This window comes from Pseudobdellovibrionaceae bacterium, assembly GCA_023898385.1.
GTDB lineage: Bacteria > Bdellovibrionota > Bdellovibrionia > Bdellovibrionales > UBA1609.
Genome location: CP060220.1, coordinates 2,306,181 through 2,363,851 on the forward strand (window position 1 = coordinate 2,306,181; position 57,671 = coordinate 2,363,851).

General features: G+C 46.6%; 50 protein-coding genes, 1 other RNA gene and 1 pseudogene (1 of these 52 only partly in view). 19 read left to right on the forward strand and 33 right to left on the reverse strand.

Translation table 11 applies throughout. The annotated features are described in order from the left end of the window. Together H6626_10490 and H6626_10495 are read right to left on the reverse strand one after the other, a co-directional pair. Positions 1-139, reverse strand: partial view of an SCO family protein gene (locus H6626_10490; GenBank protein ID USN46636.1) — the 5' portion only. The gene continues 743 nt to the left of window position 1, outside the view; only the first 139 of its 882 coding nucleotides appear in the window; the start codon lies at positions 137-139; its stop codon lies off the left edge, out of view. A gap of 6 nt (positions 140-145) precedes the next feature. Next, positions 146-694: a c-type cytochrome gene (locus H6626_10495; GenBank protein USN46637.1), complete on the reverse strand. Its 549-nt coding sequence runs from the start codon at positions 692-694 to the stop codon at positions 146-148. Between the two features lie 233 nt (positions 695-927). Between H6626_10495 and bamE the strand changes: the two genes are divergently transcribed. After that, a complete protein-coding gene (gene bamE / locus H6626_10500; GenBank protein USN46638.1) occupies positions 928-1,323 on the forward strand; it encodes an outer membrane protein assembly factor BamE in 396 nt (131 codons plus the stop codon). A gap of 15 nt (positions 1,324-1,338) precedes the next feature. On the opposite strand, the gene H6626_10505 is transcribed toward bamE, so the two are convergent. Both H6626_10505 and H6626_10510 read right to left on the reverse strand, forming a co-directional pair. Continuing rightward, on the reverse strand, positions 1,339-1,917 hold the full coding sequence (locus H6626_10505; GenBank protein ID USN46639.1) for a hypothetical protein: 579 nt from the start codon (positions 1,915-1,917) through the stop codon (positions 1,339-1,341). Positions 1,918-2,103: 186 nt separating this feature from the next. Beyond that, on the reverse strand, positions 2,104-2,631 hold the full coding sequence (locus H6626_10510) for a PilZ domain-containing protein (protein USN46640.1): 528 nt from the start codon (positions 2,629-2,631) through the stop codon (positions 2,104-2,106). A 584-nt stretch (positions 2,632-3,215) separates the two neighbouring features. On the opposite strand from H6626_10510, the gene H6626_10515 reads away from it, so the two are divergent. Continuing rightward, positions 3,216-3,548 carry a type II toxin-antitoxin system RelE/ParE family toxin gene (locus H6626_10515; protein USN46641.1) on the forward strand — a complete coding sequence of 111 codons (333 nt, stop codon included), beginning with the start codon at positions 3,216-3,218 and terminating at the stop codon, positions 3,546-3,548. Further along, positions 3,535-3,816 carry an XRE family transcriptional regulator gene (locus H6626_10520; protein USN46642.1) on the forward strand — a complete coding sequence of 94 codons (282 nt, stop codon included), beginning with the start codon at positions 3,535-3,537 and terminating at the stop codon, positions 3,814-3,816. Before H6626_10515 ends, H6626_10520 begins: the two co-directional genes overlap by 14 nt. Positions 3,817-4,054: 238 nt before the next feature. On the opposite strand, the gene H6626_10525 is transcribed toward H6626_10520, so the two are convergent. Genes H6626_10525 through H6626_10545 form a run of 5 tightly spaced genes read right to left on the reverse strand, consistent with a single transcriptional unit; the run spans position 4,055 to position 9,257 of the window. Next, entirely contained in the window at positions 4,055-4,654 is a 600-nt protein-coding gene (locus tag H6626_10525; GenBank protein ID USN46643.1) for a hypothetical protein, read from the reverse strand. Then, the gene (locus tag H6626_10530) at positions 4,635-5,342 is read right to left on the reverse strand and encodes a hypothetical protein (GenBank protein USN46644.1); all 708 of its coding nucleotides are present in this window, start codon (positions 5,340-5,342) and stop codon (positions 4,635-4,637) included. The genes H6626_10525 and H6626_10530 overlap by 20 nt, the downstream gene beginning before the upstream one ends. Before the next feature lie 39 nt (positions 5,343-5,381). Further along, a complete protein-coding gene (gene secA / locus H6626_10535) occupies positions 5,382-8,096 on the reverse strand; it encodes a preprotein translocase subunit SecA (protein ID USN49004.1) in 2,715 nt (904 codons plus the stop codon). A gap of 44 nt (positions 8,097-8,140) precedes the next feature. Further along, positions 8,141-8,596, reverse strand: coding sequence for a tRNA (cytidine(34)-2'-O)-methyltransferase (locus H6626_10540; protein USN49005.1), 456 nt, complete (start codon positions 8,594-8,596; stop codon positions 8,141-8,143). Positions 8,597-8,633: 37 nt separating this feature from the next. Then, a complete protein-coding gene (locus H6626_10545; GenBank protein ID USN46645.1) occupies positions 8,634-9,257 on the reverse strand; it encodes a gamma-glutamylcyclotransferase in 624 nt (207 codons plus the stop codon). Positions 9,258-9,454: 197 nt separating this feature from the next. On the opposite strand from H6626_10545, the gene H6626_10550 reads away from it, so the two are divergent. The 3 genes from H6626_10550 to H6626_10560 all read left to right on the forward strand — a co-directional run bounded on the left by H6626_10550 (position 9,455) and on the right by H6626_10560 (position 11,911). After that, a complete protein-coding gene (locus H6626_10550) occupies positions 9,455-9,793 on the forward strand; it encodes a P-II family nitrogen regulator (protein ID USN46646.1) in 339 nt (112 codons plus the stop codon). Positions 9,794-10,026: 233 nt separating this feature from the next. Then, positions 10,027-11,442 carry a type I glutamate--ammonia ligase gene (glnA, locus tag H6626_10555; protein ID USN46647.1) on the forward strand — a complete coding sequence of 472 codons (1,416 nt, stop codon included), beginning with the start codon at positions 10,027-10,029 and terminating at the stop codon, positions 11,440-11,442. Between the two features lie 91 nt (positions 11,443-11,533). Continuing rightward, positions 11,534-11,911, forward strand: coding sequence for a glycine cleavage system protein H (locus H6626_10560; GenBank protein ID USN46648.1), 378 nt, complete (start codon positions 11,534-11,536; stop codon positions 11,909-11,911). 126 nt (positions 11,912-12,037) lie between these two features. Here the strand turns inward: H6626_10560 and H6626_10565 are convergent, their stop codons facing one another. From H6626_10565 to H6626_10590, 6 genes are all read right to left on the reverse strand, one after another. Beyond that, positions 12,038-15,094 (reverse strand): hypothetical protein, encoded by a 3,057-nt coding sequence (locus tag H6626_10565; protein ID USN46649.1) that lies wholly within the window; start codon positions 15,092-15,094, stop codon positions 12,038-12,040. Between the two features lie 164 nt (positions 15,095-15,258). Further along, positions 15,259-16,809 carry a SpoVR family protein gene (locus tag H6626_10570; protein ID USN46650.1) on the reverse strand — a complete coding sequence of 517 codons (1,551 nt, stop codon included), beginning with the start codon at positions 16,807-16,809 and terminating at the stop codon, positions 15,259-15,261. 1 nt (position 16,810) lies between these two features. Beyond that, on the reverse strand, positions 16,811-17,911 hold the full coding sequence (locus H6626_10575; protein ID USN46651.1) for a DUF444 family protein: 1,101 nt from the start codon (positions 17,909-17,911) through the stop codon (positions 16,811-16,813). Between the two features lie 10 nt (positions 17,912-17,921). Further along, complete coding sequence (locus H6626_10580) at positions 17,922-20,009, reverse strand: serine protein kinase (GenBank protein ID USN46652.1); 2,088 nt, start codon at positions 20,007-20,009, stop codon at positions 17,922-17,924. A gap of 196 nt (positions 20,010-20,205) precedes the next feature. After that, entirely contained in the window at positions 20,206-20,802 is a 597-nt protein-coding gene (locus H6626_10585) for a hypothetical protein (GenBank protein ID USN46653.1), read from the reverse strand. A 16-nt stretch (positions 20,803-20,818) separates the two neighbouring features. Next, positions 20,819-22,681, reverse strand: coding sequence for a DUF2225 domain-containing protein (locus H6626_10590; protein USN46654.1), 1,863 nt, complete (start codon positions 22,679-22,681; stop codon positions 20,819-20,821). A gap of 390 nt (positions 22,682-23,071) precedes the next feature. On the opposite strand from H6626_10590, the gene H6626_10595 reads away from it, so the two are divergent. Next, positions 23,072-23,656, forward strand: coding sequence for a regulator for granula-associated protein (locus tag H6626_10595; protein ID USN46655.1), 585 nt, complete (start codon positions 23,072-23,074; stop codon positions 23,654-23,656). Between the two features lie 60 nt (positions 23,657-23,716). Here the strand turns inward: H6626_10595 and H6626_10600 are convergent, their stop codons facing one another. Together H6626_10600 and lpoB are read right to left on the reverse strand one after the other, a co-directional pair. After that, positions 23,717-24,958, reverse strand: coding sequence for a hypothetical protein (locus tag H6626_10600; GenBank protein ID USN46656.1), 1,242 nt, complete (start codon positions 24,956-24,958; stop codon positions 23,717-23,719). A gap of 7 nt (positions 24,959-24,965) precedes the next feature. Continuing rightward, on the reverse strand, positions 24,966-25,568 hold the full coding sequence (gene lpoB, locus H6626_10605) for a penicillin-binding protein activator LpoB (GenBank protein ID USN46657.1): 603 nt from the start codon (positions 25,566-25,568) through the stop codon (positions 24,966-24,968). A gap of 193 nt (positions 25,569-25,761) precedes the next feature. Between lpoB and H6626_10610 the strand changes: the two genes are divergently transcribed. Next, positions 25,762-26,190: a JAB domain-containing protein gene (locus tag H6626_10610; protein ID USN46658.1), complete on the forward strand. Its 429-nt coding sequence runs from the start codon at positions 25,762-25,764 to the stop codon at positions 26,188-26,190. Here the strand turns inward: H6626_10610 and H6626_10615 are convergent. The 3 genes from H6626_10615 to H6626_10625 form a co-directional block, all read right to left on the reverse strand. Further along, a complete protein-coding gene (locus H6626_10615; protein USN46659.1) occupies positions 26,167-26,871 on the reverse strand; it encodes a hypothetical protein in 705 nt (234 codons plus the stop codon). The two genes, H6626_10610 and H6626_10615, sit on opposite strands and share 24 nt — an antisense overlap. A 159-nt stretch (positions 26,872-27,030) precedes the next feature. After that, positions 27,031-28,956 carry a two-component sensor histidine kinase gene (locus H6626_10620; GenBank protein ID USN46660.1) on the reverse strand — a complete coding sequence of 642 codons (1,926 nt, stop codon included), beginning with the start codon at positions 28,954-28,956 and terminating at the stop codon, positions 27,031-27,033. After that, positions 28,940-29,170 (reverse strand): hypothetical protein, encoded by a 231-nt coding sequence (locus tag H6626_10625; GenBank protein USN46661.1) that lies wholly within the window; start codon positions 29,168-29,170, stop codon positions 28,940-28,942. Before H6626_10625 ends, H6626_10620 begins: the two co-directional genes overlap by 17 nt. Positions 29,171-29,694: 524 nt before the next feature. Between H6626_10625 and H6626_10630 the strand changes: the two genes are divergently transcribed. Both H6626_10630 and H6626_10635 read left to right on the forward strand, forming a co-directional pair. Then, complete coding sequence (locus H6626_10630) at positions 29,695-29,991, forward strand: type II toxin-antitoxin system Phd/YefM family antitoxin (protein USN46662.1); 297 nt, start codon at positions 29,695-29,697, stop codon at positions 29,989-29,991. Continuing rightward, positions 29,991-30,329: a hypothetical protein gene (locus H6626_10635; GenBank protein USN46663.1), complete on the forward strand. Its 339-nt coding sequence runs from the start codon at positions 29,991-29,993 to the stop codon at positions 30,327-30,329. Before H6626_10630 ends, H6626_10635 begins: the two co-directional genes overlap by 1 nt. Positions 30,330-30,386: 57 nt before the next feature. Here the strand turns inward: H6626_10635 and H6626_10640 are convergent. The 4 genes and pseudogenes from H6626_10640 to H6626_10655 all read right to left on the reverse strand — a co-directional run bounded on the left by H6626_10640 (position 30,387) and on the right by H6626_10655 (position 33,101). Then, positions 30,387-30,503 (reverse strand): annotated as a pseudogene (locus H6626_10640) (transposase). Between the two features lie 5 nt (positions 30,504-30,508). Continuing rightward, complete coding sequence (locus H6626_10645) at positions 30,509-31,588, reverse strand: hypothetical protein (protein USN46664.1); 1,080 nt, start codon at positions 31,586-31,588, stop codon at positions 30,509-30,511. A gap of 1 nt (position 31,589) precedes the next feature. Beyond that, positions 31,590-32,051, reverse strand: a complete 462-nt coding sequence (locus tag H6626_10650; GenBank protein ID USN46665.1) for a hypothetical protein — start codon at positions 32,049-32,051, stop codon at positions 31,590-31,592. Positions 32,052-32,054: 3 nt separating this feature from the next. Continuing rightward, the gene (locus H6626_10655; protein USN46666.1) at positions 32,055-33,101 is read right to left on the reverse strand and encodes a rod shape-determining protein; all 1,047 of its coding nucleotides are present in this window, start codon (positions 33,099-33,101) and stop codon (positions 32,055-32,057) included. A 138-nt stretch (positions 33,102-33,239) separates the two neighbouring features. On the opposite strand from H6626_10655, the gene H6626_10660 reads away from it, so the two are divergent. Next, on the forward strand, positions 33,240-33,695 hold the full coding sequence (locus H6626_10660) for a hypothetical protein (GenBank protein ID USN46667.1): 456 nt from the start codon (positions 33,240-33,242) through the stop codon (positions 33,693-33,695). Positions 33,696-33,774: 79 nt separating this feature from the next. Here H6626_10660 and H6626_10665 read toward each other — a convergent pair whose 3' ends face one another. Continuing rightward, positions 33,775-35,424 carry a glycerol-3-phosphate dehydrogenase/oxidase gene (locus H6626_10665; protein USN49006.1) on the reverse strand — a complete coding sequence of 550 codons (1,650 nt, stop codon included), beginning with the start codon at positions 35,422-35,424 and terminating at the stop codon, positions 33,775-33,777. A 103-nt stretch (positions 35,425-35,527) separates the two neighbouring features. Between H6626_10665 and H6626_10670 the strand changes: the two genes are divergently transcribed. Continuing rightward, positions 35,528-36,274, forward strand: a complete 747-nt coding sequence (locus H6626_10670; protein USN46668.1) for a haloacid dehalogenase-like hydrolase — start codon at positions 35,528-35,530, stop codon at positions 36,272-36,274. Between the two features lie 58 nt (positions 36,275-36,332). Here the strand turns inward: H6626_10670 and H6626_10675 are convergent, their stop codons facing one another. The 6 genes from H6626_10675 to H6626_10700 are packed head-to-tail and all read right to left on the reverse strand — an operon-like array spanning position 36,333 to position 41,879. Continuing rightward, on the reverse strand, positions 36,333-37,652 hold the full coding sequence (locus H6626_10675) for an aminopeptidase P N-terminal domain-containing protein (GenBank protein ID USN46669.1): 1,320 nt from the start codon (positions 37,650-37,652) through the stop codon (positions 36,333-36,335). Positions 37,653-37,663: 11 nt separating this feature from the next. Further along, positions 37,664-38,644, reverse strand: a complete 981-nt coding sequence (locus tag H6626_10680) for a patatin-like phospholipase family protein (GenBank protein USN46670.1) — start codon at positions 38,642-38,644, stop codon at positions 37,664-37,666. Next, a complete protein-coding gene (locus tag H6626_10685) occupies positions 38,628-39,401 on the reverse strand; it encodes a TlyA family RNA methyltransferase (GenBank protein ID USN46671.1) in 774 nt (257 codons plus the stop codon). The genes H6626_10680 and H6626_10685 overlap by 17 nt, the downstream gene beginning before the upstream one ends. A gap of 12 nt (positions 39,402-39,413) precedes the next feature. Next, positions 39,414-40,271, reverse strand: a complete 858-nt coding sequence (locus H6626_10690; protein ID USN46672.1) for a polyprenyl synthetase family protein — start codon at positions 40,269-40,271, stop codon at positions 39,414-39,416. Further along, a complete protein-coding gene (locus H6626_10695) occupies positions 40,268-40,495 on the reverse strand; it encodes an exodeoxyribonuclease VII small subunit (protein USN46673.1) in 228 nt (75 codons plus the stop codon). The genes H6626_10690 and H6626_10695 overlap by 4 nt, the downstream gene beginning before the upstream one ends. A 10-nt stretch (positions 40,496-40,505) precedes the next feature. After that, complete coding sequence (locus H6626_10700) at positions 40,506-41,879, reverse strand: exodeoxyribonuclease VII large subunit (GenBank protein USN46674.1); 1,374 nt, start codon at positions 41,877-41,879, stop codon at positions 40,506-40,508. Positions 41,880-42,563: 684 nt separating this feature from the next. On the opposite strand from H6626_10700, the gene ssrS reads away from it, so the two are divergent. The 7 genes from ssrS to H6626_10735 all read left to right on the forward strand — a co-directional run bounded on the left by ssrS (position 42,564) and on the right by H6626_10735 (position 55,515). Beyond that, positions 42,564-42,680, forward strand: a non-coding RNA gene (gene ssrS, locus H6626_10705) — 6S RNA. A 228-nt stretch (positions 42,681-42,908) separates the two neighbouring features. Continuing rightward, positions 42,909-44,303, forward strand: a complete 1,395-nt coding sequence (locus H6626_10710; GenBank protein USN46675.1) for a hypothetical protein — start codon at positions 42,909-42,911, stop codon at positions 44,301-44,303. A 206-nt stretch (positions 44,304-44,509) separates the two neighbouring features. Next, a complete protein-coding gene (locus H6626_10715; GenBank protein USN46676.1) occupies positions 44,510-47,419 on the forward strand; it encodes a transglycosylase domain-containing protein in 2,910 nt (969 codons plus the stop codon). Beyond that, positions 47,416-50,382 carry an excinuclease ABC subunit UvrA gene (gene uvrA / locus H6626_10720; GenBank protein USN46677.1) on the forward strand — a complete coding sequence of 989 codons (2,967 nt, stop codon included), beginning with the start codon at positions 47,416-47,418 and terminating at the stop codon, positions 50,380-50,382. Before H6626_10715 ends, uvrA begins: the two co-directional genes overlap by 4 nt. Beyond that, positions 50,379-52,103 (forward strand): ABC transporter ATP-binding protein, encoded by a 1,725-nt coding sequence (locus H6626_10725; GenBank protein USN46678.1) that lies wholly within the window; start codon positions 50,379-50,381, stop codon positions 52,101-52,103. The genes uvrA and H6626_10725 overlap by 4 nt, the downstream gene beginning before the upstream one ends. A gap of 347 nt (positions 52,104-52,450) precedes the next feature. Then, positions 52,451-54,004 carry a sigma 54-interacting transcriptional regulator gene (locus H6626_10730; protein ID USN46679.1) on the forward strand — a complete coding sequence of 518 codons (1,554 nt, stop codon included), beginning with the start codon at positions 52,451-52,453 and terminating at the stop codon, positions 54,002-54,004. A 554-nt stretch (positions 54,005-54,558) separates the two neighbouring features. Continuing rightward, complete coding sequence (locus H6626_10735) at positions 54,559-55,515, forward strand: hypothetical protein (protein ID USN46680.1); 957 nt, start codon at positions 54,559-54,561, stop codon at positions 55,513-55,515. Positions 55,516-55,529: 14 nt separating this feature from the next. Here the strand turns inward: H6626_10735 and H6626_10740 are convergent, their stop codons facing one another. Both H6626_10740 and H6626_10745 read right to left on the reverse strand, forming a co-directional pair. After that, positions 55,530-56,513 carry an NTP transferase domain-containing protein gene (locus tag H6626_10740; GenBank protein ID USN46681.1) on the reverse strand — a complete coding sequence of 328 codons (984 nt, stop codon included), beginning with the start codon at positions 56,511-56,513 and terminating at the stop codon, positions 55,530-55,532. A 2-nt stretch (positions 56,514-56,515) separates the two neighbouring features. Next, positions 56,516-57,571: a phosphotransferase gene (locus tag H6626_10745; GenBank protein ID USN46682.1), complete on the reverse strand. Its 1,056-nt coding sequence runs from the start codon at positions 57,569-57,571 to the stop codon at positions 56,516-56,518. Positions 57,572-57,671: the final 100 nt, after the last annotated feature.

The following is a 57,671-nucleotide window of genomic DNA, read 5'->3' on the forward strand; positions in this document are numbered from 1 at the left end:
TAGGAACATCGCTTGCCTGAATAGGACCAGCGTTTTTGGTGTCGTAAGCATAAGAGCGCTTCATCGAAAAGAGAGGCACAAGAGCCAACAAGAATGCCGCTCCCATGCCTAGAAATCTGATTGATGCCCATTTTACCATGTTGCTTTACTCTGCCGTCTTTGCGAATGCTTCCAATGCCGCTTTGTCATCTGCGTGTTTGTCAGCAGTGATGGAGCGGATAAATTGCACAAGTCCCCATCGGTCTTTTGATGGTATGTGTTTAAATGCCGCCATACTTGTATCAGGCACACCAGCAGCAATGGTTTTGTAAATATCTATAGACGTGCCACCATACTTGAATTTTTCATCAACAAAATTTCGTGGCTTTGGCGTGACCGCGGCACCAGGGCCATCACCCTTGCCCGTGTCACCATGACACATAGCACAGTTCATTTTGTAAACAGCAGCACCGTGATTAACCATATCGTCACTGGGGTTCCAGGGATCGGCGATGGCCGATACGTCTACTGTGTCTTGGCTTTTATCGCTAGCGCCCATTTCGCCCGCAGCTGCTGAAGCCTCAGCAGGTACCTCTTTTAGATCCACCCCAGGGTGAATAAATGCGATGTAAATAAAAAACACTAGAGAAAAAACGATTGAGAAAATGAACGCAACAAATCCGCCCTTATTATAGGTATCTTCCATCTCAGCCATTTCACACTTCCGTTAAAGTCTTAAGATTTATCGTGAAATATTAGCACTTTGTTTGCTAATTCCCACAAGCGCACGCCTAAACGCCATTTTCTAAACTGAAAACGATGTGGGACCGTTGTTTAACCGAACTTGCTCATAAAATTTAGGAAAAAATGGATTCAAACAATTTTTGACGGGTCGCAACAGGAATCCTAATCTTGATGTTCCCCTCTTTTTCTACTAACGAGAGCCCCATGAATCACATTTCAATACGGTCATTTTTGCAAAAAATAAAGATCAGTGTGCTGCTGGCAGTGGGTTGTGTTTTGTTCGGCTGCGCCTCTTCGAGCTACAGTCAGATTCGGAAAGTCAAGCCTGGCATGGATAAGACAGCGGTGCTCGATTTATTGGGAAGCCCAAACCAAACGCGACGGCGCGCCGGCCACGATATTTGGACCTATATCTATTATGATGACGAGGTTCGAAAGGGTGCTGACGTTTTTTTCTCTGAAGGAAAAGTAAATAAAATTGCTGATGCAAAGCTGAATATCTCTGAAGAGGACGACCTGGTGGACACCGGAAGTCTCGAAGAATACGAAAAAATGGTCGAAAAGCAGCGCCTAAAAAGACAAAAGGCAAAATCCAACTAACAATTTTTTTTTCGCTTATCGAGTCGAAGCCACAGTGGTGTGCGTTTGTACGTTAACCATTTTAACTGGCGTAAAAAGAGCAAACGGAAACTCTCGCTGGCCCCACCGGACTTGACCTTCAATTGAGTAATTTTGAGTTTCTTCAAGCCGCCCCTCGGTGGCCATCATATTAGTAGACACCAGACCCGAAAACAATCCCTGTAAGTGCACCGGCTCGCCGTTGACTGTGGCCGTGCCCACCACGCCGCCCTTTTTTTCAAAGTTGCAATTAAAAACCTGAGGCTTGGTTTGCAAAAAGCGACAGGCCTCAGCGCTCACCTTAAAGACTAAATAGTCAATTTGCTGAGCCCGCTGGTAGGGCACTAGCTGACTTCGCCAAGCGGGCGCAAAATTTTTAAACTCTATGGTGAAATCCCCGCCTCGATCCTCTTGCCGAATAGTCACAGCGGGTAAGGCGTCTACAGGCGCCAACTCAGATTGGGGTATTATGGGAAAGTAGGCCACGAACTCTTGCTTCTGGGTTGATGGCCCTTGGCTGACTGAAAGCAGTGCCACTAATCCAAAAAATGCTATTGAAAGTAAAAGTGTCTTCATCAAAGCCCCTATTCACCTACGTACAAAAAACCTCTCCAATCCCTCTATCAAAGGGTGTGCCCATAAAATAAGTGGTGTGAGGTATTTAAATGCAAACAATGCGGCTCTCACGCGGACAAGTCCGAAGCCTACGGCCTAAGTGACACAATTTGCGGAATACAGTGAAAAAGTTTCTGGGTTAGAGGTCTAACCCTCCATGGATTTGATAAATGCATCGAGATGGCGAAATGACGACCGGCTTACATTTTCTAACTCGATACCGAATATTTGCCGCCTTCCGTATTTGAGGTCTCGATCGTTGATACGAGAAACCACTCGCCCCTCAAGAAGCACGGGCGCACGGAAATGCTCGGGGCTATTCACCTCGATGAGTACAAGCTCGCCAAGAGACAGGGCGTCTGCGTCGATGGCCACCCCGACACCAGTGCGGCTTAAATTAAAGACAAAAACCTTAAAGGCCTCTGACCCGGCATTTCGGTAAACCATCGCAGAATGATAAACAGGGTATCGTCCCTCTCCACGACGCTCTTTTTCATTCAGCAGATCCACAGAATTGAGCTTTAGAACAGAACCAGAGGCCCCATCCTCAGATTCGTTCAGCTGACTTGCTAAGTCGTTAAAAGGCGAGTCCGGTGATACATCAAGATCATCAACCTCGTCGTACTCCACCTCATTAACTAATACGGCTTCTCCCAATTTGTTGTGATTAGCCATGTTTCCCCTCCCAGAAAAAGACTCCCCAGCCTTTGTTCTTCAAGAGATAACAAAGTGCAATTCGGACACCAAGTCGCCCCTATTCATTTTGATCTCGTCGTTTCAAATTGAGGCAAAACCCAGGTTTTGACCACAACTTAAACAATTCTGTACAAAACATTTACAGCCCAGATATGACAGTGAACTTGTCACCTCTGACGTGTGCATCCCTTCAGAAAAAATGCGGCGGGGACGGGGGCGTTTGCAGATGTTGCTAATTACGCGTTCCAATACCGATGTTATAAACTTGGCAAGGCCCCAGTACCACCTGCACCAACTCAGCTCTAGTTTTCATTCTACGTAGCAGCGTTTTTTCAAAGTCTCGTATGAAGTGTTTAATTCCATACAGACCATCATTCTAAATTTAGAAGGTCAACCTATTAATTGTAGAAGGTTTGTGGGTGAGCCATTAAGATCAACAAAATTAAAGAATTACCAAGGCGCCTTGTAAAACCTGCGTGTCAAGTACAGGGGCATGCCCAACCGGTTGAGCTTTTTTTCAATTGACTTTATGTGCTAATTTTGGCACTATGAGAACCAACAACATGAAAGACATTATTTGGAATAAACAAGCAAAAGAAACGGTCCGATCTTTTTCGACCGAGGTGAAGCAAGAAATCGGTGCTCTGTTGAGGCTCTTGCAAGATGGCCACGCTTTGGGAATGCCTCAGTCACGGCCTATTCGGCAGGTCCACAAGTCAGCCTTTGAATTGCGCGTGAAAGATTCATCAGGAATTTTTAGAGTCTTTTATCTGGTGGTTGAAAAGAATAAGATTTTGATTCCCCATGCCTTCACCAAGAAGACGCAAAAGACGACGCAGAAGGATATCGAAACAGGCAAGAAACGCTTAAGGAGATTGCTCGATGAAATTAAGTAAGAAAGCCAAAGCCCTGGCTGAAGACCTTGGTCTTAGCGACACTGAGGCCGTAATTATGGAGTTTAAATCAAAACTCTATGCACAGGCCTCAGAGGCCATCAAACGCTCTAAACTCTCCCATGAGGAGATCGCCAAGAAGATTGGCACTTCACGCGCCCGAATTACTCGGATCGCTAATATGGGCGAAAATAGCGTGTCTATGGAGCTACTGGTGAAAATCATAGTGGCTCTAGACAACAAGCTGCCGATCAAGTTCTCGGCAGCTTGATCAAGCATATTTACTCGTTGAAATTACCAAAGCCTAAGGGTTTATCCGAATTTTTAGAATCGACACAAAATTCAGTTTTTTATCGCCAGTAAATTGGCGTTGTAGTGGAATATTCAAAACACGGGTAAACTCTAACGACTTTCTATGCTAGTGTTCAAATGCCTATAATTTTGACTTCAGGCCCACTGGGACGCTGCTTTCCGTGTAGGATTTCATTTTTTTGTCTGGCTCGACCGGATTACTTCACGACGCGCAGGCGGCGCTGTTTGCGTTCGTTGGCTTTTTTGTCCATGACTTCGCCTTCTTCTTCGGTCATGGGTTTTTTGGCTTCTTCTCCGGCCCAGACGTGTTCGTACTTTTTGTCGATTTTCGCCTTGAGCTGATTGAGGTTGTGCTCTAGGCCCATTTCTCCGGCGATTTCGTCGAGAGTCTGTTCTCGTATGGGTGTGTACTGGCGGTCTTTGTCTTTGGCGAATCTCTCGGGATATCGGTATTTAAGTTCTATGTGTTGCTCTTTGTATTTGCGTACCTTTTCGTTGAGGTCTCGGTGCAAAACTGCAATTTGTTGCAACAGATCTTGTTTGTGCTTTGGATTTTTCGTGGTGTTTTTTTCGTTTATCAGTTGCTGCATTTCTTTTTTGATTGTCATCACTTGGTTTTCTAAGGCGCGGAGACGATTTTCTTTTTTTGACCATTCCATGTCGGCGTCGCTGGCTTCGCCGCCCTCGTTTGAGCTCTCGCTGCCACCGCCTCCGCCAGAGGCCCAAAGGGTCATCGGCAAAGCGATAATTAGTCCACTGAAAATGAGCGATACGAGTTTAAGATTGATGAATGGCATACTGCTCCCAGGTGATCTCGATGGGTAAATGGCGTAATCGCTGAATCAAAATATAGGCCTTCACTGCTGATATGCCCGATATGAGCATTTGCCCGTTTTTCATATCGGCCATCATGGCCTGAGCGTCCCATAAAAACCGTTGGTCATCTAAAGCCTCAAACAGTTCTTCCCGAACATCTCGGGTATCGACACCCGCAATTTTCAAGTGAAACCGTAATAGCCCCTCTCGGCCTTGTGACACTTCGGAGTTTGCAAAACTAGATATGTCAGAAAGATCAGCCGAATCTATGGGTGGCGGCAGAGACGCCGCCAAATTACCCTCTTGAGTTGGCTCTTCAAACTCACTGCCATAATCGGCCGGTTCAAATGCGGGTTCTGGTTCTTGCAAGACATCAGATTCATCCAACAAATAAGAACTGTTCCCGTCGTTCTCCTGATATTCAACGGCCATTTCTACCGGAGGTTCAGGATTTGCATAGTCTTCGCTCACGATTACTGCTGGTGGGCTTTCATAATTTTCATCGGATGTTGCAACATCTTGAATGGGCGCTGGTGTTTCAGAGCCTGAAGCTTCCTCTGCGCGCACGGTGCCATCCATGTCAACGGCCAACACCGCCCCACAGCCGAGGCAATCGACCAAACCAAAATCAGCATGAATTTCTGATGAACAAAGTGGACACTGTGCCATGGTGATAGAATACCACAGCTTTTCTTATTGTCGCACGCTTCACTTGCGTCGGCGCTGGGCCTTCTCGCGACGACGGCGCTCGGCTCGGTTTAATTTACGACCTTGGCCCTGGTCACCTGGACCTTGATTGTAATTCACTTCCACACCTGGACCCGGGGCGGACGGATGATTCTGCGGGCCCTGTTGAAACTCTTCTTCCTGAAAAAAACCATATGAGCCTGAATCATCGGCGCCAGCATATTCTATTTCAGAAGCTTGGTCCCAGGCCTGCCTTCGCATTTCCATTTGGCGCTGAGCCTCTTCAGGGGCGACGAGTTGAATCTTAAATAATTTTTCAACGGCCTCAGACTGAACTTGATGATTCATAGATTCAAAAAGCCTAAAACCTTCTTTTTTGTATTCAATCAATGGATCTTTTTGAGCATAAGCCCTTAGGTTAATGCCCTCTTTGATTTGATCAATTTGATAGAGATGCTCTTTCCAGTTAGTGTCAATGGATTGCAACAATACCATTTTCACCACTTCATCAAAGTGTTCACCCAGATGTTGTTTTTGACTATCAAACACCTGCTTTACAGCGCCACTGACCGCATCGGTCAATTTCTCGCTAGTTAGGCTGCCGTTTTGCGGAAATTCAATGGTCACACCAAATTGCTGATTCAATACCGTGTTCATGCCCTGAAGATCCCACTGTTCGGGTTTGGATTCTTCGCTGGCATAGGTGTCAAGAATATGGGACGTGAGGTCACCCAACATATCAAGCACCAATCGCTCTAAATCTTCTCCGCCAAGAACTTGGCGACGCAAACCATAGACCACTGTTCGCTGCTTGTTCATGACATCATCGTATTCTAAGAGATGTTTACGAATGTCGAAGTTGTGCCCTTCAACTTTGCGCTGAGCTCCCTCAATGGCCCGAGACACCATACCGGCCATAATTGGCTCATCCTCTGGCACCTTAAGGGTGTTCATGATTTTTTGAATGCGCTCACCATTAAAGATGCGCATGAGGTTGTCTTCTAAAGATAAATAAAACCGCGACTCACCGGGGTCTCCTTGCCGACCTGATCGTCCACGCAACTGGTTGTCGATGCGGCGAGATTCGTGGCGCTCAGTCCCTATAATATAAAGACCGCCAGCATCAAGGACCTTAACCTTTTCACCTTCACACTGGGGTTTGTATTTTTTTACGGCCTCTTCAAAACGTTCTTGATTTTCAATGTCATCTCCCACTTCCACACGAGCCATGGATTCGGGGTTTCCACCAAGTACGATATCTGTTCCTCGGCCAGCCATGTTAGTAGCAATGGTCACTGAACCGAAACGACCGGCTTGCGCCACAATTTCAGCCTCTCGCTCGTGTTGTTTAGCGTTGAGTACATTGTGAGTGATACCGGCATTTTTTAGGGCCCGACTGATTTTTTCAGACTTTTCAATGCTGACCGTTCCCACAAGTACGGGTTGACCTTTTTCTTTTCTCTCAATGATATCGTCAACGATGGCCTTGAATTTGCCATTTTCAGTTTTGTAAACCACATCGTCTTGGTCCATTCGAGCAATGGGCTTATTCGTAGGTATGACAAACACGTCGAGATTATAAATCTTTTTAAACTCAACGGCCTCAGTCTCGGCTGTACCCGTCATACCGGCAAGTTTAGAGTACATGCGAAAGAAGTTTTGAAATGTAATGGTCGCAAGGGTTTGGTTTTCACCTTTAATCTTCACACCTTCTTTGGCATCAACAGCTTGATGCAAACCATCACTCCAACGTCGCCCAGGCATCAACCGGCCGGTGAACTCGTCAACAATGACCACCTCGCCATCTCGAACCATGTAGTCCACATCTCTTTTATAAAGATGGTGGGCCTTTAACCCCTGATATACATGATGAACCAGCTGAATATTTTGAGCATCGTAAAGGTTTTCAAGACCCAAAAGCTCTTCGACTTTTGCATTTCCCTCTTCAGTCAAAGACACTGTCTTTGACTTTTCTTCCATGGTGAAATGAACCTCTGGCTGAAGGTTGGGAATAATTTTGTTTATCTCGTAATATTTATCAACGGATTCTTCAGACGGGCCTGAAATAATCAACGGTGTTCGGGCTTCATCAACTAAAATTGAGTCACACTCATCGACAATGGCGAAATTAAATTCACGCTGAACATAGTCGGACAACGAAAACTTCATGTTGTCGCGAAGGTAATCAAACCCGAATTCGTTGTTGGTCCCATAGGTGATGTCTGAGCCATAGGCTGCTTTGCGCTCTCTGTCTGTCTTTCCGTGCACGATTATACCAACACTGAGACCCAGAAAATTATAGAGCTGGCCCATCCATTCAGCATCACGTGTGGCCAAGTAGTCATTCACCGTCACACAGTGGGCGCCTCGCCCCGTTAACGCATTCAAGTAAAGCGGCAACGTGGCCACCAGGGTTTTACCTTCACCCGTTTTCATCTCGGCAATGGCACCACGATTCAGTACGATTCCACCGATCATTTGCACATCGTAGTGGCGCATTCCTAAAACCCGCCGACCACCCTCACGGCATACAGCAAAGGCTTCCGGCAGTAGGGCATCTAGAGCCTCGCCGCGGTCTAATCGCTCTTTAAACTCTTTTGTCTTCATTTGCAGGGCATCATCTTTTAAAGATTTTAGGCCGGCCTCGAAGGAGTTAATGCGCTCAATAATGGGGCGCATGGTTTTCATGTCGCGCTCGTGTTTAGTGCCAAAGATTTTTGTGAGAAGTTTTTGCATGGGCATCACGATAACTCCTAGCGCCCAAGGTGTCCAGACAGCATCTATAAAAACTCTACCTGGCGCACACCCTCAGAAAGTGTCATGGCCACGGCATTTGACAAATTGTAGCTGCGAATTTGGCCCAGCACAGGAATGGTCAAAACCTGCTCTGGATAACGAGCCAGCAGGTCTTCGCTCAAACCTTTTGTCTCCTTACCAAAAACAAAGGTGTCGCCGGGCTGGAATCTTGTCTCATACAGAGTTTTCTTGCCCTTTGTGGAAAAGAAAAACACCCTTGATGGATCGACAATCTGACGCCACCAGTCTTCAAAGTTTTCGTACTGCTGCCACTCGAGATGGGGCCAATAATCAAGACCCGCCCGCTTTAGACGCTTATCAGAAATTTCAAAACCCAGTGGCCCCACAAGATGTAATTTAGACCAGGTCCCCACACAGGTTCGGCCCACATTGCCTGTGTTCGAAGGTATCTCTGGCTCCACAAGCACCACATTAAACATCGGCTTGGGGTATTTATTCATCTGCGGTCAATTCCTATCACTTTGGAAGATAACGATAAACTTCTTTGCCCAAACGGGTTAGGGCCAATCGCCGCCCCTTGTCCACTATAAGTTCTAACTTCATCAATTGGCGATACAACTCAAGATCGATGGGGACAATATCTCGACCTGTGGACGCTCCCAACTTACAAACATAAGACCGCTGAGGCTCTGTAAGCTGTTCCGAAAGAGCTGGTCGCTCATCTAACGCGGCTTGCCAGTCGCCTTGAGGAATCCATCGCGCGGTTTTTGGCAATTTAGACGGATTAATCACATAACAAGTGGCCTTACCCAACTCGCCCGCTTCTGTGCGAAAGGGCATTTCCACTTTAAAAAATAAACTCTTCTCTGGGGCTATGGCCGAATAACCATGGAATTCATCGAGGAGTCGAAATAACACGGCGTCGGCTTCCACTTCGAGCAACTCTCCCCGCACCCAACTTGTAGGCTGGCCCACGGGCACAGATGGCTCAGCAAGAACAGGGTAGCCCACTTCTAGGCGAAAAACATGAGCCTCCACAGCCGCAGGCTTTTTGGCTTTAACAAAATTCGCAATGAGCGGAAAATGAACCCTGTTTTCTGTGAACGAACCATATACAAACAACGAAACTGTTTCCGTCATGAATGACCACCCCTTTTTCAAATCCCGTTTTTGGCAGGCGGCCTTCTTACCAAATCCACCCACCAGGCGCAACGACTAGACCCGCCGCGGTTTTTTTGTGGTGTTATAAAAAACACTTGGGTTTGTGAAAAACTCCGGTATAAAGAAGACCCATATAGGCATCACATCTAAGCCCGCAACCAACCAAATAAGTGTGAATGAAGAAGATAGAAGCGATCATTAAGCCCTTCAAATTAGATGACGTGGTTGACGCCCTCAGCGAAACCGGAATTGAAGGCATCTCTGTCTCTGAAATCAAAGGCTTTGGGCGACAAAAGGGCCGCGGCGAAATCTACAAAGGCGCCGAATATGTGGTGGACTTCCTGCCAAAATTAAAACTTGAAATTGTAGTTACCGACGCTCTAGTGGGTCCCGCTATCGAAGCTATCAAACAAGCGGCTCACACCGGAAAAATCGGCGACGGAAAAATTTTTGTCGTTCCCATTGAGCAAGCTATCCGCATTAGAACGGGTGACCAAGGGGATGACGCAATATGATTCGGCAAAGCAACCCCTCAACGACCAGGTGGGCGGGGACCCTGAGTCCACTGAACAGCACGAGTGGCCGCATGTCGTCTTCGGATTGCGTCACTATCGTGCCGCAACCCGGATACGCCATGCACATCGTGAGGTTCAGTGGACTCAGGGTCCCCACCCACCTGGCCGTTGAGGGGTTGCTTTGACCATATTTTTTTGGGCTTTAACACACACAATGCAAAGGGGTGCAAAAAATGAAAATCGACGAGGTCATTAAGTTCGCTCGCGAGAACAACGTCAAGATGGTGGACTTTAAGTTCATCGACCTACCAGGGATGTGGCAACATTTCACAATTCCCACATCAGAACTCACTGAAGATATCTTCACTGAAGGACTGGCCTTTGATGGCAGCTCCATACGCGGCTGGAAAAGTATTGAAGACTCTGACATGAAAGTGCTTCCGGATGCCACAACAGCCAAGCTTGACCCTTTCATGGAGATTCCCACCCTGTCGTTAATTTGCGATGTAGTTTCTCCGGATACAAACGAACCTTATTCTCGTGACCCTCGGCAAGTGGCCCGCAAAGCGCGCAACTTTCTTGAGTCCACTGGGATTGCTGACACGGTTTACTTTGGACCGGAAGCTGAGTTTTTCATTTTCGATGATGTACGCTATGACCAGACGGCTTATGGTGGTTTTTATCAAGTGGACTCTGAAGAGGCCACCTGGAATACCGGCCGAGATGAAGGTGGGCGCAACCTTGGGTTTAAGCCTCGTCACAAAGAGGGTTACTTTCCCACGTTGCCGGCAGATTCGCTGCACGATATCCGCACTGAGATTTGCTTGGAGCTTGAAAAAATCGGTATTCCCGTAGAGCGTCAGCACCATGAAGTGGCCACAGCTGGCCAGGGTGAAATCGACATTCGATTTGATTCGATGGTTGAGATGGCCGACAAAATGATGTGGTTTAAGTACATCATTAAAAACGTCGCCCGACGTCATAACAAGTCCGCCACATTTATGCCCAAGCCCATTTATGGCGACAACGGCTCCGGAATGCACACGCACATGTCACTATGGAAAAACGGCGATCCTCTTTTTGCCGGTGACAAGTACGGCGGCCTCTCCGAGCTAGCTCTTTATTATGTCGGCGGAATTTTAAAACACGCTCCCGCTCTTTGCGCCTTCACTAACTCTTCAACCAACTCTTACAAACGATTGGTGCCGGGTTTTGAAGCTCCCACAAAGTTAGCCTATAGTTATAAAAACCGATCTGCGGCGATTCGAATCCCTAATACGGGTGCCAATCCAAAGGCCAAACGGATCGAATTTAGAACTCCAGATCCAAGTGCTAACGTGTACTTGGCCTTTGCTGCTTTGTTGATGGCTGGAATTGATGGAATTCAAAATAAAATTCATCCCGGTGAAGCGCTCGACAAAGACATTTATGGATTACCTCCCCAAGAAGCGGCGAAGGTGCCTTCAGTTCCAGCTACGTTGGATGAAGCGCTTAATGCCTTGCGCCAAGATTATGAGTTCTTGTTGGCTGGTGATGTGTTTACAGAAGACCTTGTGAACACTTGGATTGACTACAAAATGGAACGAGAAGTGTTGCCGCTTCAACAGCGACCAGCTCCTTATGAGTTCTATTTGTATTACGATTTATAGAAAGTTCTAGTTTCTTTTTGCCGGTAAATTCGGTAAGGCCTCAGTTTGTCAGTGAAGATGAACTGAGGCTTTTTTATTTAGGATTAAAGATATGGATGAAATCGTCACATACATGGGTCATGAGTGGGTGTTAGTCGAAGATGGGCTAATCACCATCGGCATTAACGAAGATGGTGTGGAAGAGCTCACCGAAATTCAATCGGTCAACCTACCTGACGTGAACGACAGCGTGTCGGCTGGCCAAGTGTTTGGAGACATTGAAACCGACAGCGGCCCGCTGAATCTTTATTGTCCCGTTGATGGCGTAGTGATTGAAGTGAATGAAACCGTGGTTGAAAACCCCGAGTTAATCCTTGAGGACTCCATGGACGAGGGCTGGCTGATTAAAGTGGAAGCCGATAATCCGGATCAAATCGATATGGTGTCTCTCGACGCCAACGCAGAAGACGACGGCCGCACGGAAGAGTAGCAAAATTTCGATTGCGAAATTTTGCTTTATGCCGTCAGTTCATTTGCTGATGTTTGTGATTCAGCGGTGTAACCAGTTACTTTTTGTCTATTGGGTTTTTTCGCGGAAATGTATGGAGCCCATTTTTTAGTCTGGGCAGCACATGGTGCCTTCAGATCTCAGACCCGCATGGTGATAGCTGCAATAGGGCCCTTGAATCCCGCCACCACCACCAGGGCCATCATTGCAAAAATAAGCGGCTTGCGTATTAGTAACCGGGCCCCATGAGGCCGTACTGTTAGTTGACCACGCCCCACCGCTACCTGTAGTGGATACTGAATAATCACCCGTATGTGCGATCCATGCCATTTTCTGAGGTACCATATTCCTGTTAGTGAAATATTCGTTAAAACTACATACATGAGAACCGCTGCCACATAGGCTGGCCTTACCTGAATAGTTAACTCCTGTTGTAGATCCATCTCCGTAAGCACAAAGAACCATTCCTCCAAAATGCACCTCATCCAGGACGGCGGGCCCTCCACATGTGGCCACGGGTGGAGGCTCGGGGTTGTTTCGCAGCTGAGGGCGGCCGTTAACCATGATCCAAGTGTTAAAAAAGTCCCAACTGGTAAAGCTGCCCTGGGCTGCCATTTGCGATGTTGTCAGGCCTTCCACCTGACCTGTACTGACGCCGGCTGCTGAGCCCGATCCAATTGCACTAGCCTGTCCACTTGTCGATAGATTCCAATAGTTATTCGTATAGCTCCCCGGAGTATTGTCTCCGTTCCCCACAAGACCACCAGCAGTCGCTCCCGACACCGATCCGATGGCATAATTTCTTAAAATAGCCGAGCTGCCAATATTAATGCTTCCTACCAGACCGCCCGCTGTTCCCGAGATAGCCACCACGGGTGAAGTTGAATAGCTGTTTTGAATTGTCGAAATATTATAGGAAAATCCTACCAAGCCGCCTACTGAATTGTTCCCGTTCACGGTTCCGGTTGAAAAACTCTCTAGAATACCCGATCCCGCCCCCGTGGCTCCGACTAATCCCCCCACATTGGATGTGCCAGACACTGACCCTGAAAAAGAGCTTTGTCGAACTTGCGCCGAAGACTGGAGTTGGCCAACCAATCCCGCTGTATAAACCGTACCGGTTACGGTGCCACTGCTGTGAACGTTGGTTAGGATTTTACCACTTCCTCCCTGTATAGCCGTAATCCCTCCCACAGAAGATCCATTAACAGCGACACTACTAAAAATATTAGTCATATGATTGAATTGTTGGCCCGTAATTCCACCGGCGTAGTTCGCATCTGCCATCACGGTTGACGCGCCAAGTGTCGCATCGATATTCTCAATCTGACCGTAACTCCGTCCAGCCAGACCACCGACAAATCCATTTCCATGAATACTAAGACTTTCAACTTTGAGGTCGTGTACATATCCTGCGGCTCCAAGGTAACCAAAAATGCCCACGTAATCAGTAGTTGGAAGACTAATCGTGAGGCTTTTCAGTTTGTGGCTGCCGCCATCAAAACTTCCCGTAAAATTATTCGACACATTGCCTATGGGGCTTAACGGCACGGGGCCAGAAAAATCCAGGTCCGCTCGCAATAGGTAATTATCTGAACAACCATTTGATGTAGCACCACAGCTGCTGCCTAAGTCTTGAAACTGAGCCACCGTACAAATCACATAAGGATTGCCTGGCGTTCCCGCACCGATATCGTTGTACAAGGTTTTTGAGTCACGCCCGCCTGACTGGCAAAAAGGAAGCATGTTTCCGTCGTTTCGATACCCTGAATTGAGTGATGCCGCCTGGTCGATCGCTGTGATGTCGAAACTTCCTACCGCGAAAGACTGATAATATACGGTGATTGAGGTCGTGCCATCGACGATGATGGCCTGCGTATCGCTGGTATTGCAATTTACATCGCTGTAGAAGGCTCCGGCACCGGTTCCGGAACTTCCCAAATTGATCATCACATCACCATTGGCGTTGGCATCTGTACCTTGGCTGTCTTGCACATGTAGGGTGATCTCGCTGCAATCCTCTTCACCAAAACTGGCCAAAGTCCCCTCTATAGCAATTTGATTGGGGCCAAGTAAAACTGTCGTTTGCGCCTGAGTGAGCGGCGCCGACAGGGCAGTAAGTGTTTTGCTTTGAGAGCTGGGGTTTCTGTATCTGAACTGACCTGATGCATTGCCATCTGGAATGACCAACGAATTCTGTCCGCCGGTCCCACAGCCGGTGTCACCGATGGCATAAAAATCTCCATAAAGTCCATCGTCGTCACTGAGTGCAATCGTTTTGCCCCCGTGGGCGGTGACCGGTACATTCGTGGCATTTTGAACTTCTACTGTATAAATCAAACATTCATCCGACCGGGCGTCTGTGGCTCCACTTGTGAAAACCAGTTTAGTGGCACCGCCGCCTCCTGCCACAACCTCCACACTCAAACTTGTTGGCACGCCCATACCGTTTACAGCGGCAACCACTGTTTCCGTGCCCGGATTAGCCCCCGTAAAAATCCGTTCGAAAATCCCGGCGCCGTTGTCAGTGACAGTCCCACTTGATAAATAAGTGTAAGTTTTGTCAATGGATACAGTGACCCCCGAGCTTGAAGTGAGCTGGTTTCCGTAGGCGTCTTTTACGGCCAATGTGGCTGTCACCTGGGCACCTATGCCAACCACAGTTTGATCCATTGAAAGATCTGACTGTGTAGCGTCCGCAGCAGCGGGTACTACATCAAAAGCTCCCGTGCTCGCAACTAACAAGCCCGTACCTCCGGCACTTCGCGTGTCTTCTTTTTCAATACTGATTGTGTAGCCGGCACCGGCCAACTCTACCCACACGCCCAAAATGGAGTAATCCAAAAGACCATTTATGGGTGAAATCATCGCTGATCCCTTTAATAAACTCGCCGAACCCGAGACGCGCGCCAAATACCGGGCCTCTGCATCGGGCCCTTCCACAAGGAGATCACCATTTTCATCCAATATTTGAAACTGAAGGGGAGAAATTACGGCTCCCGCCTCATAACTGCCTGCCGGGCCAGGACCAACAAGCTGAATGGACGCTGCCACCGGGCCTTCATACCGGCTTCCAAACAAACCCACATTGATGTCGGCATCTGGGCAACCTGAGAGGCCCACTACCAACAACGGCAAAAAAAGAGCCTTTAGAAAACGAGACAAAAATACCTCTTTTAAAAAACGTCCTGTATTACACTCTTTAGGGTAACACCTGCCGTGGCCGCAACATAGCATCTGTTTTCAAAATGTCTCATAGTGAAACCAAATATTTTCAAATCAAAGCCTAGCTCATTTGAGGGAGATTTCTAGTGAGCCGCATGCAAGGATTAAGGCTTTTTTGCTAAATCTTTTTTATCTTTTTCAGAGGGCTTGTCTTTTTGCCCTTCGCCAACGGGAAGTTCACTAAATGGTGTTGTTATGAACTCTCGACCGTCGAATGTGAAGATTCGGGCCTCTTCGTCCATCACCGTGGCCAAGTTTACGGGGCGCTTCCATATGGCTTGCACATTCTTTAGTGTGGCCTCAAGAAAATTCGGCTGTAACTCGATCCCTTCAAATATGTGCCCCAACAATAGCTCGCTTCTGTTTCTAAAATTAGCATCGATCACATTTATAATAGGCTGGCCGAAATTAGTAAGCTGAAATAAAAACTTCTTTTTAATCAGCGGAAAATCTCTGGTATCGACTTCAAACTGCCCAGTCCTTTTATTGAACCTATATACGAACATCCGGTTTTTGACGCAGAACTCTTCTGTGAGAAACTCATCAATGAACGTTACGTCATTGTAGTCTCTGCGAACTTGAAATATTTTTTCTCGGCCTTGACCCAACTCCCGATCCCAGTTTTTTCGTTCTTTTAAATCCGTACATTCATTCCACTCTTTACCAAACTGGCCCATGTTCCACCGACGCTCGATATCACGAAATAGCTCTATCCCTACTTTGTAGGGGTTAAACCCGCCTGGCGACATGGCCATGGTTCCGCTATGCCGGTCGGCAAAGTCTATAATTTCACCATCATTGGCTATTTTTTCTGTCATCAACCGCGAGTGCCAATAAGAGGCCCATCCCTCGTTCATAATTTTTGTCATCCCTTGCGGGGCAAAATAAAGGGCTTCATCTCGTATGATCGACATAATGTCTTGTTGCCACTCCGGCAGCGGTGCATGATGAATTAGAAACGACATCACGTCCCGCACGGGCTGCTCAGGCACCCTTCGAAGGCCTTCCATGTTGGGATTCATCTCCCGCTTTGGGGCCTCTGGGTTAAGATACGCTTCCATATAATCGCGAGTCACATATAGATTCTTTTGAGACTCTTCATCTGACTGCGGAACTTCTCTATGTTCCTCAAGATTTGGGTTCTTTTTGCGGTAAGTGCCGTGAATATCAATAAGATTGTCTATACTTAAACATTTATCGATAAAGTCCTCGACCACGTCAATTCCATAGCTATCGATATAGCGACGGATTCGTGTGGCATGGTTGGCCATAGTGTCGATCATTTTTCGATCTGTTTGCGAGAACCATTGATTATTTTTAAAAAAGTCACAGTGGCCGTACACATGGGCCATCACTAACTTCTGATCAACAAACTCGTTACCTTCCATCAAATAGGCGTAGCAGGGGTTGGTGTTGATCACTAGTTCATAGATTTTTGACAAACCGTACTCATAGCCCTTTGAGAGCTGTTCATAATCCATACCCCAACGCCAGTGAGGATACCGTACCGGAAAACCGCCGCGTGCGGCAATGGCATTGAGCTCATTGTACTTAACCAGTTCGAAGATGGTTTCGAAAAAATCAAGACCCACATCTTCTGCAATTTTGCAGATGCGCTGCCGTGCTTTTTCTAGATCTGGCGTAATGTTTGCCACGCTACCGCCCCTTGCCCAAGAAATCTTTAATTGAGTCTAATATTCTATCGCGACTCTCGATCTTGCTAAGCACAATTCGATCGTCATCTCCCATGGCTTTTTCCAGGTCTTTCATAAACTGACCACTGCCGTATTTGCTCTCGACCTGCCCATAACCAAACATATTTACTTGGGGCAAAAAGAACTCTTTAAGCATTGATATGCAAAGCCTTGTGTCTTCTCCGCTCCAGTTGTCGCCGTCACTAAAGTGAAATGGATAAACATTCCACTCCGTCACTGGATACTCTTCTTCGATCATTTTTTTACACAGTTTATAGGCCGAGCTGATGAGGGTACCGCCCGATTCGCTGGTGCTGAAAAATGTCTTTTCATCGACCTCTTTTGCCGCGGCATCGTGAATAATAAATCGCGTCTCAAGTCCTTTATAATTTTTTTTCAACCAGGTATTAATCCAAAAGCTCTCAAGGCGTACGATTTCTTTTTGTTCATCGCCCATGGAGCCTGAAACATCCATCATATAAATCACGACCGCATTCGACTGAGGCTTCACTGTGGTCTTGAAACTTCTAAATCGAAGGTCTCGCCTGATGGGCACCACAATCGGGTCTTCAGCATTGTATGTGCCACTAGAAATCTCGCGCTTTAATGCCTCTTTGTAAGACTCTTTAAAGATTCTTAAGCTACTGGGGCCCACGGGACCGCGACCAGAATATTTAATTTTTGTCGTATCAATTGATTTGTTCCCTCGAGGTTCAATGCGCGGAAGCGCCAGCTCCTCACCTAAAATATCAGCAAGCTCATCAAGGGTCACATCCACTTCAAGGGTGTGTTGCCCTGGTGAGTTGCCAGCCTCGCCCTGGCCGTCGCCCGGCTGCCCGTTCATAGCCTCACCTGGCTGACCATCACCTTGGCCCACGCCACCTTGTTGTTTCGGGCCATATCGAAAACGAGGGATATCAATAGAAGGAATCGGTATTTTAACCAAGTCCTTCTCTTGACGCCCCACCATTTCGCCGTGAGTGACGTATTTTTTAAAGTTTTGTTTAATACGACCACGGACGATGTCTTTAAATCGCCTGTGGTCTTCTATTATACTTCCCATAACTCCACTTCTATTTGCGGTCTTTCACATCACCGCGAGCAAAAATACTGGCCACATATTGCAACACATCTGTTGCTGATATTTCGTCGTATCCAAATTCTTTTATCAACCGTGTTTTTACGATATCGATTTTCTCTTGAGTGTCTTTGTCCATCACCGACGACACCAAAGAAGTTAGCTTAATGCTGTCTTTTTGGTCTTCGAACATTTTTCGCTCAAGAGCCTTATGCAACCGCTCGTTTGTTTTGTAATCAAACTTTTTGCCCTCCAGTGACAGAGCACCGATGTAGTGCATGATTTCTCTTCTGAAATCATCTTTTCGCGACTCGGGGATATCTATTTTCTCTTCGATAGTTCGCATGAGTCTTTCATCTGGCTCTTCATCCTTACCTGTAAACGGATTTCGCACTTTTTCTTTTTGCGTGTAGGCCTTTATGTTGTCGATGTAATTACCGCACAGTCGCGACAATGCATTTTCATCGGCGCTGATGGCCCGCTGCACCTCGGCCTTGATAATCTCTTCGTATTCTTGGCGAACCACATTTAGTAGTTCTTTAAAATCCTGGCGCATTTCTTCGCCGCCAGAGAAAGAGTGATGCTTTAAGCCTGATTCCAGCTCATTGAGTACTAAAAATGGATTCACCGAACCATTGTTAGACTGTTGAGCCATAACGATGGCGTTTGAAATTTTGTCTTGGATATACCGAGGAGAAACTCCGTCAAGACCCTCACGCTTAGCCTCTTTGCGAAGCTCCTTAATGTTGTCTTCGGTAAAATTCGGCAGACTCTTACCATTGTACAGCTTCAGTTTTTGCAATCGTGTTAGGTTGGCTTTTTTCGGCTTTTCTAATCGAGTGAGAACAGCCCACATACTGGCCATCTCAAGCGTGTGAGGGGCTATGCTTACTCCCCGCAAACGGCGACTGTTGAAATCTTTCTTATAAATGCTTTCTTCGTAATCAAGTTTTGTAATGTACGGAATATCAATGCGAACAGTTCGGTCTCTTAACGCCTCCATAAACTCGTTATCTTGTAGCTTTCTAAACTCGGGCTCGTTTGTGTGGCCGATAATAACTTCGTCGATAAAGGTTTGAGCAAATTTCTTTGGCTTGACCCGATGTTCTTGCGAAGCTCCCAAAAGGTCATATAAAAAAGCCACGTCTAGTTTGAGTACCTCAACAAATTCAATCATTCCTCGGTTTGCAACATTAAACTCTCCATCAAAGTTAAACGCCCTGGGATCAGAATCTGAACCGTATTCGGCAATCTTTCGATAATTGAGGTCGCCAGTGAGTTCTGTGCTGTCTTGGTTTTTTTCATCTTTTGGCTGGAAGGTACCAATACCAATGCGGTCAGCTTCGCTTAATACAAGACGACGCACTCGCACATGTTGAAACACCCGATTGAGGTCACCATTGTAGCGCTGCAGAAGTTGCGAGAAGATAAATCGGCTCGGCGGGCAAAGTTCGCCTTGAATACTGACCCTGAAGTCGGTGGTATTGCCTCGGTTTAACTCTTCAGTGAGACCTTCTCGGAGCTCTACCGGGATCAACAACAAAGGCTCTTCATGCATGGGGCTTGGAAACACCCGTATGCCTCGACCAAATATATCTTCGTGTTCGCCAGCTTCATCCACCCAATCAAAAGTGTATAAAGCTCCGGCATCTGTTCGCGAATAGGCTTCTATTCCTTTTTTTAGCATGCGGCAGATTGTTGATTTTGCACTTCCCACGGGGCCGTGAAGAAGAATCACGCGTTTTTCTGTTCCATAGCCAAGGGCGGCTGACCGAAGAACATTTACAAGTTTCATTAACGAAATATCAATACCAAACACCGCGTCTTTTCCGGCATTGTCAGCATCTTCAAAAAACTTGTAATGTACCATTTGTTTTTTTACGTCTGTGTACTCTGATGTTCCCTTTGTAAGGATCATGTCGTACATGCGCTGAAACGCATTTCGCGTCACTTTGGGGTTTGACTTAACGATTTCAATATAGTCATCGAAACTGCCTGACCAAGTCAGTTCTTTGTACCCACTTTTTGTCTGCCAGTTTTGAAGAAGTGTAGATAATTTTCCGCTAGTTGAATCCGTCGACATCTTGCCCCCCTTTATGTCGCTGTTTATCCGTTTTCGCCACAGCCCATTTGGCCGGATAAACTTTCTTTATTATGCCCGAAGACCACGCCTTCCACAAATACAGTTCATGACTTAGACTTTGATCGAGGCCCCCATACAAAGTCGGGCCGGGCCCTTCTCAATTTGAGACGAGATTCAACATATTTTGGTTAGTAAATTAATTTATCTTATGGCGCTTAAAAGACGAAGGCACAGAAAGGCTAAATGCTTTTTTGGGGTTTTCTATTTTCGAATCAAACTCTAACACGCGAATCTGCACCTCGGCCGCCGGGTGATCGATAAAAATGTTTTTTCTGTGAGCCATACGATCTCGCCAACGCACAACCAGGTTAGATTCGCCGTTTCTGCATTCGTTTAGAAAACCTTCTGGATCTCGATCACAAGTCCAGCCTGATTTTTCAATGGGATGGTCAAAGAGCACACTTTCAAGCACCTTGGGATGCACGGGCACTGAGATCACAGGCTTTAATGATTGATCCGTGGCCAACCCAGAAAAGGCCTGCCTTTGGTCAACAAGAATGTAATCCACCTTATCGCCATTTAATACAAGGCTGGCTTCATGAGTGCCCAAGGGTGAAAACACGTCCATTCGCAAACCACGATGAGCTTGGGCTTTAAACTCAACGTTAACTATAAATGATTTTTTTTTGACTTTGTCTTGAACCAAGACTTTGGTTTGCCACGTGCCCTGCTCAACTGACTCATAGTTTTTTGGTGTGGTTTGACAGGCCGACACAACAAGGGCTGTGAACACTAGGCCCACCGGCCAACTATTTTTTTGCCGGGCTTTGCGATGCGGGTCGGCGCTTATAGCTTTCTTCTTGCTCAATAACGCTGATTTTTTCTTCGATTTTATTTTTCTTGTCGCTATCCAATTCAACTTCAGCCGCCTTTATATACATGCTTTTTGCTTTTTCAGTAAGCTCAAAGCGATAATAGGCATCTCCCAGATGCTCAGCCACAACACTTTCAGAGGATTTATGCTTGTATGCCGCCTCTAGGTATTTGATGGCCTCTTGAGTTTGGCCTTGCTTGTACAAAACCCAACCCAAGGTATCTAGTATATAACCGTCATCTGGCTTCAATGTCAGGGCACGACGCACCAGTTCTTCAGCTTGATCAAGGTGTATTCCCAAATCCGCATAGGTATAAGCAAGATAGTTCAGCGCCTGCACATGTTCTGCGTCAATATCTAGAACCTTTCGCATCTCTTCAATGGTGCGCTCTTTATTGCCCATACGATCGTACATAGACCCCAGAAAAAATCGCAATTGGCTGTCTGATGGAAACTTCTCTACAGCACCATTGAGCATGGTCACGGCTTTTCCGTATTCTTTTTGTGTATCCAGTAAGGTGGCGTAAAACGAATACAGTTGAGGAAGATCATTTCGAAGCTTGACGGCATTTTCTACCACCTCAGTGGCTTTGCTCACGTCGTTTTGCTCTTTATACATGTAGGCAATATGAATCACCGAGTCGGCAAAGTAGTCGCTCGTCGACCGAATTTGAGAATAGTGACGGATGGCTAATTTATAGTTTTTAACCTCTTCATAGACTGCGGCTAAGTAAAAACGGATCTTGTCTGAATCTGGAGCCATCGCGATGATTTCTTCTAGTCGGTCAATGGCCGGACCAAAATCTTTCTTTTCAATTTGGATCAATGCAATTTGCATCTTTATATTGAGATCATCGGCCTCAAAGCTTTCTTGGATCTCCAGCTGCTTTTGGGCGTTTTCATAGTCTTCTTTTTCGATGTAGTGACGGGCCAAAAATGCCGCGGCATTTCTCTTTGGTCCGAACTTATCTTGATAGGATCGAACCAAGTCGTAGGCCGCTTTGTCTTTGTTTTGTTGGTTATACACGTGGCTTAAAGCCATCACCAGCTCTTCAGCATCAGGTTTAATTTCTAGGCCTTTGCTGAACGCTTGTTCCGCCCGTTTTAAATTATCTTCCCCTTGTTGGCGCAAACGAATACCACCTAGGTAGTAGTAAATCAGATGGGCATTTTGCATATCCGGATGATTAATAATTTTCTGAAAGGCTTTTTCGGCCTCATCAAATCTTTTTTGATTGGCCAGTGTTTCGCCAATAAAAATGGGCGCCTGCAAATTGTTGGGGTCTTGCTGCAAAACGATTTCGTATTGATCGAGCGCTTTTTGATCCATTTCTAGTGAGGTGTAGAGTTGCCCCAAAAGAAGCCGGGTTTCCGTGTTTTTTGCATCTACTTTGAGAGCCAACTCGGCCTGCTCAATGGCTTCGCTAAAAAGTCCGATTTTAACGTACTCCTCGGCCAGACGCTTTCTCACGATCACCGATTTTGGGTCGTAAACCGTAGTGAGCTTAAACTCCGCAATGGCTTTTTCTGTGTTTCCATCAAGGCTGTAAGCTTCACCCATTGAAAAATGATAGTCTGCTTCGCTTCGAACGTGAGTACCATCGATGACCTCTCCCGATTTGCCAGAGGCGTCAGGTGGTGACATAGATGGGGGTGCGGGATTGGGATTGTGAAGAGCGCTTTCGGGATAAAGTGAGTCTCCGCCCGGCTTCAACACGGAGGCACATCCCGATAAAGCATAGGAGATGGCCAAACTGCTGAGCATCAATGAGATTTTATTTTTACCGGCCGATATCACCAAGACTCCTTAATTCATGCGCCTTTTGCTTGGTTTTTCATCGGCCAATGCCAGTGGAACCTTGAATGGGGGCCGGCAATTTCTCGCGAGTTTTGGTTTTTTCTAGACTTTTGGCCCAGTTAGAGACTCAGCTAAGGTGTTTTGTTGAAGGCATCAATTAACCGGTCTGGCCCTCCCAGAGGTCTATTCAGCGGATATTGCGGAGCGTCTTTTGTCGTTGAAATTATTAGGAAAGCGCAGATAGAGGGCTTGACAAGCCGTGACGCCCGAGGCTATGGTCGCGCCAATTGATACGGTCAGTCTTGACCTTGGCAATTTGTAAGTTCCTGAAAACACTTGTGATTTCAGGTGGTTACGCCGCCCACAAACATAAGCGAAGCGGCACAAAATATGTTAAATCAGGGGAAAATTCCAGAGGGAGGCAGTCTGGTGAACCAAGAAACTACTGTTACGAACAAAACAGGCGCACGAACAAAGATCATCAAGCGGTATCAAAACCGAAAGCTCTACGACACTCAACAAAGCTGTTATGTGACGTTGGACGACATCGCTAAAATGATCCGCAACAACGAAGAAGTGATGGTTATCGACAACAAAACCAAAAACGACATCACAGCAGCCACGTTGACTCAGATTATCTTTGAAGCAGAAAAGAAGGCTGCACAATACGCGCCCCTATTCACTTTGAGAGAAATCATTCAATATGGAAACGGCAGTATTTCTAAATACTTAGCTAAGCTTGGTGCTTTTCCTGCTGATTATGCAGAGAAACAAGCCGCTCAAGCTCAACGCGAAGTGACGACTGAAGCTGTTGTTGAAGCGGCTAAGCCTTCGTTTGACGATATTAAGCAAACTCTTGAAGAGCGCGTGGCCACAGCGGCTAATGCGGCCACAAATACGGCCAGCACTTCGACTCTAGGAGCTCCAGAAATCACTCCGGATCTACCTAGCTCAAATAAAAGCTTAAACAACTAAGATTTTTAAAAGATCTCGGTTTAAAAAACCCTAGCCCATCGGCTGGGGTTTTTTTATGCGCTAACGAAAGCTTCGCCAAAGCACAAACGCTTTTCTTTTTGGTAGAATGCTAACTTCAGTGGGTGCCATGGCTTCGCCCGTTGGCTTTTGCCTAGTACCTAGCCCCTGCACCTCAACAGAGTATTTTCCGGCCGGCAGTTTGATTTTTGCTACCTGAAATGTTTGAGGCAAAGTGGACCACTGCCTTAAATCGGCGCGATCAGAAGCATGCATGATGATCGCTGCAATGTCTCCCAATGCCTGGTCGTTTTGGCGTAACTGATGAGCCGCCACTTCTTTAGCTACAATTCCCGCCATCCGTTTTGCCACCAAAGCGGCATAGTCGTCCTCAAGGGTCCTGATGGCCACGTGCTCGATATCGTAGATCACCTGACTGTGCTCCTCGTAGGCCCCTTTACCGTTATTGTTCGTGGGCTTAGCGAGCAACTTGGCTTGTTGAGTGTATGAATACACCGGTCGCAAATAAGGAAATCTTGGTGAATCCGGACGCGGGTACTTTCTCGGCCCCCATCCTTGAAGGTAAATCAACACCAGTTCGCCATAATTATTTTTGGGCTGGGGTGGGGAAACCCCGAACTCCGTCTGCCATTTTTTTGCCGCATCTGACCGATGGGCTCTGCGGGCCGCCAGCACAAGATCTTCCTTTAGGTAAGGTATGGTGGGATCAATTTTATAGGCATCGCTAAATGCAATGTAGGCATCATCCCAATCGCGATTGTGTTCCCAAATCAATGCACCTAGGTAAACAGCAAATACACTTCGGGAGTAGGATTTCTTCCCTTCCCGTCGAAAATAGTCGATCTTCTCGTTAATCCGTCGAGTCTCAACTAATGCTGAATCGTAATCTTTTAACTCTAAAAAATTCAGAGCCAACATGGCGTTAATCAGTACCTTTTCATAATCATCGCCCTTGTATTGAGTCATCTCTTCAGCAAAAAGCAGCGATGTGGCCTGCTTGGATATACTATGATAGTCTTTCCACTCGGTTAGCTTATCGGCCAACAAAAAAGCGTCGTTGCTTTCTTTGAGTTGGCCTGACTCCTGAAGGGCCGTGGCATAATCAAAAAGGTAAACCAATTGATCTTTGCCCTCTTCTAAAGCCAGAGGTTTAAGCATTTCAGCGGCTTGCGTGGGGTTTCCCGCCTGCAAAAGCTGACGGGCTTGGAACACTTTGCCCTGGTAAGTCGCGCAGCCGGCCGTGCTTACCAGAACAAGGGCTAATAATAGGCTTCTGATCGGCATTTACTAATTAAAGACCCACCCGTTGTTTCTCAAAACGCTTTCGGATTTGTTTGTGGTCAGACCACACGATAATTCCGGTAGTGAGGTTGGTCAGATTCAATGTGATTTTGTAGTAGACAGTTTTATCTCGGCCCGCTTGTTGAACGATAGAATCTAGGCGACCGTTAATAATAAAGTCGGCTCCGACTTGTCCGCCTTTGCCCTTTTTTGTTTCGCGCGACACCATTCCAGAGTCTTGGTAGTCATACTCTTCGGAAATGTCATCTCTGGCCGCTTTGTCCACAAACGAAACCCGTCCGCCGCGCATCAGTTCTACGCGCACCATATCCATAATGCTTTGGGTATCAATGTGCTCACTGGTTTTGTTTTGCAATTTCGTCACCATCACTATGGGGGGGCGCTTGGCATTGGCAATGGCGTAGTGACTTGTGGCACTGGCTACTAAGTCGGCCACCGCTTTTTGCATATCGGTTTCAGACCAGCTGTCGGTGAGCAGATTTGTTTCATTCACGTTTTGATCATAGTCGCCACGAACATAAGCTTTGGGACCACATCCGGCCATGCCCAGGGTCAACATCAACACAGCAAGCACTAAAGAGTTTTTCAACATAACACCACTCCTTCAGAGTATTAGAACTTCAGTCCATCCCAATGGATTGAAATATTTTAGTGGGTTAATTGTCCGGTGGGCAACCGTTAATATCCTCCATCCGACCACTATGGACCTTTAACCAAAATCTAGAGGCCATCTAACCTGGCCCGGTTGTTTGCATAAGGGATTAGCTTTTAAAAGGAGGTGGTTGTTGAACCGAATAACTAGTAGTCAAAAGGCCTATGCCGAACTGAGAAAATTCATGACAAGTGATGTCGAGGAATTCTGGGTGCTCGCCTTAAGATGCGACAAATCTGTGATCGACAAGGTCTGTTTATTTAGAGGCACTGTGGATGCCTGTATGGTGCATCCTAGGGATGTCGTCAGATACGTGTGCACGAAAAACGCTTCGAGTTTTTTTGTCGCCCACAACCACCCCAGTCAAGATAGTCGGCCCTCACCGCTAGATCTCTTGATCACTCAACGGCTGGTCGAACTCAGTGACCTTATGCAAATACCGCTTATAGATCACATTATTGTCACTAAAAAGGGCTATTTTAGTTTTGCCGACTCAGGGCATTTGGTCCGAGAACAGAATCAGATGATGGGAGAAGAATTACTTCTGTCCCCCCGTCGTTGACTTTGTCGACTGAGGCAACCGAATGGGATTGTTGGTGGGCACTCGGGTTAAACCTACCACGTCGAGGTTTTTGTTCAACTGCACTGACCAGCCATCTTTTTTGGCGTTCTCTAAAAAGGCGTTTACGAATTCTTGTTTGTAAGTTTCATCGTATTGGTCACTCCACTCATCTTTGCCCAATCGAAGTGAAATTTCTGTATCGGCTCCTACAAAGCCATCATCGCCAATTTGACGTTGCCTCAACGCCTCCATGTCTTGGTAAACTTTTTTAGCGTGGTCTTCTGGCTCCAACTGCAACCCATATTCGTGGGCAAATTTCGGTGATGACTTATCCAAGGCCGATATTGTGGCATCATTAACCCGAGGAGCTAGTTTTTCATTCTGAACCATTACGTGAGCCTTCTGAAGGTCTGCTGTGGTGTTAGTTAGCCGCATTCGCCGGTTCAGCGCCCGCACCAAATCGGGAGTAAAGTCTTGTCCTGAGACAAATTCATTGGCGGCATCTGTTGATGCTAGAGAACTGGCGTCCGTTTCACCGGATTTCTTGGAAAGGGTTAAATGCACACCCACAACAAAAACAAAGAGAATGGCTAAAATAACCAACTTTGAAGTGTCACCTTCTGCGTCAGACGGTTCAGAATTTCTGTTATACGAATGAACTTGCCCTTTATCTTTTGCCACGCATAGCCTCCCCTTCCCATTTATGACTGCAAAATTGAAACCAAAAAAAGCGGATAAAACCCCAATATTTTTGAGATTTTTGGGGTTATTTTGGGATTCTTGTCGACCTCTAGACACCCGAACAATTATTAAACAGAAAAAAGGAATCCGCCGCTGGGGCTATCTGGCTGTGCCAAGGGTAATGATAAACTCCGTCCCCGCACCCGGTTCTGAATGAACCTGAATGTCCCCACCGTGCTTTTGAATAATGCCGTAGGAGATGCTCATTCCAAGCCCCGTGCCCTTGCCATTGGCTTTGGTGGTGAAGAAGGGGTCAAAGATTTTCTCAGCCACATCTTTCGGCATACCTTTGCCGGTGTCTTTAATTCGGATCTCGGCCTTACCGTCGGCGGTCATTTTTGTAGCAATTGTGATTTCACCTTCACCCTCGATGGCATGGGCCGCATTAGACAGTATGTTCATAAACACCTGATTGAGCTGACTGGGGTAAACCATGAGCTTGGGTAGAGTGCCGTATTTTTTTGAGATCGTTATTCTATTTTTGATCTCACCAGAGAGTAGACTTAGTGTTTCGTCAATGCCTTCGTGAATATTCACTTCCTGAACCTTAGCTTGCTCGAGACGAGAAAAGTTTCGAAGGCCGATCACGATGTCGCGAGTGCGACGAGCGCCATCTTCACAAGACTGAATAAGCTTTGGCATATCATCGACGATATAATCAAATTCAATTTCTTCTTTTAATTTTTTGATGGTTTTCGGATTTTCTTCTACTTGATTCACAAGCTTAATTAATTTGTCCGAGTATTCTCGAAGGTGAGTCATATTGCTATAGATAAACCCTATGGGGTTATTAAGTTCATGGGCGACGCCAGCAACAAGTTGTCCAAGGCTTGCCATTTTTGCTGCATGCACTAAACGGGCTTGAGTGTCTCTAATCTCTGTGTTTGCCTGCTCAAGCTCGTTGATGTTGGTTTTTAATTTTTTCTGCGCTTCATCGACTCTTGCTGAAAGTTCATTAAAACTCTCAGCTAGCACACCCAATTCTGTGTCAGCAGCTGATGGTACATCTATGGGAGTTCCATTTTCAGGATCCCAATTTTCAATGGCACCGACTAAATCATTGAGTGGTTTTAGTAAAAATCGGGCTATAATCACACTGAGAATCCCGACAAGGGCAATGATCGCACCAACCACCCAAAAGAAAGCCACATTGATATTTTCTGAGGCTTCTTTAACGGCCTCCTTAGACGCACCAATAACCATAAAAAACTCTGACTGACCCCAACGCATGGGGCGAATCATAAAACCGTAGGGTACGGTTTGAATGGTCAGCGGAAAAATCTGGCTTTGCACTTCCTTAAATTTATTCGTAAAGAATCTGCCGTCATAAAGTTCAAGATCTTCGTGGCTAGCAATAGACGGCTTTTCTCCTTCGTCGAACAAGAGAATCTCAGCATTGATTCTTGTTTTCAGGCCCTGGAGAAACTTGCGATCCACCCGGACTAACTCTTCTATATAGCCGACAAGACGCCCCGTAGAACTCAACACTTTTGAGAAGACTATTAACTCCACCCACCGCAAGTTTTCTTTTTCAGAAAACTGAGCAAATACCATTTCATCTCGCTCACCTAACTTGTCTAAGTAATCTTGGTTGAGACGATAATGAAGGCCTTGGGCGCCCCCACGCACCTTCACCTCACCCTCGGCACCCTTTGTAAGAACAGCCACAGAAACGGCATCGTGATTAAACACCACAAGCCGATGAGCAAAGTGATTGCTAAGCCATCCCTTGGCCAGCGACGCCACTGATTCGCGATCATTTTTTGAAAGGTAAAATACCAAAGAATTATTTGTAGAGTGGCTTCTTGTTTTTTCGGTCAGCGCATCTTCAACATCTGCAAAAATCCCCTCGATCTCTCGTTGGTTTCCCTTAAGACGCTTAACGAGCTCCTGGTCTACCACTTGCTCGTATTTCACAAGGGCATAGCCGGTGATAAACGCTAGTGGCACTAGCGAGAAAAACATAAACCATGAAACAAGAATGGTTCTCAATGATCGTTTTGGTGACTTACTTCTTATTTTCATCAGCCTCACTGCCGGACTCAAGTGCTCGATTTTCTGATTTATCCTCAATCTCTAGGATAATCCGAATCGTGCCCTGAGGCATTATCCGCCAGTGGGGATCTTTATAGATTTGGACTGGACCAAAGTTTTTAAGACGGTCTACCAGTCCATTATACCGCGACTCAGGTAGAGTAAAATGATAGTAACGAATATGTTCGGCCTTCTCCCCCATCATTGTTAGCGTTTCAAAAAACCTGACGAAAACGGTGAGCGCCGGACAACTTCTTCGATCTAGAACCAGTCTTTCCAGATGCGCAAATACCTAGATGAGGGTCTATCCATCGCACAAATTGCCCAAGAGCTTAGGTGCTCTAAGGATGCTGTCCGTAGTGGTCTCAAGAAATTTGGGAATCACATTCGGGAGAAGTGCAAGCCTCACCGACGGCCCGCTCAAGTTCCATTTGGATATCGACGCGAGAATGGGGTCATGGTCCCTCCTGCAGGGGAGCAGAAAACCATTCGGACAGTTAAGAAAATGATCGAGGACGGAAGGAGCTATAGGTAAATCTGCGATTTCTTGAGTGGACTTTGAATCCCTACCAAGTGGCGTGGCAAATCTTGGCTCCGACAAATGGTAAAACCAATCTTCGATGACGAGTTCATCGAGGATCCCCTTAACCCCTTAATTTAAATGAGCAATTTATGGAAGCCTTGACAAACAGTACGGTTAACAGTACTGTAAAGGAATAGGAGGCTATTATGGACAGAACCAATGCTGATAAGTTCAGAGCCAATATGAAAGAATGGCTGGAGGCTGCCAACAAGGAGCCCGTTAAAATCACTCGTAAAAATGGCGAATCTTTTGTCTTGGTGAATGCGGATACTTTTGAAAAAATGCAGCTTGATCTTGCAAGGTTTCAGGGCCTGACGGCAAGTCTGATCGATGTCACTCAAGGTCGTGTTTCTTCAGCCACTGAAAAATCAACGGCAGAAGTTTTTGAGCGCGCCAAGAAGCGGGCTCTTTCCGCCAAGAAAACCAAAAAGGCCGTCGGTTGATGGATGACTTTGAGGTCCTGGAATCTGACAGGTTCAAAGGTGAACTGGAAGAAGTAATTCTCTGGCTCTATTCCCATAATCTTGAACAGTCCCAAGAGTTCGCCGATCAAAAATATTTTGAATTGCAGCAAGAGGTGAACACCTTGAAAAATCACCTCAAACGAAATCCTCGAATGGGTCAAGCCGATGACGTTTCGGGAATTCGCCGATTCCCTCTTTATAGCGGCCGTTACATTGCCACATGGCTTTTGATCGAAGCCCAAAGAACAGCCATTCTGTTGGAATTTATCGATTCCAAATATCCAAAGGAACTGCGACAGGTTCAGTTGGAGGAATAGTTTACAAAATCTTGCCGTCATCGTGGCAATCTGTTTGAGTAGCTTTTCTAGTTCTTTTTAGCTTGGCGATTGATTGAAGTGGAACTGGGCTTGCCCATCAGCAAAGCTATAAACGCCGTCCAAACACAGGGTGTGGAAGTGGATGTTGAGATTGAGGCTGCCACCAAAATGGTGACTTACTACTTATTTTCATCAGCCTCACTGCCGGACTCAGGTGCTCGATTTTCTGATTTATCCTCAATCTCTAGGATAATCCGAATCGTGCCCTGAGGCATTATCCGCCAGTGGGGATCTTTATAGATTTGGACTGGACCAAAGTTTTTAAGACGGTCTACCAGTCCATTATACCGCGACTCAGGTAGAGTAAAATGATAGTAACGAATATGTTCGGCCTTCTCCCAGCCCAATTCCACCTTACCGGCCTTCTTACCACCCAAATTTCGAATCGCATCACTGATCGCAGGACCTGAAGTTGAAAGGTCTTTACCTGTCATGAAGGCTCGGTAGAGAAAGCCCTGTACTGCTTGCTTGGCTTCGGCTTTTTTAACTGCTGTTTTGTCTGTGATCGGCGAAACCACAGTTTTAGGTTTACTCTCTGATTCATTCTCATTGGGTGGGGGTTCTTGTGGCGCAGCTTCGGCCATTTCATCCCCGTGGTTATGATCGTCCAGATCGTAACTTTCAGGTAGGTCGGCCTCATGAGCCGCCGGGCTTTTTACCTCGGCCACCATTTGTTCCGCCGAAAGTTCATCAGGTGGCTGATCGATAACCACAGCGGCCGGTGAGTCAGCCGACTTTTCAATGGGCTTTTGATCTTCTGATTCTTTTTGAACCTCTGCCAACTGGTATGTATTTAGATTCACGCCAGCTAAATCTGCGATCTTTTGAAGGGGCAAGAGCATAGCAATCACACCGGCCACTGCCGCTATAGCCATGGCCTCGGCTGTCCAACGAAGGCCATCTGGCCACTTACGCCAATCCAGCGCACTGACCACTCTCATCCAATAAGGGCGGTGAGCGGCCACTTCTGAAACAAACTCCTCGGTGATTTCAGTTTTTGAAAGGCGCTTGCAGTATTCAATGCTTTCTCGCAAAGATTCTATTTCTTCTTTTTCATAGGGATTGGCTTCAAGAAATACTTCAATGGCCTGGATACGCTGTTGATCAAGGCGCTCCGTAACATAGTCGTACATCATTTCTTGAAACATGAAATGACTGAGGGCTCGCTTTTTCTTCAAAGAGGTGGTTTTGTTTTCCATATCAGTCATCATAGCGATCCGGGTTCAGGGCCGCGCTTAATCCCCTCAGGCCCCGACTGATTCGGTGCCGAACTGTGCCAGTGCTGACATTTAATCCTTGAGAAATTTCATCATCAGTAAACCCTAAAATCTGAGACCAAATCAGTGCCAAAAACTCATCTCGGTCTGAGCTTTTATGAAACTGGCGCCAAGCCCCAAGATCCAACCGACGGGGCACCTCCCAATGCTCGGCGGCCACACCTGCCGGCAAACGGCTGGGATGAAGAGACTGTGTTTTCTCCCAACCCTTAAGGGTTTCAGAAACAACTAGCGACGCCATCTCGCCTTCGGGAATGTTTTTCTTTTTTTTCATCTGTCGGATGCGACGGATGGTTTCAATGGTGGCGTATCGGGCCTTGCCACGATCAAGCAAAGAATAGAAATAAAACAGAGCCACATCGTGAATCTGTTCATCTAAGTTCACCGGCTATTCCACCGTTAGTTGCTTAAGCAGATCAAGTTCATCAAGCACCTTGCCCGAACCTAGAACCACGCAAGAAAGTGGATCTTCTGCAACAGAAACGGGCAAGCCCGTTCGCTCACGCAACAGCACATCTAAATTGGCAAGCAAGCCGCCACCACCGGTTAGCACAATACCGTTATCAACAATATCTGAAGCTAACTCCGGAGGAGTTTTTTCAAGAGCCGTACGAACTGCATCAACGACTTCACTTAATGGGTCCATAAGTGCATCGTTGATTTGTGAACTGGTGATTTCAATGGTCTTTGGCGCGCCTGCCACCAAGTCACGTCCCTTGATTTCCATCGTCTTTTCTTCTTCAAAGGGATAGGCGTTGCCGATGCGAATTTTAATATTTTCAGCCGTGCGCTCACCAATAAGTAAGTTAAATTGACGGCGAACATAATTGACGATGGCCTCGTCGAATTTATCTCCGGCCACCTTGATAGATTTACAATAAACAATTCCACCCAAAGAAATCACGGCTACCCCTGTGGTACCGCCACCCATGTCCACCACCATGTTTCCGGTTGGGTCAGTGATCGGCAAACCCGCTCCGATGGCGGCGGCCATTGGTTCTTCAATTAAATAAACTTCTCGGGCTCCGGCGGCGTGGGCTGATTCTTTAACCGCCCGCTTTTCCACCTGGGTGATTCCAAACGGTACGCAAATAATGATTCGCGGTCGCACAAAACTTCGACGATGTCCGTTGGCTTTTGAAATGAAATACTTAAGCATCGATCCGGTCACTTCAAAGTCGGCTATGACACCATCTTTGATCGGTCGAATGGCAACAATGCTACCTGGGGTTCGGCCCAACATGTCTTTAGCTTCTTTACCCACAGCTAGCACGCGGTTTTGTCCGCCACCGGAGTAGTTTTTCTGCACGGCCACCACGGAGGGTTCATCAAGAATGATGCCTCTTCCTTTTGCATAAACCAATGTATTGGCAGTGCCTAAATCAATAGCAATATCGTTTGAGAAATAATCAGAGAACTTATCTAAAAAATTCATGAATGCGCCCGTTGTCTCGCTGCAAATGCTGCTGTAAAACGTTTCTGATACTCTACGTTAGCCACAAAAAAGGAGTCAATGCGCGAATTTAGCATGCAGCGTTGATTTTTGGGCCGTTTTTTCGGAGGTCTTGCCCCTATGAATTACGATGAAGTGTTTACTCAACTGAAAAAATTTTTAGAGTCCAAGCCCGCCTCCACTCACGCCATCAGTAAGTTAAGTGCGGGAGAAGAGATTCAGCTGATTGTGGATGATCATTTGAATTTAGCACTTTTTAACAAGGCCGGTCAGCCGCTGCTGGAGCAGCGTTTGGCCAATAAACCCAATGTGGAGTTTAAACTTTCTACGGAAGCGGTGCGCACTTTGTTGGCCCAACCCGGCGACAACATGGCCGACTTTGGAATCGCCGTGGTCAAGCAAATCGTCGAAGGCGAAGTGAAAATTCGCATCTGCGGCAGTGTGCTAGCGGTGTTGCGAAAGGGATATTTAAAAATCATCTTAGAGGCCGGACCGGATTTTACCAAGTACCTGGCCAGTCGTGGCCTTAAAGGGGCCGGAAAGATCACTAGCCTCATTAAAGGCCTTAAAGGGTAATTTTTTAAGTTAGGCACATATTAAATTTTGATGTGCCGTGCCAAATCACCTTCACGCAGTAAAATCTTTGAATTCAATTTTATGATTGTTGCCACGCCAACTCATGATTTTTGTGCTTATAAAGGGCGTCCACTTGAGTTTGTTTTTCAGCCTCTGACCAATTTAGGCGTTCAGCAAAAGTGCTGGCAATAGAATCTAAAAACTGAAAACCATGTTCCGGATCGGCCAAAAACAGAGGAACCCTTCGCAGATAAAAATCCACCAGGTGAAAACACATGGTTGTATCAATGGCATGATGGGCTTCCAGCTGCCATAGGGCACTCGGATTTTGGCCTGACACTTTATGACCATATGTTTTTATAATGTCCTCGGCCTCGAGGGCGTGCCGCTCCACCAATGCCTCTATTGTTTGAGCTGAAAAATCATATTCTTTAGCCCATTTGGATACCATAAGACGAGACGCCTGCAGTGTTTCCACGGTGGCCCGGTTGTTTAAAGGATCTTTCGTTTGGTTTCTGATAAACTTCACCACCTGTTCCACTGGACAGGCGCTTAACACCGCCTCCACCGTCTGCTCCGCCATATGCCTGTAGGTAGTGTATTTGCCGCCCATGACAAATGTGATATTTCGCGGATCCGGGAGTATCACATGCTCTCGGCTCACTTGACTCTCATCACCTGAACCGTCTCCCACGAGGGGCCGCACGCCCGCATAGCTGGCAATTATATCGCTTTTAGTTAGCCGAGCGCCGGGGAAATACTCATTCACCACCTGAAGCAGGTAATCCACATCTTCCCTGGTGCTATGCACATTTCTTGGATCGCCAGAATAATCCGTATCTGTTGTACCCACTATGACCATTTCATGCCTGGGTATTCCAAAGACAATACGGCGATCATTGTCTGCGGCCATCACCACGGCTTGTTTTAAAGGTAGTCGGCTTCTTGAAAGGGTGAGATGAATGCCCTTGGTGGGGCGCATGCGAGCCCGCCAATCGTCCACCAAAGTTTTTGCCACTTGGTCTGTCCACGGCCCAACGCTGGCGACAACGTGCTTTGCGTTTATTTGAAAAAGGTCACCCGTGCATCCATCACGACACTTCAATGCTTTGATTTTTTCATTTTCAAAAACGGCACCCTCAGCCGACACATAAGACACAGCCACAGCGCCTAACCCATGGGCCGACCGCAGGGTCTCAAGCACCAATCGGTCATCATCCATGTAAGCATCAGAATACACATAAGAACCCTTAAGGCCTTTTGGCTGTAGCACAGGCAGCCGTTCGATGGATTGCTCTGGCGATAGACGTTCATGAAATTCGGGCATTTCAAACATGGCCAGTGCATCGTAAAGCCACATTCCGAGACCCATTTTAAACATGCCCACACGCCCACCCTCATAGAGGGGCAACACGAACCTCAGCGGATGCACCAAATGCGGGGCCATTGAGAAAAGGAGCCGCCTTTCTGTCAAAGCCTCATGCACCAAACCAAACTCAAGATTTTCTAAGTATCGAATGCCACCGTGGATCAACTTGCTAGAACGTGAGCTCGTGCCCGAAGCAAAGTCATTGGCCTCAACCAGCGCCACTTTCATGCCTCGACTAGCGGCGTCTCGCGCCACCCCAGCACCAGTAATCCCGCCGCCGATGATCGCTAAATCAAAGACTTCCGCCTTAAGTCGATTTATGTTTTCAGAGCGAACGCTCACTGAAAAATCGCAAGCCATGAGATTACTGATATCAGCAATCATCCTCTCTTGCCATTCCAATCCCCACTATGTATGTTGTTTTTCATTCCAAAACCAATAGACCCTTGCCCCGGAGGACGTGGTGATCGAGTTCCCACAATCTAAAGTAAATGAAATCATTGCCAGCATTGACCGCCATCTCGATCAGTTCTCAGGCACTCCCGTGGCTGCCTTTGATGCTGATGGCACTTTGTGGGATATGGATTTGGGCGAGAATTTTTTTAAATACCAAATTCGTGAAAATCTTTTGCCAGACCTCCCTGCAAACCCTTGGGAGTATTACCTCAATTTGCATGATAACATTTCAGCCGTTCAGTCTTATCTTTGGTTGGCACAGATCAATGCAGATCTCCCCATTGATCAGGTGCGTGAGTGGGCAAAAAAAGCCGTAGCCACCGTTGGTGAACTTCCTATTTTTAAAGCCCACAAGCAGATCATTGATCACCTTTTAAAAAACAACGTCGATATTTTTATAGTTACCGCATCGATACAATGGGCTGTGGAGCCCGGAGCCCAATTTCTTGATATCCCCACAGAAAATGTCATCGGCGTAAAAACCCGCATTGAAAATGGTTTGGTAACCACAGAGCAAGAAGGTGCTGTCACTTACCGCGAGGGCAAGGTCACAGGTCTGCTAGAGCGAAACGGAAATCGACACCCTTTCTTCTGTGCTGGAAATACGCAAGGAGATTTGCCCCTACTTGAGGCTTCAAAGGGCCTGCGTCTTGTCGTTGCCGCATCACCTGAAACATCCACCAACTACAAATCTGAACGCAAAATGATCGAACTGGCTAACGAACGGGGTTGGTTTTGCCACTCGTACCTTTAACCAAGAGCAAGATCCCAACCCGCTCTCTGAGTTGCCCAAGTTAAAAGTCGATTTAAAGTTAACCTTGACCTATTATAGCTTCTAACTCGTCCACTTCTTTCGGGGCTCTATCGGTAAGATTACCGTGGCCGTCTTCAGTGACCACAATGTTATCCTCGATGCGAATTCCAATGCCTTTAAGCTCTTCTGGCACATTGTCCAAGTGAGCTGGCACATAAAGACCTGGCTCTACAGTAATACAAAATCCCGGTTCTAATTGCCGAGACTCACCGTTCACTTCATAGGCTCCCGCATCGTGAACGTCCATTCCGAGCCAATGGCTGACTCCATGAGGATAAAAGGCGAGATACGATTTTTCTTCAACGATTTGATCTTTCGAACCTTTAAGTAATTTTTCGTCAATCATGACGTCGATTAACTCATTTCTGGCGGTTTCTTGCAATTGTTTAAGAGTGACCCCTGGCTTAACCATCGCCACCATACGCTTCTGGACGTCTAAAACTTTTTGATACACCCGTTTTTGGGCGCCATTGAACTTTCCACTCACAGGATAACTGCGGGTGATGTCGCCAGAGTAGTAGTGATACTCGGCCCCCGCATCAATCAACATAATCTCGCCATCTTTTAAGGGCTGATCATTAAAAACATAGTGCAAAGTGGTGGCGTTGTTGCCGCCAGCGACGATGGTTCCGTAACCTTCGCGGGCAGCCCCACGCTCCATAATTTCTTTGATAAAGAGGCCGTGCAAAGCTCGCTCACTGACGCCCGGTCTTGTGGCCTTCATCACTTCAATGTGTGCTTCGGCTGAAATATCTGCCGCTTTCTGCATCACTTCGATTTCATAAGGCGTCTTTCGCACCCGCATTTCACCGATCAATGGTACTGAGTCTTTGATCGCCAAGTTGCCCTTGCCACTTCGGCCCCAACTGGCCTTCACAGTTTCAATGACATGGCGAAAGCGAACATCAAAGTCTGTGTTCATAAAAAGGCTGTAGTAGACCACGTCTACATCACGCAATAATGCCGGCGCTTCTTTTTCAAAATCATCCACAATAAATGCAGCGTCCACACCAAACTCTGTTTGGGCAAGCTTCGGGCCATAACGAAAACCATCCCAAGTTTCACGTAAAGGGTTTTTGTCGCGAACAAACAACACTGTTTCTGGGCTGCGCCCCGGTCGAAATACAAAAACACTTTCAGGCTCTTCAAAACCAGAAAGGTAAAACAAGTTTGAGTCTTGTCTGTAAGAGTGATGAACGTCGTGATTTCTTACATACTCGGGATGCGCCGGCAAAACCAATGCAGCCCCATTTAATAGTTTTGCTAGCCGATCCCGACGTTCCTTAAATACGGACATGTCATATATGCTTTTTCTCATGGTCATCTCCCCTAGAACCCATACTTTTTAGCAAGCTCACGCGCGGCTTTTTCACCGGCCTGTTCGCCGGCTGAAAATATAGACCGGGCGCTGCCAAAATCAAGCAACTTATAGTTTCGTGTGTTAACATTCACCACATAACTGGCTGCACTCGCTGATTTTTTTAAGTGGCGAATCAGCTCTTGCCAAACCACCGCCGAGACGTAGCTGTTTTTTAACTCGTCTTGCTTTAAGGGCTCGCCATCAGATAAGACATTCACAAAGACAATCACTTCAATCTTTGCCGCCTTCATGCGCGAAATGGCCTCATCCACAGAAAAAGCTCCGGCCACCCAATGGTCATTGGGTTGAAACAGCGGCGGATAAGGCATACATTTTTTAAGGGCCTCCATCACTGATCCACGCTGTTGCCAACTTAACGTGCCAGAATAAATCGACAGACTGGGACATGCAAAATCCACCTGCATGCTGCCGATATCCGACTTTTCTAAGTTCTTTTCGAAAAACTCAGACAATGTGTTTATGCTGTTGGCCTCAAGCTTCTTTGTGAAAAAACCCCGCTTTGCCAAATCTTTTTGTTCCAGCTTGTAGAGCTTCCACTCGGCACCATGAACTTTTCCATTTTCGGCATACAACGCCGCCGGCAACGCTCCCCATTCAATACCGATAATAGAATCAATGGGGATTTTTGCTTTCACAAGCTCTTTGATTACACCCGTGTGAGCAAAGGCCTTCACGCCACCTGGCCCGAGAATTAAACCCACCTTGGGGGGGGCCAAGGGTTCCTGGGGCTGCGGTTGCTTCAACCAAGTGTCACCCACGGACTCTTCACTGGTAATCACATGAACTTCAGAATCTTTTGATGGTTCACTTTGGGGGCTGTCGATTTTTTGTTTACGCTGTTCAAATCGTTCTGAAACCGAGGCACATCCCACGACAAAATAAAGGGCCCATAGCCCCACAACTAACCCCACTTTAGATTTTTTTAGCATAAACAAAAAACTCCCGATTACCGGCTTTACCTAAAATTGGACTCTCAATGTAATTTTCTACCACAAGCCCCAACGATTTGCACAGTCCGATAATTTTCTCTTTGAGATGTTCATATTGTGCCGGGTCCTTGACGACGCCCCTTTTATTTAGGGCCTCTGGCCCCAGCTCAAATTGGGGTTTGATCAAGGCCAGCAAATGTCCGCTGGGCTTCAGCCATTGACTAATAAGCGGCAGCACCTGAGTGATCGAAATAAACGACAAGTCTACTGTGATCACGTCAAAGGGTTTCTCTAAGTGAGGCACCAGTGTGGCATTCTCGTTCATGTCTCTCACATGTACGCCTTCAAATATTTTTAAGCGTGGCTCAGGGCGTAGCCGAGCATGCACTTGCTCATGGCCCACGTCCACCCCGACAACTTCTGTAGCGCCGTGCTGTAATAGACAATCCGAAAACCCACCCGTGGACAGCCCTATATCTAAAGCCCGAATGCCTTCAACGTTAATAGATAGTTCTTTAAGGGCGCCAGCCAGCTTTAATCCTCCTCTCGACACATAGGTCAATGCATCGGAGGCCGCCACTGTCACCACGCTGGTTTCACTGACAAGAAAACCGGGCTTTTCCACTGTTTTTTCCCCAGCCCTATTCTTTACCGTAACAACACCTGAGCGAATAAGTTGCTGCGCCTTGGATTTTGATGGTGCCCACCCTTTATCGACTAAATACTGATCAAGACGTATTGAGGGTGTGTTTGCCATAGTCTAACTTTTTTAAACAGTTCGGTTTAAGTTGTATTGACTCAACGACCCCAATTTGTGGGCTTTTTCGCCATAGGCCACAAGACTTGATTGCATTTCCTCGGTCAGCTGAGTGAGCGCTTTTTTGGTTTCCTCAAGACCCATAAGCGACGGAAACCCCGAAGCTTCTGGGTTATTTTTGTCATAATCCAAAATATCGTCGGCCAGTTGAAAGGCCAAGCCGAGCTTTTCACCAAACTCACGCAAATGAGCGCGGTCTTCAGCATCGACTTTCGCCACCACCGCCGCTCCCTCTACCGCAGAAGCTATGAGTGCTCCGGTTTTTAATTTATGTGTGAGAGTTAATTCATCCACCGTTAACACCTTGCCACCCAAAGCTTCAATATCAATGGCCTGCCCGCCAACCATACCCAGTGGACCTGCTGCTTGGGCCAACACACGCACCAGCTCAAGTCCCACGCCTGGATCTGAAGAATAGTTTTCGGCGATGGTTGAAAATGCCGCCGTCGACAGACCGTCACCTGCCAGCAGTGCCATGGCCTCACCGTAGACGATATGATTAGTGGGTTGGCCGCGTCGCTCATCGTCGTTGTCCATGAGTGGTAAATCATCATGGATCAACGAATAAGTATGAACACATTCAACAGCGGCAGCAAAGGGTAAGACCCGCTCTTTACCTACGCCCAACATTTCAGCCGTCAACAAACAAAGCACTGGCCGAAAGCGTTTTCCGCCATTGTCGAGAGAGTATTTCATCGACTCAAAAAGTCGGTTCATACTGCTGGAGGGCCACTTGCCACCCGCAAAAAGATTGCGCAGGTAATCATCCACAATGACGATTTCTTGTTTAAAAAGATCAGTCAGGCTCATTCATCCACGTCCGCAGAAAAATCTTCAGTCACGGCCTGCCCATTGTCATCCACCTTAACCAAAAGTTTCACCTTCGCCTCGGCCTCGGATAACTGCTTGTTGCACTCACGCGAGTGTTTAATACCCTCTTCAAAAAGTTTTAGTGAATCTTCAAGTGACAATTCGCCACCCTCCATAGCTGAGACGATTTCTTCAAGACGCCCCAATTTTTTTTCAAAGTCCATTTCATATCTCCTATTCTTTTTCTAAGGTCGTCACTGACACTTGGGCTCCTCCATGGGCCAATCGCACGTGTAGAGAGTCACCCACAGAAAGCTGTTCGACATTTTTTACAACTACCTTTTGTTTTGTAACTATGGAGTAGCCCCGATCCACCACTTTTAACGGGCTTAGACTATCTAATACGGCCATCAGTTCTTTTAGGTGATGGCGACGGTCTTGCAAAATTTGTTTTTGCGAACTGGCCAAGCGAAGCCCTAGCATGGCCACCCGCTGTCGCTGGCGATCTACCAGCGCAAGCGGGGTGCCCAGACGCTTTAATAAGTGCTGCAGCTGTTGCCTTTTAAGGCTTACAAATCGCTCTACAGAAAGTTCTAGACGCTGAGTCAACTCATCACAACGCATACTTAAATCTTGTAGGCGACGTTGAGGATCTATGAGTCTCTTGCCCAGATGGGTCAATCGTTGGCGGTGGTGATGAATTATAAAGTTCATTGACCGCAACAAACGATGCCGTATTTGTTTGATTCTCTCTAAGAGGTCTTCTGAGTTTTTCACCACAAGTTCGGCCGCTGCCGATGGCGTGGGAGCGCGCAAATCAGCCACAAAATCAGATATTGTGAAATCCACTTCATGCCCCACCGCCGATATGATGGGTTTTTGCGAAGCCACTATGGCGCGAGCCACAGATTCTTCGTTAAAACACCAAAGATCTTCAATAGACCCGCCGCCACGACCAACAATAATCACATCGATATTTTTGATTTTATTCGCAGCTTCGATGCCCTTAACTATGGAGGCCGCTGCCGTGGGCCCCTGCACAAGCGCCGGCACTACGGTGACCTCAGCGCCCCGGTGGCGCCGTTTAAGCACATTGAGTATATCCCTAATGGCCGCACCCGTGGGTGAGGTGACAACGGCAATATGTTTTGGAAAAGCCGGCAAGGGCTTTTTACGTTCCTTTGCAAACAGACCCTCTTTTTGGAGTTTGGCTTTGAGTTGTTCAAAAGCTTTCTGCAAAGCTCCTGCACCCACAGGCTCCATGGTCTCGCAAAAAACCTGGTAGTTGCCGCGGGGTTCGTAAACAGTGATCTTTCCCCGAACCAAAACTTCCATGCCTGACTCAGGCCGAAATTTCAGGCGACTATTAAACCCACGAAACATCACGGCGTTCACCTGAGCTTTGTCGTCTTTTAGGCTAAAATAAAAATGCCCTGAAGTGTGGGCCTTGAAATTAGAAATTTCCCCTTGCAGCCAAATTAGCGAAAACTGAGATTCTAAAATTTCGCGTACCGAACCGTTGAGTTCAGATACAGAAAATACATGGGGCTCATTAGCCACAGGTTGGTTGTCTTCGGGCTCCTCATTAGCCCAATCTGAAAATCCCATTTGTGTCTGACTCATGACCGCAGAACATAACGGCCCCTTACCAGAAAAGAAAGTTTTACCTGAGGCTTTTCACAATTACTTTGCGGCGCATAAGCCAGAATCAGAAAGGATTTTGGCCCACCCATAGGTTTTGAAGCGACCAAACGCCCCCAACCACCAGACAGATCAGAGCCAGTAGCCGGTGCCCCTGCATTTGGGTTAAAAGTTGCGGCGGAAAGTGCTTTTCAGCGAGCCCCACCAATGTTTCAGAATGCAACACAAAGGTCAAAAGGGCGCCGTAAAACAGCACAATAAACGGAAAAATAAAATCGAGTTCGTGGTAGGTCATAACATCGTATCGGCAGCTTGTGTCTCAATATTAAACAACAGGTTAAATAAATATTTTTTCGTTAGGCCAGAGGTCTTGTTTGAAAGTCAAGTTCTGTGTAAGAGGGGCCTAATAACAGTGATTTTCCGCAAAAAACTTGCAATGGCTATTACGTACAGCGTTCAAATCTGGCAAGCAGCGCGCTAAGAAAAATGCTATCTCTGCCGCCATGGGCACCCCTTTCCGGACCGATCACTTTATATTTCTTTTTAAGGCTCTTAAGTCTGGTTTTTATCTTCGGCATGGCATTTGCCTCGTTGCTGTCAAATAGGGTTTGTTGTATATTCAATGTCAGCTTCTGTGGGCTCATGAATAAGTAAACCCTACAGTCAAAGCAATGGGGATGGTCCCTGAGAGTGGTGTGCAAGCTCAAGTTCGAGTTGAGAAGCCTGAAGCTCTTATCACTGTCGCCCACCTTAGCGAAACCGGGTTTGCAGTTCATAGAGCACCACAGTTGTTTTTTTCATTTCGTGACACTGGCGGCTTTTTGCTTTTTTTTGTGAATCTTCGGCCTGGTCAGGCCACCCAGCCCAACGTCCTTCGACCATAGACTAAAATTCTCATGCAGATTTATTTTCGCTCAGTTGCAACTGCATTGCTTTATATATCGATATAAAATGGCCCTATATTTGCTTTTTATAAGGGAAAACGAGGGGACGGCCATGATTCGATTTTCACTGTCAAAACTTTTTACGTTTGTCTTTGTGATGGGGGTTTTTCTATCAACTGCCTTTGCAGGTGATTCGAATTCTAATGAACCCAGCGATCCCATGGTGCAAAAAGCCTATGCCAATTGTGGCAAAAGTGATCGAGCCTGTATCCAAAGAGAACTGGAAAAGTATGAGGCCTCGAAGAAGTGCGACGAGGCAACGAAAGAAATCAAAGACCTCGCTTCAAAAAGGGGTGAGGCCTGCAATAAAGCTGGCATCAACTGCGATGTCCTCGACAAGTGTGTCACATGTTTGTCAGACAAAAGCTGCAAACCCGAGTTCACCTATGAAAAATCAAATCTCTCACTGGCAAAGTCAGATGTTTGCCCGAATATCGAAGCCGCTTACCGAGAACCGCTAAAGTCAGAGCTTGAATCACTAGATAGCGAAAAAAAGGAGCTTAAGTCAGACTCTAGTGACCTAGAAGAGTCGATTCAAGAAGCCCAATCGGAAATCCAATCGGCCCAACTGGAGGCACAGGAAGCCACAAATGATGCCAATGTCGCTCTAGAGAAGTTTCGCAGCCAACTCGAGGAAGCGGCTGAAGAGGGGCGCAAAGATCTTGAAAAACAAATTCAAAGCCTTGAAGAAAAAATGAGTGAAGTTCACTCTCAGTTGGCAGAAAACGCCGCCATGAAAGTCGAGTCCTTTGATAAATATCAAGATGCACTGGATGCCCTTGATATGGAAATAAAGGCTTGCGCTTTTGAATATTTTGATAAATTTCAACAACAAGTAGCGCAACGAATCCTTACGGGCACGAACAAAGCCAGTGGTCTGGCTGGCGCACTTTCTAAAGCCGGACTCTCATCAGCTGAACAAGCCAATAAGAAATTTGCCTACTTTAAATCAGAATGCAAAGAGCGAAAGAATCACCATGCCCGATCTGTTTCAGCAAAACGACGGTATGACAATGTGGTTAAACAACTAGACAACAACCGCATCAGCCTGATCAATCAGTTGGACAAATTGATGCAAGAACTCAATAAACTTTCGCAAACCGGGCTATCAGAACTTGAGGCCAAAATTGCGCGAAAATGGCAAGAGGCTGAATTGGAATATCGCCAGAAGATCACAAACGCTAACCTGAAGGTGCAATCCACTATTTCTAAATATCAGTCGAAGCTTATCTCTGACCAACAAAAGCTTCGCGAAAAACAAGAGTCCCTTCAAAACTGGGAAGAATATGGGACGAGCAAGCTCGGCATGCTTACAAAAGATCCTGATTTTGTTTCAGCTGCCAATGCCCATGAGCGCTACAAAGGGGTCTATGATAGCTTTGGCGCAAGCTGTCCCGATCCCAATAGTGTTCTCAAAGGACTACCCAACCCAAAAGGCACAAAATAACCCGCCTCTGAAATAGCCTTGACTCTAGGCATCATTTCACCCCATCCTACCACCCCTGCCCCTTCCCGGTGGTGGGGGTTTTGTGTTAGTTTTTTCACTTGGTTCAATATTATAGAACCATAAGGTTTTCCTTGTGATCTTAATCGTGTTTTAAGGCCACGAGGGTTTTGCATCTTGTTCACTCATCCGTGCGTGCAGAGGGAATTATGTCTTTTAAGAAAATTGTGGGAATCATTATTGCTTTAGTGTTTTTAGGTGTGGCCGGAATTGCAGCCATAACCATCGTAATGAGTAGCCATCTCCCGAAGCTGATCACCGTCAATGACTACGAACCACTACTGTCGACGGAGGTGTATGATCGCGAAGGCAAAAAAATTGGCGAATTCTTTCGCGAGCGTCGCATACTGGTGCCTTATGCCGATATTCCTGAAGTGGTCAAACAGGCCTTTATTGCTGCCGAAGACTCTAGTTTTTTCGAGCACGGTGGCGTGAATTATTTCGCCATCGGCCGTGCCATCTTGGCTAACATCAAAGCCGGGCAGCGGGTGCAAGGGGCCTCAACTATCACTCAACAGGTGGCGCGCACCCTGCTTCTTTCAAGCATTAAAACCTACGAACGAAAAATCAAAGAAGTCATGCTCGCCTACCGCATGGAAGAAAACTTATCGAAAGAAGACATTCTCTATTTGTACTTAAACCAAATCTACTTGGGTAATGGAGCCTACGGCGTTGGTGCTGCTGCTAAAATTTATTTTCGAAAAGACATCAAAGATATCACCGTTGCCGAAGCCGCCATGTTAGCGGGCCTTCCAAAAGCACCCAGCCGGTTTTCACCACTGGTTCAACCAGAACGCTCAAAGCAACGCCAACGCTATGTGCTCGGTCGCATGCAAGAAGACGGATACATCACTGAAGAGCAAGCCAGTACGGCCGCCGAAAGCCCGCTTAATGTTTATATACGAAAAGACTATAAAGAAGTGGCGCCGTACTATCTTGAAACTGTCAGACAAATGTTAGTGGCTGAGCTGGGCGAAGAAATGGTGCTTGATAAAGGCATTCGCGTTTACACGGGCCTTGACCTTAAAGATCAAATCGAAGCGCAAGAGGCCCTACGCGAAGGCCTACGCGAACTTGATAAACGGCAAGGCTACCGCGGGCCACTTAAAAACCTCCAAGACGAAAAAGAAGTGGAGCAGTTTCTTCTGCAAAGCCGCAACGACCTCATGGATAACATCACGCCTGTTCGCATTTTGCGCCCCGATGGCACCATGGAAGACAAGGGCCCGCTAAACCTCACCGGTATGACCCAGCCTGAAGACAAAACAAAAAAATCCGAGGCCCTGCCTAACGTACCTGACTACATTAAGGTTAGCGATATTGTGGAAGGCATCGTTATCAATGTGGATGACAAGTGGGGCCTGACCACGGTTCGATTTGCTGAAAGCAAAGGCTTAATTGACGTGGAGTCCATGGAATGGGCGCGCGAACCAGACCCCTCGGTGAACGAACGTTGGGCAAAAAAGGTCGAACGTCCTGGGGAAGTGCTAAAAGTCGGAGACGTAATTCAGGTCAAAGTCAGCGGAAATAAATTTCAATCAAAACGCCTGAGTGAAAAACTTCGCGACCTTAAAGATCAAGCCCGCAAGCGTAAAAAAGATTATGAGCGCCCAGAGGACTTACCGCTATTCGACCAATATGCCCTGCTTGAACTTGAACAAGAACCCATCGCCGAAGGCTCATTGATTTCTTTTGACCAAAAAACTCAAGATGTCTTGGCCATGGTGGGTGGCTATGACTACGAACGTTCTCAGTTCAACCGATCGTTACAGGCAGCACGGCAAACGGGTTCTGCGTTTAAGTCTCTTGTCTATATGTCTGCCCTCGATAAAGGCTATACACCCGCCACTTCAATTATCGATGCCCCCATTGTTTTTGAAGAAGAGGGGCAAACTTCAAATGCCGAAGAAGGACAAGGCCAAACAAAAACCGATAACAGTCAATCTGTAGCCAATGCTGACTCCGGCGACGATGAAGGTGGCTCCGTAAAAAAATGGAAGCCCATGAATCACGGAAAACATTTTATCGGTGATATTTTATTTAGAAACGCTTTGATCAGATCGTTGAATGTGCCCACGGTGAAAATTACAGAAAAAATCGGTGTGGATTGGGTGGCCGATTATGCCAGACGCCTTGGCATATTTAGCCCACTAAACATGGATTTCACCCTGTCACTTGGATCAAGTAGCGTCACCCTCTATGAAATGACCAAAGTCTTCAGTCAAATGGGCCGCCTCGGTCGACGCATTCGTCCACTTTTAATCCATAAGGTGGAAGACAAAGACGGCAACGTCTTGGTCGAAAACCTCACTTTGGATCTACGCTTTAAAAGTGAGCTTGACGAGATCGATCAACAATTTGAAGAACGACGGCTGGCTTATCTCGATTACTTACGCCATCCAGAAAAATATGAACCACTAAAAGTCGGACTTTCGAAAAAAGAGCAAAACATAGAGGGTCAAGCCGCTGACTCAGTTACGCCGCCAAACGCCAACTTGGATTTAGACCCTGAAGAGAGAAAACGTCGACTGCGCGTGCTTAAAGAACCACCGGTATTTTTTGAAGATGCCGATCAGTTAATCAGTGAGCAGACCGCTTACGTAGCGACAACTTTGCTTCAAGGTGTGGTTGAGGATGATCATGGTACAGGCCGAGGTGCGCGAGCCATTGGCCACCCCACCGCCGGCAAAACCGGAACCACTGATGGCTATTACGATGCCTGGTTTGTGGGATTTACACCGCAAGTGGCCACTGGCGTATGGGTGGGTTTTGACAACGAACGCACCTTAGGGCGTGGTGAAGTGGGTGGTCGAGCCGCACTGCCTATTTGGGTGGACTATATGAAACAAGCCCACGAGGGACTAGCCAACCAAGACTTCCGCGTACCTGACAATATTGTTTTTGCAAATATCGACACAGAAACCGGTAAACTCGCTTCTGCTGACTCGAAGGTGGTTGTTCGCCAAGCCTTTTTCAAAGGCACTGAGCCCGCCGTTGAAGAATCAGATTCTCAGCAAGAAGAAGAGGAAGATTTTTATAAAAAGGATCTCTCTGAATGAAGTCCATCCATCTTTGGGGGATAAAGCAAAATAATTTAAAAAACATCGACATAGAAATACCGGTGGGGTCATTCACTGTGGTTTGTGGCCCCAGCGGATCAGGCAAAAGCTCTTTGGCTTTTGAAACCCTCTATGCGGAGGGCCAGCGCCGCTACATCGAGAGTCTGTCTAATTACACAAGGCAATTTTTAAATAAAGCGCCAAAGCCTGATGTGGAGGGGGTTAATAATATCCCCCCAGCCATTGCCATTGAACAAAAAAACTCGGTAAAGTCTTCGCGCTCCACGGTGGGTACAACCACTGAGGTGGTTGACTACTTACGGCTTCTCTACGAAAAAGCAGGCAAAGCCTACTGTCCAGATCACCATATCGCCCTAGAAAAAGACTCGCCCTCAACCGGGGCAAAAAAAGTTCTCAGCGTGTTTTCTGGACAGCGAGGATACATTCTGACTCCTATCTTTGCCGAAGACCGGTTTGTGACAGGCAAAAAACTGCATCAGTTACTGATGGCTGAAGGGTATTTGCGTTTATTTCTTCCCCAAAATGGACCGGCCACAAAAACCGCAAAGAAAAAAACTAAAAAAAAGCGCACCTCTTCAAAAGCAGCCCGCGCTAAATCCACAGACTTTCTCATTTACGGCGATGACATCCCCGGCGAAATCATTGACCTCGACAGCCCAAAGCTCAAGCGGTCAGGAGTGCCTAAGGAAGATTTTTATCTCGTCATTGACCGAATGGCCTTTGCTGAAGACGATGCGGGCCGCCTTTCAGACTCGTTATCGCAGGCCTTTAAGGCCTCCACCCAATTTAATCGGGGCATAAATCACGCTCAGGCCATGGTGACCACAACGACTCATAAGCGCCTGATTTTAAGCGAAGCTTTTTCTTGTTCTGTTTGTGACTATCGATTTCCGGACATCACTTCAAGTTTGTTTAGCTTTAATAGCCCGGTCGGTGCATGTGAAGACTGTAAGGGGTTTGGCAATATTTTGATGATTGATGAAGATAAAGTGATCCCAAACCCCACGCTGTCGATTTCTCAAGGGGCTCTAAAGCCCTTTACCATGCCCAGTGCGGCCAGCGATCGAAGAGAGCTTAAAGCGTTTTGCAAAAAAGCGAGAATAGATTTGCACACACCATGGAAAGACCTGCCAGCCAAACAACAAAAAATGATTTGGGAAGGCACTGATAATTTCTTTGGTGTTTTGGGGTTGTTTGAATATTTAGAAACAAAAAAATATAAGATGCACGTTCGGGTGTTTTTGGCCCGCCACAAAAGCCCGTTTCCCTGCCCCACCTGTCACGGCACGCGGTTAAAGCCAGAAGCCCAACAGGTGTTGATTAACAATAAATCCATTACAGATTTATGTTCAATGCCCCTTGATGAGCTCATTGTAGAAATGAACGCTCTGTCGCTTTCAAAAGAAGACCTTGAAGTCTGTGCCGAGCCACTTCGACAGATCATTGCTAGGCTTGAGTTTTTACTCTCTGTGGGTGTGGGTTATCTCACACTGGATCGGCCTACAAAAACGCTTTCTGGGGGCGAGTATCAGCGATTGAATCTATCAAATCAGCTTGGCGTGGGGCTGTCACAAACGCTCTACGTATTGGATGAGCCGACTATTGGCCTGCATCCCCGCGATAATGATCGCTTAATCATTGCGCTTAAAAAATTGCGCGAACTGGGCAATACGCTTGTGATCGTTGAACATGACTATGATGTGATTAAAAACAGCTCTCATGTGGTTGAAATGGGGCCCGGCTCAGGTCACCTCGGAGGCAAAATCATCTATAACGGCACCGCAAATGATTTTTATGACTTTGCCGACTCCATTACCGTCCCTTACTTAAAGCCTAGTAAAAACTGGGTACCGCTGCGTGAGCCCCGGCCTGTGGACATCGTTAAATATAAATACAAACTCGAAGCTCGGGGCTGCAGCGGCAACAACTTAAAAAATATCAACGTGATTGTACCGCTTAACCGCATTGTCACTGTCACTGGCGTCAGTGGCTCTGGAAAGTCCACTTTTGTAGGTGGCACACTTTACCCGGCCCTAGCAAGGCAGCTTGGATTAGAATTTCTAAAAGGTGAACCCGTTGCTGAACTCAAAGGCAGCGAGCACGTAAAAAGCCTTCTTTATATTGATCAGTCACCCGTGGGCAAAACGGCTCGCAGTAACCCTGTGACTTACCTTAAAGTCTTTGACACTATTCGCGGGATTTTTGCAGAAACTAGAGAGGCCAAGGCCCTTGGCTATAAGCCGGGGACCTTTAGTCTTAACGTTGATGGCGGGAGGTGTCCCGTTTGTAAAGGCTTGGGCCACGAAACCATTGATATGATGTTTATGGACGACATTGAAATCCCCTGTGAGGCTTGCGACGGCAAAAAATATCGGCCAGAAATTTTAGAAATCACTTTTAAAAACAAAAACATCGACCAAGTGCTGCGCATGACTGTGGCTGAGGCCATGGATTTTTTTGTCTCCTATCCGAATGTGCGGCGCCCGCTTTCTATTTTAAAAGAAGTGGGGCTCGAATATATCACCTTAGGGCAAAGCGCTCGATCACTCAGCGGCGGTGAAAGCCAAAGATTAAAAATTGCCCGGGAATTTAACTCCACAGACCAAAAGGGAACGCTGTATATTTTAGACGAACCTACCACGGGACTGCACTTTAGAGAGGTGCAGCTTTTGTTGAAGGTTTTAAATCGGTTGGTGGAAGCTGGCGGCAGCGTTTTATTAATTGAACACAATCAAGAAATTATTCGAAATTCGGATTACATTATTGATCTGGGGCCAGAAGCTGGCATTCGGGGCGGTGAGGTGATTGCAGTTGGCACTCCTGAAGAAATTATGGCTAGCAAAAAAAGCCTTACGGGCAAATACCTCAAAGAATATATTTCTAGTGTCAACCCCCCGATCAACCCCAAAAAATCAAGAAAGTCTGTAGGGGCTGAGCTATGAATTCTGTTGTGAAGTACTTGTTGCCGGAGCTGCAACCCTATAAGCGGGTGTTGTTTTTTCTTTTTGCCATGGGAATTATTGCCAGCGGCCTTAAGGCGTTAACACCCCCGCTGGTCAATGCCCTGGTCGATGATGCCTGGCGAGATGGCAACAGGACTCTGGCCATGCAAATACCTGTGGTTATCACCGTTATTTGGATCATGTCAGCCATCGCTCGCTACTTTCACATGTATTGGATGAAGTACGTGTCGTACCTTGTGGGAGTGAGTTTAAGGCGACGCCTTATGGATAAGTATCTCACTCTTAACTTAGCGTTTTTTCAGAAGTACTCAAAGGGCTCTGGCGGTCTTATCAGCCGGATGCTTAATGATATTGGTTTAATTCAAGTTGAGCTGCAAAAGCTTGCTGATTTTGTGCGTGAACCTTTTATGGCCGTGTTTGCCATATCGTATTTGATATGGGTGGATTGGGTGCTTGTGGTTTTTGTTTTGGTGGCCCTACCTATTATTACCACCATATCTCGAAGACTTGCCGTAAGCCTTCGAAAATACAGCCGCAAAAACCAAGAAGCCATGGAAGATCTCACCACTACGCTTAAAGAAGCCCTCGACGGCACACGCGTGGTGCAGTCCTTTAACCTAGAACAAGAAATGCGGCAGCGGTTTGATCGGCAAGCGGAAAACTTTCTTGCAAGTAGCCGCAAAATTGTAAGCCGCGAAGAAGCCGCAAGCCCCCTGTCAGAAACACTGGCCTCCATCGCACAAGCCGCCTTACTTATATATGTGGGCCAACAGGTGTTTGCTCAAAATTTGACTATCGGTGACTTTACCGGCTTCGTATTTGCCGTTGGACTTCTGCAAGACTCTGTTAAGAAAGTTCAATATTCGTACATTAAACTGCAACAGGCCGCCGTGGCCTTAGCCCGTCTTTCTGAAATTCTGGATTCTACCGAACAGGTGCCGCAGGTCGAGTATGCCAAGCCCTTTCCCCATGATTGGAAAACCATTGAATTTAAGAATGTGAGCTTTGCTTTTGATGAAGAAGTGGTCTTAAAAAACATCAATTTGACAATCCAACGGGGCGAACTCATTGCCATCGTTGGTGCTAGCGGCGGCGGTAAATCCACTCTCGTAAACCTACTTGAAAGATTTTATGACCCCACAGAGGGTGAGATCACCATCGGCGGCATCCCGATTCAAGAAATGGATTTAAAAGATCTCAGGCAAAACATCGCCCTTGTCACTCAAGATGTGTTTTTATTTGGCGATTCCGTTGAACACAATATTCAATTGGGCAATCAAAATCGCAGCGCCGAAGAGATTCCCGCAGCGGCAAAACTGGCTAACGCCCATGATTTTATTTTAAACACCCCCGATAAATACAATACCAAAGTGGGCGATAAAGGCAGCCGCCTCTCTGGGGGCGAGAAACAACGAATAAGTATTGCTAGGGCCATCTTTAAGAATGCCCCCATCTTAATATTAGATGAAGCCACCAGCGCACTTGATACCGTAAGCGAACAAGAAGTTCAAAAGGGGCTTGATAAGCTTCTTTCTGGTCGCACGGCATTTGTCATTGCCCACAGGCTTTCTACCATATCTAGAGCCGATCGAATATTGGTTATGAACCAGGGCCGCATTGTGGAGCAAGGGTCGCACACTCAGCTTTTAAGCCAGCAGGGTGAGTATTTTAAATTTCACGAACTCCACAACACTAAGTAGGCGGTGTCGCGAAAGCGACCCGCCGTATCCTGAGCGAAGCGAAGGATCTCGTCGTGCTCGCAGAGAGGTGACTGCGGGGGCATTTGCCATCTGCTGTTCACCCCGACCAAGGTGTGGACAATTCGCCGTTAACGCCCCAATGGCCCCCCACAAGAGTTCGATACTTTGATGAAATTGTAGAATACTGGACTATTTGCTGGCACGATAAGCGATTGAAATCATTTAGTTATTCTCTGTCTGAAAAGAAAATAGACGACACCCTAAAGTTGTCCAAGGTTTTGACGATAAGTCTTATGGAGTGGGCCAGTGATTTTGGCCTGGTTGTTAGACAAACCTAGGGGTGAAAGATGATTAACTGGGATGAATTTGAACATATCCATGTGATCAAAAAACTAAAACATATTTTAGACGACTGGTGGAATATCGATACCGTTTTCACCGACGAGCGTGGACAGCTTCGAGGCATGATTCCAGAATCATCTCACTTTTCAAATCCAGCCGTACACATGGTTTTACAAAAAGACTCAGCCAGAGAAAGTTTGGCTGATGTGGTTGCAAAAACTATTGAAGAGCTGAGGTTATCAAACAATCCTTACAGTCTCCGTAAGTGGGACGCTGTGGGTTTTGACCTTTGCATCGTTCCGATAATTATTGAAAACGAATTTATGGGATCTGTCGTGGCCATGGGCTTTTTAAAAGAAGATGGTGCCAATCGACTGACCGAAGTGAAAGAGCGCCTAGCCATTTTCGGCGCTAGCAGTGATTCCATTGAAACTGCCATTCAAAAGGTAAAGTATCTTCAAGATCAAGACCTTGAGCACTTTGTTGGATTGGTAGAGCTGGTTTCTCAAGAGATCGTTACCCTTCATTTAGAAATCACTTCTCGCGAAAACAGAATTCGTGAGCTAAATAAAGAACTAGGTAGCCGCTACAAATATGACAACATGATTGGTAAATCAAAGCCTATGCAAAGCCTTTATTCGCTTTTGGATAAGATTAGGGGCGCAGATAGCACGGTTTTAGTGCAAGGTGAAAACGGTACTGGTAAAGAACTGATCGCAAAAGCCATTCACTACAACTCTAATCGCAAAGGTAAATCTTTTATTATTCAAAACTGTTCGGCATTTAACGACAACCTTCTAGAATCTGAACTTTTCGGTCACGTTAAAGGATCATTTACTGGCGCCGTTCGTGATAAAAAAGGTCTTTTTGAAATCGCCGACAAAGGGACATTCTTTTTAGATGAAATCGGTGACACTTCGCCCACTATGCAGGTGAAATTACTTCGTGTGCTTCAAGAAGGTACTTTCACTCCAGTGGGTGCATTAGAGCCCAGAAAAGTGAATGTTCGAATTATTGCGGCCACCAACCGTAATCTAAAAGAAATGGTAGAAAACGGCGACTTTCGTGAAGACTTGTACTACCGATTGAACGTAATCAACATTCAGGTACCACCTCTTCGAGAGCGCAAAGAAGACATTCCGCTTTTAGCTGAGTTTTTCTTAAGCCGAGCCACAAATCATGCCGGCCAGAAAACGAGCTTAACTAAAAGAGCCCTTGAGAAGTTGTATGATTATGCATGGCCCGGAAACGTGCGCGAACTTCAAAACGAAATGGAACGCGTGGTGGTTCTTGCTGGCGATGAGACCAAGATCACCGCAGAAATGCTTTCTCCAAAAATCATTGAAGCCAGCGACAAAGGAAAAATTCAAGGCTCCCGTGTACACGGCAAGCTCAAAGATGCTCTTGAAGACCTCGAGCGCGAGATGATTAAAGAAGGTTTGCGACGGACGGGCTGGAACAAATCAAAGCTTGCAAAAGAGCTTGGAATCAGTCGCGCAGGCTTAATCATGAAAGTCGAAAAATACGGACTAGATAAACGCAAAATGGCAAAAATCTAGTTGGCTCATGAATGTTGGCCCAAGAACCCTTGGGCTAACTCGTTTGATTCCCTGTTCGGCACATGGCCCACGGGCCGGTCCGCCGCAACCCAAAGGCGCGCACCAACCAACGCTTCAATAAAACATTACTTAGATGACGTCGGGCCACAAAAAGCCCGGCCAACCTTCCACCAAAAAAGCTCGGATCGACGGCTTCAAAGCGCCCAGTTCTGGCCTCTCACTCCCCCCCTAAGCTTAGAAAATTTTCCTTATATGATTAAAATATGCACCCACTTGGCCCAGCGAAGTCTGTGAAGAATGTTCTTGGCTCAGCGAAGGGTTTTCATCAGGCCTTCCCGCCCCCACTCCCACTCGACTTTAAAATCTAAAGCTATTTCAGATAGTTACACGTTTTTCGGCCGCCTCCCTTGGCCGCCACTCCGCCGGTATCGGTTACTAGTCTATCTACAGTAAAAGGCGACGAATTTCGGCACACCGCTTGCCTATGAGAGTTGTAAAAAGAGGCCATCCCCCTGGGAGTGATATTAATTTATAAGTAGGAACTTAGGCACCCGATGAATCCACGCTACGGAGTTAAACAATATATTGAAGAGATCACCAACCACCTCCGCCCTTCAGTAGGGCGACTGATGGATTTAGTGAAAAAGCAGTATGGGTGTGACCTGCGCTACAGAATTCTTGAGGTGATCGAATCGGCCGAAGACCTTGAGATTCGAAAAGCTCTTGAGACCAATGGACCAAGGCCCCTGGCGCGAAACCAAATTATTTACATCCCCGTTCGACAAGACGGCGAAGTCATGGGTGCTGCTGAAATTGCAAACGGCGTTCATCTTAATGACGAACAGGTCCATCGAATTGGCGAACTTGTTAAGTTACTCATCCAACCCCAACTGGTCTTCTTTGAACGTCTCTCCACCCTACGAACCCTTGAGAGTCAACTTGACAGCATCGGTGGTGAAACAAATGTTGTGCCCATTGGTCGGCTTCGCACCCTTCGCCAAATTAGAAAGGCCGTAGACGAAATTGAATTTAAATCTCTCACCCCTGAACCACTTCGGCCAAAACGCCGTGTGCGTTTTCAATTTCCGGTACTGATTCACGCAAGCAATCAAGAAGACTTGCAGAAAATGGCCTTTGAACTTCACTACCATTCACACAGAATGGCTTTTATTCAATTGGATCAACTTAAAGCCAGCGACACTCTCAGTGCTCAAACCTTTAGAGACCTTGGCCCCGTGACAGTATATATTCCAGATATTTCTTCGCTTTCCGTAGGGCAACAAAAGGCTCTTCTAGAATACCTTGATGGTTTTCGCCATGAGGACTCGCCGCAGATCATTGCAGGCACTCTTGTTGATTATAAACAATTGGTGGCAACCGGCGTTCCCGACCCAGCTCTAGTCAGAAAGGTGGCCGTGGCCTACCTGCAGATGACAAAACCGTTTGCCTATTACCGCGAGAAAAATATAGTCGACTTTTTTTATAACTCGCTAGTTATATCGTCTCACTAAAATTAAATGACATTTTAAAGAATGAGCTCGTTTTTGCGGTGCTGGCCCTCAGCCACTTTAACATGGGCTGCCACCACTGAGCTCTCGATGGTTGATGCGGCCTGCACGTGGCAGTCGTGTCCTAGTACTACACTGCCCACAAAGGCCGCATCGTCGGCCACGTGCACGTTTTCTGAATAGAACACCTGGGTGCCCGCTGCGGCCTCAACGTGATAATTTTTTTGATAGCGATCAAGAATATTCTTAAGACCGGTTCCGTAAACAGATTGATTCACAAGATGTGACAAACACTTTGTGGTGGCCTCGAGGTAACTGTCTAGATTGCCAGTTTCAAACCACTGGGGGTTCTCTTCCACATGCACGGCTATTTTCTCACCGGCCTCGATGGCTCTTACCGCCACATCATAAAGAATATTTGATTCTCCCTCAGGGATATACCGAAATACCTTTGGCTCCATCACATGAACCCCAAGAAAGTGAAAGCCCTTAAGGCCGGGCTCAGGTGCTTTTCGACCATAACCTCGCACCCAGCCTTGCTCATCAACCCATACGCCGTTTAGAGTTTTACCCACCTCGGGGTTTTCACAAACAAGATGAGTGATCAAAGGCTTTGATACCTTGTGCGCCTCTACCAAGGGTGAAAATCCACGGTCATGTTGAAACAGAAGCACTTCATCACCATTAGCAACCAAAAAGGCCTCGCCGTTTTCAAGTGGCCCTTTAGCAAACCCAATGCCTCCACCACTACCCAAGATATTTGGTTTTTCTTCAGTAAAGACCACGGGAGATTTTGATTTTAACGACTCCACGGCGGCCTTTACCGTGTAAGGTAAGTGGTGAGTGTTGACCACTATCTTGTCCACACTTAACTGTTCCAGATAGTAGTGGGTGTAACTGATCAACGGTTGATTTAGAAATGGCAAGGCAGGCTTTGCCATAAGACCCGTATGCGGAAGAAAACGATTTCCGAAACCTGCGGCGAGAATCATTGCATTCATAATTAATAGGCCTCGTAATCCTTATCCACAATACCCTTGTCGACGAGGATATCTAAAAATGGCAAATACTCTGGAAAATCCACCAGAGCTTTAGCCAGTTTTTTAAGCGTTGGCTTAAGGTATTTAAGATAGCGCTTATCTGATCGCATGTTGTAGAAGCTGGCAAAACTGCCACAGGCCTTAAAACATCTCTGCAACATCTGTAGCCGAAAAACGGGATAGAAAGTATTGCGATCTATGGGACTTTTTCGATGATTTTTTGCCTCTTTGATATAGTAGTCGACAATAGCGTTGATTGAGTCTTCATTGAGATTTACGTAAGAATCATGCACTAAGCTTACAAGATCGTACTGAATCGGCCCCATGCGGGCATCTTGAAAATCAATCACTCGCATTTGCCCAAACTGAATCATTAAATTGCGCGAATGATAATCTCTATGACAGATATATTTATCTTCGAAATCGAGCTTCGTGCATATGTCTGTGAAGATTTCCGTGAGAACTTCGCTTTCTGCTGGCGTTAAAGTGACGTCAGCAAGCTGCTCTATTAAATGCTTGCGTCCGTAGTTCATCTCCCAAAGCAATTTTTCAGTATCAAATGCAATAGAAAACGCCGTACAGTCGCTGCGATCAAATGTGGCCGGATAATGGATTTTAATAAGCTCATCGATGGCTTTTTTATAGTAAGGCAAAACCATTTTTTGATCTTGGTTTTCCCAAAATTTCCTCTCCAGTGTAAGATCACCCAAGTCCTCTAGAAGCACCAGGCCCATCTCTGGCGAACAAGCCAACACTTCCGGCACACGCACGGAATGTTTTTTAAAGTGCTGTTGCACACTTAAAAATGGAAATTCTGATATATTTTGAAAGGGTTCCCAGTCCATCAACACGGAGGTCTTTCCCCCGGCCACGATGCGATAGTACCGCCGGCTACTGGCATCTCCCGCAAGGGGCAACACTTCAAACTCTTGAGTATCTAACCCACGCACCACGAATTCATGCGCTTCACCTGAAAGATGATTTCCATTTTGCTTAATATTTTCTTGCACTTGAGACATTGTTAAATGGTCGCAAAAAGCAGCCCTCTTGGCAATAAAGCGACTGGCCGACAACCCGCGCTATATATTAAGGCGAACGTGGAGCTCGTTGGGCATTTAT

Bases quoted from the DNA above. Each gene is read 5' to 3' on its own strand.
- H6626_10495 (USN46637.1), bottom strand. From the start codon at position 694: ATGGCTGAGATGGAAGATACCTATAATAAGGGCGGATTTGTTGCGTTC.
- bamE (USN46638.1), top strand. From the start codon at position 928: ATGAATCACATTTCAATACGGTCATTTTTGCAAAAAATAAAGATCAGT.
- H6626_10505 (USN46639.1), bottom strand. From the start codon at position 1,917: ATGAAGACACTTTTACTTTCAATAGCATTTTTTGGATTAGTGGCACTG.
- H6626_10510 (USN46640.1), bottom strand. From the start codon at position 2,631: ATGGCTAATCACAACAAATTGGGAGAAGCCGTATTAGTTAATGAGGTG.
- H6626_10515 (USN46641.1), top strand. From the start codon at position 3,216: ATGAAAGACATTATTTGGAATAAACAAGCAAAAGAAACGGTCCGATCT.
- H6626_10520 (USN46642.1), top strand. From the start codon at position 3,535: ATGAAATTAAGTAAGAAAGCCAAAGCCCTGGCTGAAGACCTTGGTCTT.
- H6626_10525 (USN46643.1), bottom strand. From the start codon at position 4,654: ATGCCATTCATCAATCTTAAACTCGTATCGCTCATTTTCAGTGGACTA.
- H6626_10530 (USN46644.1), bottom strand. From the start codon at position 5,342: ATGGCACAGTGTCCACTTTGTTCATCAGAAATTCATGCTGATTTTGGT.
- secA (USN49004.1), bottom strand. From the start codon at position 8,096: ATGCAAAAACTTCTCACAAAAATCTTTGGCACTAAACACGAGCGCGAC.
- H6626_10540 (USN49005.1), bottom strand. From the start codon at position 8,596: ATGTTTAATGTGGTGCTTGTGGAGCCAGAGATACCTTCGAACACAGGC.
- H6626_10545 (USN46645.1), bottom strand. From the start codon at position 9,257: ATGACGGAAACAGTTTCGTTGTTTGTATATGGTTCGTTCACAGAAAAC.
- H6626_10550 (USN46646.1), top strand. From the start codon at position 9,455: ATGAAGAAGATAGAAGCGATCATTAAGCCCTTCAAATTAGATGACGTG.
- glnA (USN46647.1), top strand. From the start codon at position 10,027: ATGAAAATCGACGAGGTCATTAAGTTCGCTCGCGAGAACAACGTCAAG.
- H6626_10560 (USN46648.1), top strand. From the start codon at position 11,534: ATGGATGAAATCGTCACATACATGGGTCATGAGTGGGTGTTAGTCGAA.
- H6626_10575 (USN46651.1), bottom strand. From the start codon at position 17,911: ATGGGAAGTATAATAGAAGACCACAGGCGATTTAAAGACATCGTCCGT.
- H6626_10580 (USN46652.1), bottom strand. From the start codon at position 20,009: ATGTCGACGGATTCAACTAGCGGAAAATTATCTACACTTCTTCAAAAC.
- H6626_10595 (USN46655.1), top strand. From the start codon at position 23,072: ATGTTAAATCAGGGGAAAATTCCAGAGGGAGGCAGTCTGGTGAACCAA.
- H6626_10600 (USN46656.1), bottom strand. From the start codon at position 24,958: ATGCCGATCAGAAGCCTATTATTAGCCCTTGTTCTGGTAAGCACGGCC.
- lpoB (USN46657.1), bottom strand. From the start codon at position 25,568: ATGTTGAAAAACTCTTTAGTGCTTGCTGTGTTGATGTTGACCCTGGGC.
- H6626_10620 (USN46660.1), bottom strand. From the start codon at position 28,956: ATGAAAATAAGAAGTAAGTCACCAAAACGATCATTGAGAACCATTCTT.
- H6626_10625 (USN46661.1), bottom strand. From the start codon at position 29,170: ATGATGGGGGAGAAGGCCGAACATATTCGTTACTATCATTTTACTCTA.
- H6626_10630 (USN46662.1), top strand. From the start codon at position 29,695: ATGGACAGAACCAATGCTGATAAGTTCAGAGCCAATATGAAAGAATGG.
- H6626_10635 (USN46663.1), top strand. From the start codon at position 29,991: ATGGATGACTTTGAGGTCCTGGAATCTGACAGGTTCAAAGGTGAACTG.
- H6626_10645 (USN46664.1), bottom strand. From the start codon at position 31,588: ATGGAAAACAAAACCACCTCTTTGAAGAAAAAGCGAGCCCTCAGTCAT.
- H6626_10655 (USN46666.1), bottom strand. From the start codon at position 33,101: ATGAATTTTTTAGATAAGTTCTCTGATTATTTCTCAAACGATATTGCT.
- H6626_10660 (USN46667.1), top strand. From the start codon at position 33,240: ATGAATTACGATGAAGTGTTTACTCAACTGAAAAAATTTTTAGAGTCC.
- H6626_10665 (USN49006.1), bottom strand. From the start codon at position 35,424: ATGGCTTGCGATTTTTCAGTGAGCGTTCGCTCTGAAAACATAAATCGA.
- H6626_10675 (USN46669.1), bottom strand. From the start codon at position 37,652: ATGAGAAAAAGCATATATGACATGTCCGTATTTAAGGAACGTCGGGAT.
- H6626_10680 (USN46670.1), bottom strand. From the start codon at position 38,644: ATGCTAAAAAAATCTAAAGTGGGGTTAGTTGTGGGGCTATGGGCCCTT.
- H6626_10685 (USN46671.1), bottom strand. From the start codon at position 39,401: ATGGCAAACACACCCTCAATACGTCTTGATCAGTATTTAGTCGATAAA.
- H6626_10690 (USN46672.1), bottom strand. From the start codon at position 40,271: ATGAGCCTGACTGATCTTTTTAAACAAGAAATCGTCATTGTGGATGAT.
- H6626_10695 (USN46673.1), bottom strand. From the start codon at position 40,495: ATGGACTTTGAAAAAAAATTGGGGCGTCTTGAAGAAATCGTCTCAGCT.
- H6626_10700 (USN46674.1), bottom strand. From the start codon at position 41,879: ATGGGATTTTCAGATTGGGCTAATGAGGAGCCCGAAGACAACCAACCT.
- H6626_10710 (USN46675.1), top strand. From the start codon at position 42,909: ATGATTCGATTTTCACTGTCAAAACTTTTTACGTTTGTCTTTGTGATG.
- H6626_10715 (USN46676.1), top strand. From the start codon at position 44,510: ATGTCTTTTAAGAAAATTGTGGGAATCATTATTGCTTTAGTGTTTTTA.
- uvrA (USN46677.1), top strand. From the start codon at position 47,416: ATGAAGTCCATCCATCTTTGGGGGATAAAGCAAAATAATTTAAAAAAC.
- H6626_10725 (USN46678.1), top strand. From the start codon at position 50,379: ATGAATTCTGTTGTGAAGTACTTGTTGCCGGAGCTGCAACCCTATAAG.
- H6626_10730 (USN46679.1), top strand. From the start codon at position 52,451: ATGATTAACTGGGATGAATTTGAACATATCCATGTGATCAAAAAACTA.
- H6626_10735 (USN46680.1), top strand. From the start codon at position 54,559: ATGAATCCACGCTACGGAGTTAAACAATATATTGAAGAGATCACCAAC.
- H6626_10740 (USN46681.1), bottom strand. From the start codon at position 56,513: ATGAATGCAATGATTCTCGCCGCAGGTTTCGGAAATCGTTTTCTTCCG.
- H6626_10745 (USN46682.1), bottom strand. From the start codon at position 57,571: ATGTCTCAAGTGCAAGAAAATATTAAGCAAAATGGAAATCATCTTTCA.